The organism is Bacillus sp. AFS059628, assembly GCF_002571225.1.
In the GTDB taxonomy this organism is placed as follows: Bacteria; Bacillota; Bacilli; order Bacillales; family Bacillaceae_G; genus Bacillus_A.
This window is the reverse complement of record NZ_NVEC01000065.1, coordinates 1-57,671: the sequence shown is the minus strand read 5'-3', so window position 1 is coordinate 57,671 and position 57,671 is coordinate 1. Positions and strand designations below refer to the sequence as shown.

General features: G+C 36.2%; 58 protein-coding genes, 1 tRNA gene, 1 pseudogene and 2 other annotated features (1 of these 62 running past the window's edge). Of the genes and pseudogenes, 16 read left to right on the top strand and 44 right to left on the bottom strand.

From position 1 onward, the window contains the following. Together COL05_RS22110 and COL05_RS22105 are read left to right on the top strand one after the other, a co-directional pair. On the top strand, window positions 1-1,096 hold the 3' portion of the coding sequence (locus COL05_RS22110; protein WP_098670156.1) for a (Fe-S)-binding protein. The gene continues 233 nt to the left of window position 1, outside the view; the window shows 1,096 of its 1,329 coding nt (coding positions 234-1,329); its start codon lies off the left edge, out of view; its stop codon occupies window positions 1,094-1,096. 465 nt (window positions 1,097-1,561) lie between these two features. Continuing rightward, window positions 1,562-2,389, top strand: coding sequence for a CAP domain-containing protein (locus tag COL05_RS22105; protein ID WP_098670155.1), 828 nt, complete (start codon window positions 1,562-1,564; stop codon window positions 2,387-2,389). 40 nt (window positions 2,390-2,429) lie between these two features. Here COL05_RS22105 and COL05_RS22100 read toward each other — a convergent pair whose 3' ends face one another. The 11 genes from COL05_RS22100 to inhA1 form a co-directional block, all read right to left on the bottom strand. Further along, window positions 2,430-3,035 (bottom strand): DUF1648 domain-containing protein, encoded by a 606-nt coding sequence (locus tag COL05_RS22100; RefSeq protein WP_098670154.1) that lies wholly within the window; start codon window positions 3,033-3,035, stop codon window positions 2,430-2,432. Between the two features lie 85 nt (window positions 3,036-3,120). After that, entirely contained in the window at window positions 3,121-4,044 is a 924-nt protein-coding gene (locus COL05_RS22095) for an RluA family pseudouridine synthase (RefSeq protein WP_098670153.1), read from the bottom strand. 98 nt (window positions 4,045-4,142) lie between these two features. Beyond that, window positions 4,143-4,559 carry a histidinol dehydrogenase gene (locus COL05_RS22090; protein ID WP_098670152.1) on the bottom strand — a complete coding sequence of 139 codons (417 nt, stop codon included), beginning with the start codon at window positions 4,557-4,559 and terminating at the stop codon, window positions 4,143-4,145. A 101-nt stretch (window positions 4,560-4,660) separates the two neighbouring features. Beyond that, on the bottom strand, window positions 4,661-6,853 hold the full coding sequence (locus COL05_RS22085; RefSeq protein ID WP_098670151.1) for an MMPL family transporter: 2,193 nt from the start codon (window positions 6,851-6,853) through the stop codon (window positions 4,661-4,663). 108 nt (window positions 6,854-6,961) lie between these two features. Beyond that, the gene (locus tag COL05_RS22080; RefSeq protein ID WP_142337616.1) at window positions 6,962-7,609 is read right to left on the bottom strand and encodes a phosphatase PAP2 family protein; all 648 of its coding nucleotides are present in this window, start codon (window positions 7,607-7,609) and stop codon (window positions 6,962-6,964) included. A 59-nt stretch (window positions 7,610-7,668) separates the two neighbouring features. Then, complete coding sequence (potD, locus tag COL05_RS22075; protein ID WP_074607970.1) at window positions 7,669-8,718, bottom strand: spermidine/putrescine ABC transporter substrate-binding protein PotD; 1,050 nt, start codon at window positions 8,716-8,718, stop codon at window positions 7,669-7,671. 38 nt (window positions 8,719-8,756) lie between these two features. Continuing rightward, window positions 8,757-9,557, bottom strand: a complete 801-nt coding sequence (gene potC / locus COL05_RS22070) for a spermidine/putrescine ABC transporter permease PotC (protein WP_000714198.1) — start codon at window positions 9,555-9,557, stop codon at window positions 8,757-8,759. A 6-nt stretch (window positions 9,558-9,563) separates the two neighbouring features. Continuing rightward, window positions 9,564-10,412, bottom strand: a complete 849-nt coding sequence (potB, locus tag COL05_RS22065; protein WP_000715494.1) for a spermidine/putrescine ABC transporter permease PotB — start codon at window positions 10,410-10,412, stop codon at window positions 9,564-9,566. After that, entirely contained in the window at window positions 10,409-11,392 is a 984-nt protein-coding gene (gene potA, locus COL05_RS22060) for a spermidine/putrescine ABC transporter ATP-binding protein PotA (protein ID WP_074607973.1), read from the bottom strand. The genes potB and potA overlap by 4 nt, the downstream gene beginning before the upstream one ends. A gap of 238 nt (window positions 11,393-11,630) precedes the next feature. After that, on the bottom strand, window positions 11,631-12,998 hold the full coding sequence (locus COL05_RS22055) for an aldehyde dehydrogenase (RefSeq protein ID WP_098670150.1): 1,368 nt from the start codon (window positions 12,996-12,998) through the stop codon (window positions 11,631-11,633). A 171-nt stretch (window positions 12,999-13,169) separates the two neighbouring features. Further along, the gene (gene inhA1, locus COL05_RS22050) at window positions 13,170-15,560 is read right to left on the bottom strand and encodes a M6 family metalloprotease immune inhibitor InhA1 (RefSeq protein ID WP_098670149.1); all 2,391 of its coding nucleotides are present in this window, start codon (window positions 15,558-15,560) and stop codon (window positions 13,170-13,172) included. 343 nt (window positions 15,561-15,903) lie between these two features. Here inhA1 and COL05_RS22045 point away from each other — a divergent pair, with 343 nt between their 5' ends. Next, window positions 15,904-16,038, top strand: coding sequence for an anti-repressor SinI family protein (locus tag COL05_RS22045; RefSeq protein WP_000276215.1), 135 nt, complete (start codon window positions 15,904-15,906; stop codon window positions 16,036-16,038). A gap of 79 nt (window positions 16,039-16,117) precedes the next feature. Continuing rightward, window positions 16,118-16,441: a helix-turn-helix domain-containing protein gene (locus tag COL05_RS22040; RefSeq protein WP_000578880.1), complete on the top strand. Its 324-nt coding sequence runs from the start codon at window positions 16,118-16,120 to the stop codon at window positions 16,439-16,441. Window positions 16,442-16,515: 74 nt separating this feature from the next. Here COL05_RS22040 and calY read toward each other — a convergent pair whose 3' ends face one another. The 6 genes from calY to COL05_RS22010 form a co-directional block, all read right to left on the bottom strand. Beyond that, on the bottom strand, window positions 16,516-17,109 hold the full coding sequence (gene calY / locus COL05_RS22035; protein ID WP_061185640.1) for a biofilm matrix protein CalY: 594 nt from the start codon (window positions 17,107-17,109) through the stop codon (window positions 16,516-16,518). A gap of 422 nt (window positions 17,110-17,531) precedes the next feature. Then, window positions 17,532-18,212 carry a DUF4047 domain-containing protein gene (locus tag COL05_RS22030; protein WP_098670148.1) on the bottom strand — a complete coding sequence of 227 codons (681 nt, stop codon included), beginning with the start codon at window positions 18,210-18,212 and terminating at the stop codon, window positions 17,532-17,534. A gap of 161 nt (window positions 18,213-18,373) precedes the next feature. Then, the gene (locus tag COL05_RS22025; protein WP_098670147.1) at window positions 18,374-18,961 is read right to left on the bottom strand and encodes a CalY family protein; all 588 of its coding nucleotides are present in this window, start codon (window positions 18,959-18,961) and stop codon (window positions 18,374-18,376) included. A gap of 62 nt (window positions 18,962-19,023) precedes the next feature. Continuing rightward, window positions 19,024-19,593 (bottom strand): signal peptidase I SipW, encoded by a 570-nt coding sequence (gene sipW, locus COL05_RS22020; protein ID WP_074542086.1) that lies wholly within the window; start codon window positions 19,591-19,593, stop codon window positions 19,024-19,026. Between the two features lie 185 nt (window positions 19,594-19,778). After that, a complete protein-coding gene (locus COL05_RS22015) occupies window positions 19,779-21,065 on the bottom strand; it encodes a D-alanyl-D-alanine carboxypeptidase family protein (protein ID WP_098670146.1) in 1,287 nt (428 codons plus the stop codon). Between the two features lie 155 nt (window positions 21,066-21,220). Then, window positions 21,221-21,448, bottom strand: coding sequence for a hypothetical protein (locus COL05_RS22010; RefSeq protein ID WP_000251864.1), 228 nt, complete (start codon window positions 21,446-21,448; stop codon window positions 21,221-21,223). Window positions 21,449-21,733: 285 nt separating this feature from the next. Here COL05_RS22010 and COL05_RS22005 point away from each other — a divergent pair, with 285 nt between their 5' ends. Both COL05_RS22005 and COL05_RS22000 read left to right on the top strand, forming a co-directional pair. Beyond that, window positions 21,734-21,958: a hypothetical protein gene (locus COL05_RS22005; protein WP_098670145.1), complete on the top strand. Its 225-nt coding sequence runs from the start codon at window positions 21,734-21,736 to the stop codon at window positions 21,956-21,958. A 186-nt stretch (window positions 21,959-22,144) separates the two neighbouring features. After that, a tRNA-Val gene (locus tag COL05_RS22000) sits at window positions 22,145-22,217 on the top strand. Window positions 22,218-22,641: 424 nt separating this feature from the next. Here the strand turns inward: COL05_RS22000 and COL05_RS21995 are convergent. The 11 genes from COL05_RS21995 to COL05_RS21945 form a co-directional block, all read right to left on the bottom strand. Continuing rightward, window positions 22,642-22,830 (bottom strand): hypothetical protein, encoded by a 189-nt coding sequence (locus tag COL05_RS21995; RefSeq protein WP_000516419.1) that lies wholly within the window; start codon window positions 22,828-22,830, stop codon window positions 22,642-22,644. Window positions 22,831-22,870: 40 nt separating this feature from the next. After that, a complete protein-coding gene (locus COL05_RS21990) occupies window positions 22,871-23,119 on the bottom strand; it encodes a DUF4176 domain-containing protein (protein ID WP_098670144.1) in 249 nt (82 codons plus the stop codon). A gap of 2 nt (window positions 23,120-23,121) precedes the next feature. Further along, window positions 23,122-23,325, bottom strand: coding sequence for a hypothetical protein (locus tag COL05_RS21985; protein WP_000476182.1), 204 nt, complete (start codon window positions 23,323-23,325; stop codon window positions 23,122-23,124). Window positions 23,326-23,331: 6 nt separating this feature from the next. Next, window positions 23,332-24,207, bottom strand: a complete 876-nt coding sequence (locus tag COL05_RS21980) for a WXG100 family type VII secretion target (protein WP_098670143.1) — start codon at window positions 24,205-24,207, stop codon at window positions 23,332-23,334. A gap of 457 nt (window positions 24,208-24,664) precedes the next feature. Then, window positions 24,665-25,261, bottom strand: a complete 597-nt coding sequence (locus COL05_RS21975; protein WP_142337615.1) for a DUF4878 domain-containing protein — start codon at window positions 25,259-25,261, stop codon at window positions 24,665-24,667. A 157-nt stretch (window positions 25,262-25,418) separates the two neighbouring features. Further along, entirely contained in the window at window positions 25,419-25,964 is a 546-nt protein-coding gene (locus COL05_RS21970; protein ID WP_142337614.1) for a hypothetical protein, read from the bottom strand. 81 nt (window positions 25,965-26,045) lie between these two features. Beyond that, on the bottom strand, window positions 26,046-26,315 hold the full coding sequence (locus tag COL05_RS21965; protein ID WP_142337613.1) for a hypothetical protein: 270 nt from the start codon (window positions 26,313-26,315) through the stop codon (window positions 26,046-26,048). A 17-nt stretch (window positions 26,316-26,332) separates the two neighbouring features. Continuing rightward, the gene (locus tag COL05_RS21960) at window positions 26,333-26,692 is read right to left on the bottom strand and encodes a hypothetical protein (protein ID WP_098670140.1); all 360 of its coding nucleotides are present in this window, start codon (window positions 26,690-26,692) and stop codon (window positions 26,333-26,335) included. 125 nt (window positions 26,693-26,817) lie between these two features. Continuing rightward, entirely contained in the window at window positions 26,818-27,000 is a 183-nt protein-coding gene (locus COL05_RS21955) for a DUF3976 domain-containing protein (RefSeq protein ID WP_098670139.1), read from the bottom strand. Between the two features lie 28 nt (window positions 27,001-27,028). Next, on the bottom strand, window positions 27,029-27,406 hold the full coding sequence (locus COL05_RS21950; RefSeq protein ID WP_098670138.1) for a permease: 378 nt from the start codon (window positions 27,404-27,406) through the stop codon (window positions 27,029-27,031). A 2-nt stretch (window positions 27,407-27,408) separates the two neighbouring features. Continuing rightward, entirely contained in the window at window positions 27,409-27,618 is a 210-nt protein-coding gene (locus COL05_RS21945) for a helix-turn-helix transcriptional regulator (RefSeq protein ID WP_002202726.1), read from the bottom strand. 823 nt (window positions 27,619-28,441) lie between these two features. On the opposite strand from COL05_RS21945, the gene odhA reads away from it, so the two are divergent. The 6 genes from odhA (at window position 28,442) to COL05_RS21915 (ending at window position 38,933) form a co-directional block, all read left to right on the top strand. Further along, window positions 28,442-31,309 carry a 2-oxoglutarate dehydrogenase E1 component gene (gene odhA, locus COL05_RS21940; RefSeq protein ID WP_098670137.1) on the top strand — a complete coding sequence of 956 codons (2,868 nt, stop codon included), beginning with the start codon at window positions 28,442-28,444 and terminating at the stop codon, window positions 31,307-31,309. A 132-nt stretch (window positions 31,310-31,441) separates the two neighbouring features. After that, the gene (odhB, locus tag COL05_RS21935) at window positions 31,442-32,701 is read left to right on the top strand and encodes a 2-oxoglutarate dehydrogenase complex dihydrolipoyllysine-residue succinyltransferase (protein ID WP_048526754.1); all 1,260 of its coding nucleotides are present in this window, start codon (window positions 31,442-31,444) and stop codon (window positions 32,699-32,701) included. 125 nt (window positions 32,702-32,826) lie between these two features. Beyond that, window positions 32,827-34,746, top strand: a complete 1,920-nt coding sequence (locus COL05_RS21930) for a putative thiazole-containing bacteriocin maturation protein (protein WP_098670136.1) — start codon at window positions 32,827-32,829, stop codon at window positions 34,744-34,746. After that, window positions 34,743-36,692, top strand: a complete 1,950-nt coding sequence (locus tag COL05_RS21925) for a TOMM precursor leader peptide-binding protein (RefSeq protein WP_098670135.1) — start codon at window positions 34,743-34,745, stop codon at window positions 36,690-36,692. The genes COL05_RS21930 and COL05_RS21925 overlap by 4 nt, the downstream gene beginning before the upstream one ends. A gap of 16 nt (window positions 36,693-36,708) precedes the next feature. Continuing rightward, entirely contained in the window at window positions 36,709-38,250 is a 1,542-nt protein-coding gene (locus COL05_RS21920; protein ID WP_098670134.1) for a SagB family peptide dehydrogenase, read from the top strand. 92 nt (window positions 38,251-38,342) lie between these two features. Beyond that, complete coding sequence (locus COL05_RS21915; RefSeq protein WP_098670133.1) at window positions 38,343-38,933, top strand: class I SAM-dependent methyltransferase; 591 nt, start codon at window positions 38,343-38,345, stop codon at window positions 38,931-38,933. Between the two features lie 30 nt (window positions 38,934-38,963). Here the strand turns inward: COL05_RS21915 and COL05_RS21910 are convergent, their stop codons facing one another. The 3 genes from COL05_RS21910 to COL05_RS21900 form a co-directional block, all read right to left on the bottom strand. Further along, window positions 38,964-39,374 (bottom strand): DUF3908 family protein, encoded by a 411-nt coding sequence (locus COL05_RS21910; protein ID WP_001978354.1) that lies wholly within the window; start codon window positions 39,372-39,374, stop codon window positions 38,964-38,966. A 146-nt stretch (window positions 39,375-39,520) separates the two neighbouring features. Then, on the bottom strand, window positions 39,521-40,009 hold the full coding sequence (locus tag COL05_RS21905) for a GNAT family N-acetyltransferase (protein WP_098670132.1): 489 nt from the start codon (window positions 40,007-40,009) through the stop codon (window positions 39,521-39,523). A 101-nt stretch (window positions 40,010-40,110) separates the two neighbouring features. Next, entirely contained in the window at window positions 40,111-41,445 is a 1,335-nt protein-coding gene (locus tag COL05_RS21900) for an FAD-dependent oxidoreductase (protein WP_098670131.1), read from the bottom strand. A 199-nt stretch (window positions 41,446-41,644) separates the two neighbouring features. On the opposite strand from COL05_RS21900, the gene COL05_RS21890 reads away from it, so the two are divergent. Then, the gene (locus tag COL05_RS21890; RefSeq protein WP_048526746.1) at window positions 41,645-42,076 is read left to right on the top strand and encodes a hypothetical protein; all 432 of its coding nucleotides are present in this window, start codon (window positions 41,645-41,647) and stop codon (window positions 42,074-42,076) included. A gap of 43 nt (window positions 42,077-42,119) precedes the next feature. On the opposite strand, the gene COL05_RS21885 is transcribed toward COL05_RS21890, so the two are convergent. After that, entirely contained in the window at window positions 42,120-43,355 is a 1,236-nt protein-coding gene (locus COL05_RS21885; RefSeq protein WP_098670130.1) for a TcaA 3rd/4th domain-containing protein, read from the bottom strand. Window positions 43,356-43,374: 19 nt separating this feature from the next. Continuing rightward, window positions 43,375-44,136 carry a zinc ribbon domain-containing protein gene (locus COL05_RS21880; RefSeq protein ID WP_098670129.1) on the bottom strand — a complete coding sequence of 254 codons (762 nt, stop codon included), beginning with the start codon at window positions 44,134-44,136 and terminating at the stop codon, window positions 43,375-43,377. Window positions 44,137-44,333: 197 nt separating this feature from the next. Here COL05_RS21880 and COL05_RS21875 point away from each other — a divergent pair, with 197 nt between their 5' ends. Continuing rightward, complete coding sequence (locus COL05_RS21875; RefSeq protein ID WP_098670128.1) at window positions 44,334-45,167, top strand: hypothetical protein; 834 nt, start codon at window positions 44,334-44,336, stop codon at window positions 45,165-45,167. Between the two features lie 14 nt (window positions 45,168-45,181). On the opposite strand, the gene COL05_RS21870 is transcribed toward COL05_RS21875, so the two are convergent. The 10 genes from COL05_RS21870 to trpE all read right to left on the bottom strand — a co-directional run bounded on the left by COL05_RS21870 (window position 45,182) and on the right by trpE (window position 54,375). Next, the gene (locus COL05_RS21870) at window positions 45,182-45,865 is read right to left on the bottom strand and encodes a DUF2278 family protein (protein ID WP_098670127.1); all 684 of its coding nucleotides are present in this window, start codon (window positions 45,863-45,865) and stop codon (window positions 45,182-45,184) included. Between the two features lie 91 nt (window positions 45,866-45,956). Beyond that, complete coding sequence (locus COL05_RS21865; RefSeq protein WP_098670126.1) at window positions 45,957-47,456, bottom strand: L-lactate permease; 1,500 nt, start codon at window positions 47,454-47,456, stop codon at window positions 45,957-45,959. Between the two features lie 116 nt (window positions 47,457-47,572). Then, a complete protein-coding gene (locus tag COL05_RS21860) occupies window positions 47,573-47,932 on the bottom strand; it encodes a DUF4029 domain-containing protein (protein ID WP_098670125.1) in 360 nt (119 codons plus the stop codon). A 74-nt stretch (window positions 47,933-48,006) separates the two neighbouring features. Next, window positions 48,007-48,783 (bottom strand): tryptophan synthase subunit alpha, encoded by a 777-nt coding sequence (gene trpA, locus COL05_RS21855; protein WP_098670124.1) that lies wholly within the window; start codon window positions 48,781-48,783, stop codon window positions 48,007-48,009. A 3-nt stretch (window positions 48,784-48,786) separates the two neighbouring features. After that, window positions 48,787-49,980: a tryptophan synthase subunit beta gene (gene trpB / locus COL05_RS21850; RefSeq protein ID WP_098670123.1), complete on the bottom strand. Its 1,194-nt coding sequence runs from the start codon at window positions 49,978-49,980 to the stop codon at window positions 48,787-48,789. Beyond that, complete coding sequence (locus COL05_RS21845) at window positions 49,977-50,591, bottom strand: phosphoribosylanthranilate isomerase (RefSeq protein WP_098670122.1); 615 nt, start codon at window positions 50,589-50,591, stop codon at window positions 49,977-49,979. Before COL05_RS21845 ends, trpB begins: the two co-directional genes overlap by 4 nt. Next, window positions 50,588-51,349 (bottom strand): indole-3-glycerol phosphate synthase TrpC, encoded by a 762-nt coding sequence (gene trpC, locus COL05_RS21840; protein WP_098670121.1) that lies wholly within the window; start codon window positions 51,347-51,349, stop codon window positions 50,588-50,590. Before trpC ends, COL05_RS21845 begins: the two co-directional genes overlap by 4 nt. A gap of 1 nt (window position 51,350) precedes the next feature. After that, the gene (gene trpD, locus COL05_RS21835; RefSeq protein ID WP_098670120.1) at window positions 51,351-52,376 is read right to left on the bottom strand and encodes an anthranilate phosphoribosyltransferase; all 1,026 of its coding nucleotides are present in this window, start codon (window positions 52,374-52,376) and stop codon (window positions 51,351-51,353) included. Next, complete coding sequence (locus COL05_RS21830; protein WP_098670119.1) at window positions 52,373-52,960, bottom strand: anthranilate synthase component II; 588 nt, start codon at window positions 52,958-52,960, stop codon at window positions 52,373-52,375. Before COL05_RS21830 ends, trpD begins: the two co-directional genes overlap by 4 nt. Next, complete coding sequence (trpE, locus tag COL05_RS21825; RefSeq protein WP_142337612.1) at window positions 52,957-54,375, bottom strand: anthranilate synthase component I; 1,419 nt, start codon at window positions 54,373-54,375, stop codon at window positions 52,957-52,959. The genes COL05_RS21830 and trpE overlap by 4 nt, the downstream gene beginning before the upstream one ends. A 52-nt stretch (window positions 54,376-54,427) precedes the next feature. Further along, window positions 54,428-54,672, bottom strand: a binding site (T-box leader). 42 nt (window positions 54,673-54,714) lie between these two features. Beyond that, window positions 54,715-54,952 (bottom strand) — a binding site (T-box leader). A gap of 306 nt (window positions 54,953-55,258) precedes the next feature. Here trpE and putP point away from each other — a divergent pair. Continuing rightward, window positions 55,259-56,737: a sodium/proline symporter PutP gene (putP, locus tag COL05_RS21815; RefSeq protein ID WP_098670117.1), complete on the top strand. Its 1,479-nt coding sequence runs from the start codon at window positions 55,259-55,261 to the stop codon at window positions 56,735-56,737. Window positions 56,738-56,949: 212 nt separating this feature from the next. Continuing rightward, window positions 56,950-57,348: an Ig-like domain-containing protein gene (locus COL05_RS21810; protein WP_098670116.1), complete on the top strand. Its 399-nt coding sequence runs from the start codon at window positions 56,950-56,952 to the stop codon at window positions 57,346-57,348. Between the two features lie 24 nt (window positions 57,349-57,372). Here COL05_RS21810 and COL05_RS21805 read toward each other — a convergent pair. Beyond that, window positions 57,373-57,552, bottom strand: a pseudogene (locus COL05_RS21805) (PH domain-containing protein); the annotation flags it as partial. Window positions 57,553-57,671: the final 119 nt, after the last annotated feature.

The window sequence follows — 57,671 nt, the reverse complement described above, 5'->3', positions numbered from 1 at the left end:
CGGTTGCCGTGCTTGTGAACCTGTTTGTCCATCTGGTGTGAATTATGGACATTTATTAGAAGAAGCTCGTGATATTATAAATCAAAACAAAAAGTTTTCGGTGCCAGTGAGAGCAGTTCGTAAAGTCGTTTTTGAAGGACTCTTCCCGCATCAAAATCGAATGAGAACATTAACCGGTCTAATTGGATTTTATCAGCGTTCTGGTTTACAAACGATAACACATAAAACAGGAATTATGAAACTATTCCCTGAAACACTTGCAACGATGGATCTCGTTCTACCAAAAGTCCCTAAAATGAAAGCAATGAAAGATCGCCCTGAATTTTTACATGCTGAAAGTACAAAAAAGAAACAAGTTGCATTCTTCACAGGTTGTTTAATGGATACGATGTTTTTAGAAACAAATAATGCAACAATAAAACTTCTTCAGTTAGCTGGTTGTGATATCGTTATTCCGAAAACACAAAGTTGCTGCGGGGCATTACATGGGCATGCTGGTGAGAAAAGCGGAGCAAAAGAATTAGCGAAACGCAATATAAAAGCATTCGAAGATTTAAACATCGATTATATTATTACGAATGCTGGTGGTTGCGGAGCTTACCTCGTAGACTACGATTATCTTTTAAAAGATGATCCACAGTGGGCTGAACGTGCGAAGCAGTTTGTCTCTAAAATTAAAGATATTACCGCTATTCTAGTAGAACTAGACTTCCACAAGCGAACTGACTTACGACTCACGCCGCAAATTATTACGTATCAAGACTCTTGTCATTTACGCAATGTTATGCGAACATCTTCAGAACCTCGTATGTTACTAGAAGCAATTCAAGGCGCAACATACCGTGAAATGAAAGACGCGGATCGCTGCTGTGGTTCTGCTGGTATTTACAATATTGTTCATTCAGAGTTATCAATGGAATTTCTAGATTACAAAATGGATCGTGTGCATGAAACAGACGCAGCAACCATTGTTACCGCAAATCCAGGTTGTTTATTACAAATGAAATTAGGTATTGAGCGAGAAGGTCTTTCTCATAAAATGAGAGGAATTCATATTGTAGATTTATTATTAGAAGCAATTGAAACCAACTCGTAATAACTCGTAACATACGTAATAATAAGAAAACGGCTATCTCCTTCGTCTACGTAAAGAGATAGCCGCTTTTTTGTCCTCTACAACATTAAAAATATGTTACTTTATTATAAAAAAGAACAACAGAAACATTACAGTTTTGTAAAAAACAATCCATTATATTCCTCAAAAAACCTCTCAAACCATTGATACAATAGGATTCTTCATTTTCTTTTTAGGTAAATTTATCCAAAAACACCCTCCTATAACATAGTATAAAAATGCTGAAAATTCCTTTTATACTCTATGTTTCTCTTATTTTTCCTCTTTTCCCCTCTTAGGATAAATTAGGTAATTTTAAAGTCTATGAATTTTTTTCCATCTTTTTTCTCGCAAATTGTATGCTACGATGAATTTGTCAGTCAGACAGGCTGTCAAAAACAAATCGTGTGAAAACAAATTAAAACTTTACATAGGGGGACACACATTATGAAAAAGCGTGTTTTATTATCTGTAGCTGCTGCAACAGCTCTTACTTTAGGAGTATCTTCTCTAGATGCACAAGCTGCAACAGTACAACCATCTAATATAAAGGTTCAAAATATTCAGCATTCGAAAGTGATGATGAAGCAAATGAGCCAACAAGAATTACAAGCATTCTTACAATCTATGGGCGTGGAATCATTAGCACAATGGCAACAAGGAAACTTCCAACCAAATTGCTATATTCCTAATCAACAACCTACTGAAAATGTTGTAACTGAGCAACCAACAGCTAAGCCAGAAACTCAAAAACCTGCTGAGCAAAAACCAGTTGAGCAAAAGCCTGCTGAAGAAGTTCAAAAACCAGAAGCTCAAAAGCCTGCTGAAAACAACAATACTCAAAAACCAGCTGAACAAAAACCTGCTGAGCAAAAGCCTGCTGAAGAAGCAAAATCTTTAAGTGAGTTCGAACAACGTGTTGTTGAATTAACAAACGCTGAGCGTGCAAAACAAGGTTTATCAGCTTTAAAAATCGATACTGAATTAAGCAAAGTAGCACGTATTAAATCTGAAGATATGCAAAAAAACAACTACTTTGATCATAACAGCCCTACTTACGGATCTCCGTTTGACATGATGAAGAAATTTGGTATTTCTTATACATCTGCAGGTGAAAACATTGCTCAAGGCCAACGTACACCTGAAGAAGTAGTACAAGCTTGGATGAATAGCGCTGGACACCGTGCAAACATCTTAAATAACGGTTTCACTCACATCGGTGTTGGCTACGTAGAAAGCGGCAACTACTGGACACAACAATTTATTACGAAGTAAATAGTTTAAAAGAGTCTTCTCATAATGAGAAGACTCTTTTTTATGTTTCATAACTTTCTATTATGTATGAGTATAAAATGTAAAACATGAACAAAATAGAACCACTACTTATTACACTAAGTAATACATAAAACCCCCACTTCAAATTCAAAAATAATGAAAATAATATACTACATGCCATCACTTGAAAAATCCGCCTACTCACTAAACGGATCTTTTGTAATTTGATTAGGTCTTTTTCCGTACTCTGAACTTGTTTAAACAACTTACTAAGCATAAACAGAAACATACTAATCCCAATTGTTAGTCCTGTTTGAAAGGATATCATACTTCCAAAATTAATAAAGAGAATGAGCATATGGATAAACAACATAAATAAAGTAATCGTCTTTAGAAATCCACTTATAATGACATGCTCGCCTTCATTAAACTTATATATATTATGTGAAATAATATACATCAATCCATGTAAAAAAATAAGAAAAAAAGGAATAAATGCTATAACAACTCGTTTACTCATAAAATCGTTCGGCCCACCATTTTCATCCCAATGTACGGCCATCTCATTTGGTAAATATGGATAGAGGCATAGAGTAACTAAAAGACAAGCGAATAATATTCCTAATATATATTTATATTTGACCAAGCAATTCTCACCTCTCTTTTCTCTTAACGGCTTCGCTTCTTTTAGAGAAATTCCTGCAAGAATCTACTTTTCTCAACCTTACACTTTATGCATTCATTCTTTGAAATTCTTTTATTGTATCATTTAATTTTATAGGAAATGGTACATCCACTTCGATTTCTTCTTTCGTAATGGGATGTAAGAAGTTTATCTTCATGGCATGTAACGCTTGCCTAGACATATATTTCGTTTGTCCACCATATAATACATCCCCAATTAATGGATTGCCATTATAGCTCATATGAACACGAATTTGATGAGTTCTACCTGTTTCTAATTGTAACGTTACGAGCGTAACATTTTGATTTATAAAGTACTTCTCTACTTTATAAAATGTGATAGCTTGGTCTCCCTTTGGAGAAACACGTCGTCTCGTCGCGTGATGACGATCTCTTCCAATAGCCGCGTCAATTGTTCCTTGCTTCTTTTTTACTTTTCCTTCCACAAGGGCCGCATACGTTCTTTTAATTTTTCGTTCCATTAATAAACGATCCATAATTGCACCAGCAATTCTATGCTTCGCAAACACGACACCACCTGTCGTATCTTTATCTAACCGATGAATATGACGAACCTTCGTCTCTAAACCTTGCATTTGAAAATGAAAGGCAACAAGGTTTGCAAGTGTTCCCATCCCGCCTTTTTCAGCAGGATGCGTATCCATCTTCTCAGGCTTATTTACAATGAGTACGTGATCGTCTTCATACACTACATGTAATTCACCATACTCAGGCTCTACATCGTATTCTTCCTCCATAAACATATGGACTTGTAACTTATCACCCTCTTTTAAAAGCTCATTCCATCTTCTCGGTTCTCCATTAACAGTAACACCTTTTTCCATACGAAGCTGATGTAACAACTTTTTCGGTATTTCCCATTCTATTTTTAATAATGACTCAATGCTTATACCATTCCATTTCGCTGGAACAGTCATTTCGCACCATTCACCCTTCTTCTTCGTTTCCATACTGTATCACCTTATTTCTATTGATTCTCTCATTGTAACGGAAAATAGACTTTGATGCACCGTCAAAAATAGAGGACAGTCTTATAATAGACTGTCCCTCATGCTCTACGCTTTTTCATTTCCTGCAATACTTCTTCCGCTTTTTGTTCATACGATAAATCTTTAAAGAAATCCGCCAATCTTTTATAATCATTATACGTATCTAATAAGTCATCCATCTTTTCTGCTTTCATCACTTGTTGTTTTTGCTTCATTTTTACTGGATAACGATAGCCCGATACTTCTTGTATTTTGTAATACTCATCCTCTACTTGAATAACTTTTACAAGTTCCTCTTCCTCCGCATCCATCGTATACCCATCAAAATCTCTAAGCAATTCATAAATGATATGAGTCCATTCATCTTTTGGATAAAACCCTTTTTCTAACCGATAACCGACAATGCGGTACATATGCCCATCGTTTTCTGCAAACTGTACTGTATCATTTAGCTTAAACTTAAAATAACGAAACATTGCCTTCACCTACTTATATGTAATGTTCTTATCACATACTATTTGCAAAATGTAGGTCTTGCTATTCATAAAAAAATACTCATCTTATAGATGAGTATTTTTTACGATGATTTTTCTCTTTTCTTCCGAAATGGTAACCACCAATTCCAGTCTCCAAACAATTTCATTAAACTTGGTACAAGCATAAGACGAATAATTGTTGCATCAAGGAATATTGCTAATGCAACACCAAGCCCCATTTGTCTTACTGGTAAAATATCAGTAAAGGCGAATGCGCCCGTTACAACAATCATAATTAATGCAGCTGATGTAATAATTCTACTTGTTGAAACAAGTCCTTCTAACGTCGCCTGATCGTTATCTCCTGTTTCTTCATATAATTCATGGATACGTGAAATAAGAAAGACTTCATAATCCATGCTAAGCCCAAATACGAGACCGAAAATGAAGATTGGTAAGACAAATAGAACAGGACTTGCTTCTAAACCGAAATGCCCACCTTCAAATAACCAAACAACAATTCCAATTGTTGCGCTTAAACTAAGTATATTCATAATAATTGCCTTAATTGGAATGAGTATAGATCGGAATGCGAATAATAATATAACAAAGGTCGATCCAAATATAACAGACATCCCAATTGCAACTTTATCTTTAATTTCATCTTCTAACTCTTGTTGGAACGTCGTCATTCCGCCTAAATAATACGTAACATCTGTTTCTTTATAATTTTGTTTAAAATCACGAACCCACTGTTTAGCAGTTTCATCACGTGGTTTTGTTTTTAGAAAGACTTCTATCGTCGTCTTATTCCCTTTCGTGTATGCTTCAAATATAGGAGCTAGCTTTGCTACTTCTGGCGACGCTAATATTCCAGCAACTTGATCTGCTTTCATTCCAGTTAACCCGTCGTATAAACTTCTTACTTCATGCACTTTTTTATCATCTTTTAACTTTTGAATGACTTCTTCTACCTTTTGTAAACTTTCTTTTTCTTTCATATCTTTTTTCGTCTCTACCACTAACGTAACATCAGCATGTGTTTTTGCAGTTTTATTAAATGCCTCTTCGTACTTCTCATATGCAATTCTTGTATCACTTTGTTTAGGTAAAGCTTCTACGTCGGGGAACTGTAAATTAGCTGTACGTAATGGTAATAAACAAATCACAATAAATGTTGTAACAACAATAATCATCGCAATTGGGTGTTTCATTACAAATTGTGCAAATTTACGCCACGCCTTTGCCGGCGTATGTGCTACTTGATTCTTTTTTAATATTCGTTTACCAATTAAGGATAATAGCGCTGGAAGGAGTGTGAGTGAAAATAAGATACTCATAATCACAACAATCATTCCGCTAATTGCAACTGACTGAATATAATCAATTTTAAAGAAGAACAAACCGGATAATCCAACAAATACACATAATCCTGAAAATACGATTGCACGCCCTGCTGTCTGATATGTAATTGCTATCGCTTCTTTTACCGTTCGCTTTGCAACTTCCTCTCGAAAGCGATTTACAAATAATAGTGCAAAATCAATAGATAACGCAAGTCCAACCATCGGTGCAACATTTAACACAAAGATAGATAGTTCCTTATCGACACCTATAAAGTATAATATGCCCATCGTACTAATAACACTAAGTGCCCCATTTACAATTGGTAAAATAGATGCCAAAAGGCTACCAAATGAAAATAGTAATACGAGAAATGCAATTGGTAATCCAATCATCTCTGCTACTTTTAAATCATTTTGCGTTCTTTCATTAATCTCTTGATTAATTTTCGGAAATCCTGTAGGCGTTACTTTTAACGATGCATTACTTTCCTTTTCGACTTTATCAGCAAATTGTAACGTCTTTTCCATTCGTTCCTTATTTGTTTTCCCGGAAAATAAAATTGTCGCATAGCCGATATCATTTTGTAACATTTCTTTATTTTTCACTGGATGATGGAAAGATTCATATGTCTCTTTCTCTTGTACATTTTTTACAATTCCCTCTACTTGCTTTTGAAATTCCTCATGTGAAACACCTTTATTTTTTTCAAAAACGAGTAACAGCGTATCTTGAGACCTCTTAAAATCTTTATCTAAAATTTCTTTCGTTTTTTGATAGTCTCCTTCTGTTTGGAAACCGTCACCACCTAATACTCCCGGTAACTTTGGAGCGAAAATACCGAGTGCTATCGCAAGCAATAGTAATGCTACAATTACTGTATAACGAAACTGATATAAAAAAGCGCCTAACTTCCCCCACTTATCTACTTTATGTACATTTGTTTTCACACATTTTCACCTACTTTACATAATTCAATTGTTACTTATAATGTATCACATCTTCATACAAACAAAAAACGTCTGGAAACACTATAATAATAGTTTTCCAGACGTTTTTTATCTCTCTTTATTAAGACCAAGTCTCTCAGTAAGTAAACGATGGCAATAAATCGCCATAATTAACAAAATACCACCTACGCAATAACCAGCTAAAATATCAGTTGGATAATGTACATTTAATATAACTCTACTTAATCCAATCGATACAATGACTATTCCCATCAAAATCGTTATCACATATTTCCCTGTTACACTCTTCAAATTTGCCGCAATGATATAAGCAAGAAACCCAAATGTCATAATAGATAACATTGCATGTCCACTAGGAAAGCTATATCCAAGTGCATCCAACGCTTCGTTTAACGAAGGACGATCTCTTTTCACAATTTCTTTTATTCCTTTATTCACAAGATGTGTTACTAAAATGCCCATAGGATATACAATCATCGCAGCAAAATAACGTTTTCTCCAAAAAACAAGTAAACTTATAATGAGCGTAGTTACGATTCCAATGGCAGACCCTAATTTTGTATAATGTGAGAAAAATGCAAACGACTCTTCTGTTTGTACTCCTTTTACTAATCCTCGGACATATGTATCCATCACTGTAACGCCACCCGCATGTACGCGCCAAGCAACAATGCCAAATACAGCAAGTAATAAAGCGATACATATTAGCTCATATTGATGTAACTTCTTCTTCAAACGATTTCCTCCTACTATGAAAAAATGCGATTTCTACTGTAGAAACCGCATTTTCTTACTTATTTACCTTTTGTTTTTAGCTCTGTCCAGTAACGATCATAGTCTTTTAACTTATCGTCCACATCAACAAGCCATTCTGTACGATCTAATTCTTCCTTCGTTAAGAAGATCATGTGGTTATCACGATATTCTTTACTATGAAGAGGATGAGCTTTTTCATTTGGATTACTGTATCCAATTGACTCGTAGTTTTTCACACTTACTTTTTCATCTAATAAGTAGTTCATAAACTTCTCTGCAAGCTCTTTGTTTTTCGCGCCTTTTGGAATTGCTAACGTGTCAGCCCAAATTGTGCCGCCTTCTTTTGGTACAACGTACTCTACATCTTTATTATCTTTAGCGATAAATGCTGCATCTCCAGACCAAACTGTTCCGATCCACGCATCTTCTGTAATAAATTTCTGTTTAATATTATCTGTATCAAATGCTAATAAGTTTGGAAGCAGCTTCTTTAAATCATCTGCTGCTGTCTTTAACTGCGCATCGTCTTTCGTGCTGTTTGAGAAACCATGCTTTTTAAGACCCATTCCTAACACTTCACGAGAATCATTTAATAAAGTTACATGCCCTTTATATTTCTCATTCCATAAGTCAGCCCAGCTTGTAGGTGCTTCTTTCACATACTTTTTATTGTATGCGATTCCTGTTACACCCCAAGTATATACTAAAGAATATTTATTCTCTGGATCAAACGCAGGTGTTTTGAAATTAGAAACCATATTTTCGATATTCGGGATATTCTTCTTATCTAACGGTGCTAATAAGTCCATTTTCGCCATTGTTTTAACCATGTAGTCAGATGGCTGAATTAAATCATACTTCGCACCACCAGCTTGCAATTTCGCAAGCATTTCTTCATTACTTGCATACTTATCATAGTTTATTTTCACGTTATATTTCTTTTCAAAATCTTTTAGCACTTGCTCATCAAAATTGTCAGCCCAGCTATAAATGTTTAACTCTTCTTTTTTTTCACCACAACCAGCAAGTACACCAGCAACAAGGCTAAAGCTAATTGCTGCGCCGGCTAATCTTTTCATTAATTTCATCGGTTTATTACCCCCTCGTACTTTCTATATCGTTCGTATTATAAAGGAAGGTGTCCTCCAGAGTTTTCTTCACCATCTGCACCTTTGTTACGGAAGATTTCAGATAGAACCATTAATCCTACGATAGCTACAATTAAAATTGTAGAAAGTGCATTAATTTCTGGTGATACTCCGCGCTTAACCATACTGTAAATGTATAATGGCAATGTTGTTGATCCTGGTCCTGATACGAAGAAACTAATTACAAAATCATCAATTGATAATGTGAATGTTAATAATGCAGCCGAAATAACTCCAGGTGCAATCGCTGGGAACGTTACAAAACGAAATGTTTGCCACGGCGTTGCTCCTAAATCATTCGCAGCCTCTTCTAAATCACGTCCCATACCAGAAAGACGTGCTGCTAAAATAACGACAACAAATGAAATGCTAAAAGTAATGTGTGCAATAATAATTGTTGTTTTACCAAGCTCCATACCTAATTGACTAAATAAAATAAGTAAAGATAATCCCATTAAAATATCAGGAATTAAAATTGGTAAATACACAAGACCGTTAATGGCCCCTTCATAACGATATTTATAACGATGTAATGCAATTGCGAAAATCACACCAAGAACAGTCGTTACAATCGTCGTTACGATTGCAATCGTCATACTATTTACAAATGCATCAATAACATCTTGTTTTTGAAATAAATCTGTATACCAATGGAATGTGAATCCTTCCCATTCCGCATTAATGCGAGAATCATTGAAGGAATATACCATTAAAACCATCATTGGAAAATACAAGAACAATAAAATTAACCAAGAATAAGAAACTAAAAACTTCTTCATTTTTGCCTATTCCCCTCCGTTCCCATCATATTTATATACTTTCGTTGCACGATAATATAAGTAAATTAACAGAACAGAGAATAGAACAACAATCATAGATAACGCAGATCCAAACGGCCAATCACGCGCTCCTAAGAATTGATTTTGAATTACGTTTCCGATTAATGCTACTTTCGATCCACCCATAACGTCTGATACAACAAACATTCCGATAGAAGAAACAAACACTAAAATAGAACCAGTAGCAATCCCTGACATCGTCATTGGTACTGTTACATTCCAAAATGCCTTTACTGGTGTCGCCCCTAAATCATAGGCTGCTTCTAGCTTACGCTTATCAAGCTGCTCAATCGCTGCATACACCGGTAAAATCATAAATGGTAATAAAGAATATACCATCCCAAGTATTACAGAAGGTGTATTGTATAGTAAATTTAACGGTTCACTAATAATGCCTAGCTTCAATAACAATGTGTTTACAAGACCTTGTGAACGTAAAATAACAATCCATGCGTATGAACGAACAAGGAAGTTAATCCAAAACGGGATCGTTGCCAATAATAAAAGAATGGAACGATATTTACGATCAACAATTGTAATTGTATACGCAAATGGATAACCAATTAGTAAACATATTACTGTCGTAATAACCGCAATTTTCACTGTTTCCCATAACGTCCCCATATATAATGGATCAAATACACGTGCTATGTTCTCTAATGTAAATTGCATTTCCACTGTCCCATATGCTCCGCGCTGCATGAAGGCAAATGCCAATACAAACAGAAGGGGAATTAGGAAGAATATTAATAGCCACGCGACTGTAGGTAGTGCGAGTAATTTCCCTTTTTTCAATTTAAGGTCACCTCGTCCTCTTGCTCCCAGCCTACGTATACATTATCTCCAATGCTCCACTGCGCTGCTTCTTCAGCAGTTTGATATGCCATTAGTAATTCTGATGTTTTCTCATCACGTACATAAAGCTTTTCCATATTTCCAACAAACTCAATGTCTTCAATATGTCCAAGATGGTATTCTTTTAAAACCGGCTCTTCAACCGAACGCACTTTTACGTTTTCAGGGCGAATTGCTACATAGCCTTCCCCGTTTTTCACAATATTATTTTCACCGATAAATGTCGCAACGAACAATGTTTTCGGCTTATTATAAATTTCTTTCGGCGTTCCAATTTGTTCAATATGTCCTTTATTCATAACAACGATACGATCACTCATGCTCATCGCTTCTTCTTGATCGTGCGTTACGTATATGAACGTAATTCCTAAATTACGTTGTAAGTTTTTCAATTCACGTTGCAAGTCTTTTCTTAACTTAAAGTCTAACGCCCCAAGTGGCTCATCTAGTAATAATACACGCGGATTATTTACAATCGCTCTCGCAATTGCTACACGCTGCTGCTGTCCACCAGAAAGCTTTGCAGGTTTACGATTACGGAACTCAAGTAACTGCGTTAAACGCATTGCCTCTTCAGCACGCTCTTTCTGCTCTGCTGCCGGTACTTTCTGCATTTTCATACCGAAACAAATATTTTTCTCCACATTCATATGTGGGAATAACGCATAATGTTGGAACACTAGGTTCATATGACGTTTATATGGTGGCAAATCGTTAATCTTTTCATCATCTAACAAAAGATTCCCTTTAGTTGGGGTTTCAAATCCCGCGATCATACGAAGTAACGTCGTTTTTCCGCAACCACTCGGCCCTAAAATCGTTAAAAATTCCCCTTCTTTAATATCTAAAGAAAGCGGTGGGATAATCACTTGATTTCCAAAATGTTTTTCTACTGCTTCAACTTTAATAATCTTTTTCATTTTCCCGTCCAATCTACCTTAAATTTTAATTTTTATATTCATGAATACATATTTATGTTCTATAGACTATTTTTTGTTTCGATCCAAACAAAAATGGTTATTTAGCAAGCGTTCACTTCTATTCTTTATGTAGTATGTTTGATTCATTTTCGCATGATACATAATCTCGAACAGAAAAACCCCTTCCATTACGAAGGGGCTATTATCATACGGCTACGCCTACTGATAAACACCATCATCATTTTAACAACTTTCGTATGAATTTTAAAGCACTTTTTGTAGAAGAGTAACGAATTTTCATATCGAACGCCGTAGATTGGGCTAAAATGCTTTTATAATGTGAAAAAGTCCGAAAACTTTCTTCCCCATGATAACTCCCTAATCCACTACTTCCGACGCCACCAAAAGGTAAATATGGCGTTGCAAGATGATAGACAACATCATTAATACAGCCTCCGCCATACGAAATATTACTCGTTACCTGCCTTTGTACTTCTTTATCTTCAGAAAATACATATAACGCTAACGGCTTCGGATGTTGCTGAATCTTGTCAATTACCTCTTCTATGTTGTTGTATTCTATAATTGGTAAAATCGGACCAAAAATTTCGTCTTCCATAACAGCACTGTTCCATGTAACATTAGTTAACACCGTTGGTTCTATATGTAAAGTTTCTTTATTATAGTTCCCGCCAATTACAGTTTTACCATCTTTCAAAAACGTACATAAACGTTCAAAATGACGTTCACTCACAATTCGTACATAATTATCATTGTGCAGTGGCTCTTTTCCATACTGCTCCTCAATTTCATGTCGCAACGCTTCAATTAACTGTTCTTTCACGGAAGCATGCACATACATATAATCAGGTGCTACACACGTTTGCCCTGCATTTAAAAACTTCCCCCAAACAATTCTTCTTGCTGTTACGTCTATTTTTGCATCTTTATGTACAATACATGGGCTTTTTCCGCCAAGTTCTAACGTAAGCGGCGTCAACTGTTTCGCAGCTGCCTCCATGACAACCTTCCCAACGCCCACACTACCTGTAAAGAAAATATAATCAAATGGTTCCTTCAGCAAAGCTGTACTCTCTTCAACGCCGCCTTCTACTACCGCTACAAGCTCTTCTTGGAATAATTCACCTAACATTCTCGTTAGTACTTTAGAAACGTTTGGCGTTAACTCTGACGGCTTTAAAACGATTGTATTTCCAGCTGCCAGCGCTCCTACAAGTGGTGCAATTGCTAATTGAAACGGATAATTCCACGGCGCGATAATAAGTGTCACACCATATGGCTCTGGCACTACTTTTCCTTTTGATCCAAAGTGAGTAAGTGCTGTTCGAACTCGCTTCGGTTTACTCCACGATGAAATATGCTTCAATTGAAAGGAAATTTCCTTTAATACATATCCAACTTCCGTTGTAAATGACTCGTGAGCTGACTTATTTAAATCTAATTTCAATGCCTGAAATATTTCTTCTTCAAAACGCTGAATGCCTTCATAAAGCTTGTTCAAATTATTCTTTCTCACTTCTATACTTCTCGTATGACCATTATAAAAATATGCTTTTTGTTTATTTACAATAGAAGAAACACTCATTCATTCACCTTCTCCCACTATTTTTATCCAATTCTTTCATTATTTATATAGACTTTATCTATAATAAATTTCTATTCATAAAGTTACATTATATATAATTTCTTCTTTTATATAAAATTCATTGCTCACAAAAAAACTACCGAAAGAAAATCTCTCGGTAGTTTTACTGTATTAACGATATAAACGAACAGCACCTGCAGAATTATCATCAGCTTGTCCTACTACTTCAAACTTCAGGCCAAGATTCGGTAAAATACGTCCTGCATCTGGAATCTGTTGATTAATATACGTTTTTGAATCATCAAACTTCGGTACACCCGCTAAGCCATCATACGTAAATGTTCCACGCGTTGGAGATACAACTTTCCAAGCTGGTGTTTTGTCGAATGAGAACGCCGCATCAGCAATTTGGAATCGTGTACTACTCTTAACTGTCGGTTTACCATTTAAAGTTCCTACAATTGCTTCTGGGTGAGAATCAACTACCCCAAGGAAACCGTGTCCTGGATGTACGCCAACCCAGTTATCTGTGTAAGCTGAATCCGCATACCATACAACCATACCAGTGTTAAATACTGGACCGCGTGCAAATTTCAATGCGTTATCTGCACCAGCATAGTTTCTCCACTCTACATAATAGTTATGTTTTTTCTTCTCAGTTCCGTTAGATACAACGAAGCCGTCTAATTTTAATTGTGGTGTCCCTTCTGCATCATCAGAGAATACTACTTTACCATCTACTGTTAATGAAGCATTATCAAGAGCAAATCCATTTAATGCTAAACCACCATCAGTAATGTAATCAAATGTTAATTTTACTTTCTTACCTTTGAATTGGCTTAAGTCATATGATTTGTCAATCCATTTTCCATTTGTCGAATCTGCATTTCCATTATTAGCTTTCTCACCAAGTCTTTCAATTAACGTTTGTTTACCATCTTCTGTTACAGCATGTACTTCAAGGAAGTCATACTCTGCTTCAATTTCATATAATGATTTGAAATCAAATTTTGCAGTCGTTGCATTCGTTAAATCGAACAGTGGTGTTTCCATCTTCGTATGAAGATCGTCACCTTTTGTGCTGTAGTAATACTGTTTACCAAATGCTGGGGCAATTGTTTTTACATCTTTATCAGGTAAGTTTACACGAATCATACCTGGACGGTTAGATTTCGTAACACTTTGGTCTAAATATGTTGCTAGACCAATACCTTTATTTAATTTCTCGTAATCTACTTCTACGATATTTGCCCAGTTACCACCGATTGTTTTTTGGAAAAACTCTTTATTTTGCGGTGAGAAACTTGTTGGCGTTGTTCCTGCAATTTTACCAGCCCAGCTACCGCCACTCATAATAGACCAAGATTCAATCGGCTCACCTTGACCGCTATATTGTGTATCATACTCATCTGGAAGACCTAAATCATGACCATATTCATGTGCGAATACACCAACTGCGCCATCTTCTGGCTCAATTGTGTAGTCAAATGCTGCCATCTTTCCTCCCCAATACGGAACTTTCGCTTGTGTGCCTTCGATTGGGAATGGTTTCGGTCCAACAGTCCAGCGATGTGACCAAATTGCATCGTCACCTAATTTACCACCGCCTGCTTCTTGTCCAACACCTGCATGAATAATCATTAAGTGATCGATTAAACCGTCCGGTTGATTTTGATTTCCATCGCCATTTACATCGTATTGATCGAATTGGTCGAACTCTGATAAATCAATACCGCTATCTACAGCTGCTTTTAATGCATCTTTTACTAAATCACGTGGTCCTTTTGGTCCTTTATTATCATGACCGCCGCTTGCAGCATCCGCACCGTAATCAGCAGCTTTACCAGGAACTGTTAACCATTTTGTAACTGTTCCGTCTACTGTATAACTACCGCCAGATTGCTCTTCATAATATTGTTTAAATGTTTCAATTTTACTTCCATCATCTAATGTGAATGGCTCATTACCAAATAACATTTTTTCATAATGTTCTTTGTTAAAGTCTTCCGAATACATATAACCAGGTTCTTTATCGATATTGTTATGTTTAAAGTCAGCGTACTCTACAAGTAGAACGAGTACTTTATCTTTACGAACATCACCGTTGTACGCTTTTTGCTTTGCTGGAGATGTTGGTACTTTACCATTTAAACCACCTTTAACTGGCCCTGTCGCTGCAGGTGTTCCTGTCGCAGGTTTATCTAACTTTTCTTTCGTATCTGCTTTTGCATCTTTCACTTTCTTTAAAAAGTCAGATGCTTCTTTCGTAAGTGGGTCCCCATTTGATACTTCTTTCCCAGGATTTTCACCCTTTTTGTTCTCTACGTATTTTTCGACGGCTTTCTTTGTTTCTGTCTCTGAAGCCTTCGAATCAATTACCCCACGTTTTTTTAGCGCATCTGCTAAACGTTCTTCCGGAATTAAATGATCATCAACTGGGCTCGTAGCTGTCTTATTAACAGGCGTTTCAGCATATGCAGACTGGCCACCTGCTCCGAATGAAAGACCTAATACAGCTGTCAAAGCGATTGATGATAAAACTTTGAACGGTTTCTTGTTCATCCCTTATTTCCTCCCCTAATAAATAATATGTATTACAAATTGAATTTTATTAAAAATTCAATATTTTTTCAATATTTAGTCATATTATGTAATGTTTTTAATATATTTGTAAAAATTCCATAGTTAGCATACGAATATATCACAATTCAACAATGTTTTCTGAAAATATTGAAAATATTTGTCAGAAACTTTATAATCGCCATAGAGGGAATTTAATGGGGATTTTATCTTTGTTTTATCTACAAAATATTTGATAATTCACTACATAAAAATACAAAATCTGATTGTATTATCACGTATTCTGTAGCAGCAGTTATGACCGATAATTAGGGAGGAATTACATTTGTACAAAGATAAGACTGACGCATTGGATCAAGAATGGATTGATTTAATACTTGAAGCTCTAGACGCTGGTATCGCACTACAAGATATCGAACATTTTTTCCAACGTATGAAGCCGGCCACTCAGGCTCAATAGGTTTGTTCTTTTTAGCGAAGTTTATGTTATAATAATGACATCATAAGACGACGACATATTGATAGAAAGGTGCGCAAATATGATTGGAGAACGTATAAAACGCCTGCGTTTACAAAAAGGTATTTCATTAACTGAACTTGCCGAAAAAGCTGGCGTTGCTAAATCTTACATTAGTTCTATAGAACGAAATTTACAAAAAAACCCTTCCATTCAGTTTCTTGAAAAAATTGCAGCAGTTCTACAAATTCCAGTTGATACTTTACTTCATGATGAAACAACAAAGGAAAATCACTTAGACTCCGAATGGACACAGCTCGTTAAAGATGCAATGAACTCCGGCGTCTCCAAAGAACAATTTCGTGAATTTCTTGAATTTACAAAATGGAAACAAGATCAAAAATAATAAATAGAAAGAAGTGCTTACAATCAGCACTTCTTTTTTCTTTATAAAAAAAGCGGGGGATACCCGCTTTTTTATTATTTTTCTTCGCCAGCTTCTTGGTTAGCATTGAATGTCCATTCTAAATTCAATGAATCACCTTGGAAGATATTTTGGTCTTTTCCATCATCTACAAATTCAAATTGTACCCATAAATAATCCTCTGTACCAGCTTCTAATCCACCCTTTTCTCCCCACTCAGGAGCAAAGATGTCTTTAGCTAAAAGATCTGGATCGGTTTTTTGTAAGTCTGCTAAAGTTGTTTCATATACAGGTTCACTTTGTTTATCCCAGTTCCAAAGGAATTTCACTTTAATGTGCTTACCAAAGTCTTCACCAGCATTATCGCCTTTTGCATCTTTCACAGTATACTTTGTCGCTAATTTAACGTCTTTAATTGTTAATGAACCGCTATTCTTTAATAAGAACTCTTTCTTAACAGAATCCCCTGGTTTTAAATCTTTAATATCTACAAGCGTTGTAGGGTCTAATGTAAGATCTAACGTCCCAGCCGCAAATGTATTATTCGATACTTCTTTATCGCTAAAGTATGCGAATGTTCCTCCACCAATTAAAGATAACCCCAATGCTGCTGATGCAACTCCCATACCTAATTTCTTTTTCAGACTCACAATCAATTCCCCCTAGCTGTTTTTTTATATTTTTATTGCTATCTCTTATTTAAAATAAGAGATGTAACTAAAACTATATTAGCATTAGCTAATATTTGTTCTTTTTTAAAAACCTTATGTTCATTATAACGAACAAACCTATATAAATACAACAAATATTTATTAATATTTTCAGTTATTTTTATTTCTCAATATTATTCCGAAATTTCTAAAAAATATCGAGAAATAAAAAATGTTAATTAATATTTAAACTAATTATTCTCCTTCACTATCATACTGCCAACTAGTTTTCTCCTATCTTCTAGATTGTTACATGTATCGTTAAAATAAAGAGGATACGCCGAATAGGTGAGTCGCAATGCTCTCTCACCTATTCGGCTGTATAACCGCTATTCGCTCTATATGTTGCTGTATTTTACTTACTATTCTTGTTTTTTACTCTCTTCTTGCTTTTTTGCTTCCTCTTGTTTCTTCTTCTCTTCTAATTTTTTCGCTTCCTCTTGTTTCTTCTCTTCTAACTTTTTCGCTTCTTCTTGTTTCTTACTTTCTTCTAGTTTTGCTGTTTCATCTACTAGTAACTTCTCAAAATCTTGAATTTGTTTATCAATCACTTGTAAATTAACTTCTTTATCAACATACTCACAGTTTTCTTTCACTATATGAAAACCAGCATTCACATACGAGAATACTTGCTTATTCGATTCAGTTGTATTTCCTTTTAACTCTTCTTGTACTTGATTATAAGGTTCTTCTATTGATTTATACACTTTTTGTAAAGATTCTCTCTCAGCAACTATTTTCTCCCGCCCTTGCTTCCACGTAACAAGCGCCTGTTCTAACTCTTGAACGGAGGTAACAGTTACTTTTGATTGCATCTCTCCATACTCATGTAAAATAACTTCCTTATGTTTCTTAGCTTGTTCTGCTAATTGATCAACTGTTTTTGGAAAAATACTTGCTGTAGAAATCGTAGCCGTTACTTTCGTTTCATGAACGAAAGTTGCTTCTGTATAAGTCATCATTTGAGAGCCTAAATAAAAAGTAATAGAACACAAACATGGCAATATAAGAATCTGTTTAAAATTGCGAGGTGGCTTCAGCATTTTAATCTCTCCTATCGAACAACTCGTTCTTTATCAAGAACTATATCTTTATTATAATAAAGTGAATTACAAAATGATATAAAAATTATCTTTCTTTTTACATTTCCCTTTTAACAGAAAAAGAGACTATCATTTTTGATAGTCTCTTTTTCTTGTCCTTATTATTTTCCTTCAGCTTCACCTTGTTGTGCATCAAACGTCCAAGTTAATTGTAGCTTATCCCCCTGGAATTCATTTTGATCTTTTTTATTATTAACGAACTCAAATTTCACTTTGAATTTATCAGACTTACCTGCAGAAATACCTTTTTCATCCCAGAACCAAGCAGCTAAATCGTTATTTACCGCAGTAAGTGTGTCACCCTTCAATTTATCTAGCGTTGTTTCCTTTACGATTGTTTCATGCTTGTCTACATTTTTTAAGAATGTTACTTTAATATGTTTACCAAAATCATCTTTATTATCTTTCTTCACATCTTCTACATTATAATCTGTTTTTAGTAGTACTTTTTTAATATCTAATGTTCCTTTATTTTCTAATTTAAATTCTTTTTCAACTGTATCACCAGGTTTTAAATTCGATACATTAACAACTGTTGATGGATTTAATGCTAAATCAAGCGTACCAGCCGCAAATGTATTGTTTGACACTTCTTTATCACTGAAAAATGCAAACGTTCCTCCGCCAACTAACGCTGCTCCTAATACTGCTGATGCGATACCCATTCCTAATTTTTTCTTTAAAGTCATGTCCATATCCCCTTGATTTATATATTTGTCAACTTCCTAAACGGAAAGTATAACCAAATGAACTAGACAGATTGTTCTACTTTTTTCTCTTTCTTTTCTCCGTCTATGCTACGAATAGCACCAAAAATAGTAATAGCGGAATATCCTAATAAAAAGACTCCTGGAATAATAAGAAGTAAAGCAGCTCCAGCTTTTGAATTTGCATAATTTAATGCATACCCTGCATAAGGAACTGTAATATCCGCGTATTTTCCAATGACATTCTCCGCAAGTACTGGTTCTAAATCAGCGCCGTTGTTGTTATCCCCTTTTGTTTCATACATTACTTTTCCATTTATATCTTTCACACCGATAATACGGTGAGTGATAATTTTTTGATCTTTCTCTTTAAAAGTAATAACATCACCTTTTTGATATTTAGAACCATCTTTCGTCGGCTCTATCGCAATGATTGATCCTGTTAAAAATGTTGGCTCCATCGATCCTGAAAGAACACTCTTAAATTGATATCCCATTACCGTTGGATCACCACCACTCGCTTTTGAAGAAATAACTACAAAAGCTAAGCAAACCATCAACGCAAATAAAACAAATGAGATAACGTTGCTAATCACCTTCCAAATTAATTTCATCGTTTCTCTTCCTCTCCGTTGTTTTATATTATTTGAAGTATGCAATATTCATTTTTGTTCTTTAACAAGAACACAACTAAATAATATAACGAACAAACTAGAAATGCAATAAGAAGATTTACAATTATTAGTTATTTTAAAAATAAAAAAGGCAGTTCACGCTGAACTGCCTTTTAATTAGTAATTTATTTTTCTTCTGATTTCATTCCTGTTGTATTTCGGCGTAGCACTACAAATAAAATAGCTCCAAATAGTACAGCAGCACCTATCCCAATGCTTATTATTTTCACATTTGATTCTTTTACTTCAGGCGTAGCCGTATCTTTTTTAGACATCGCAAAAGTAACATCTTCTTTTGAAAGAACATTTACCGTCGCAATTGTTTGATTATTTTTCGTAATATCAACTGCCCCAACTACCTCACCGCGATGGATTCCTTTATGATATAAAGAATCTTCATCTAATGAAGCCGCACGGAAAATCGTCCTTACGTTTTTCCCTTCATCTTTCTTAAGCATAAGTTCTGCACTTTGCTCAAGTTCGATATCAATATCTTTATTTAAATATGTTGTCTTTTGATGCCAACTATGTTTATCTAGTACCGTTTGCTTCACAAATTGACCGAAAGAATAGTCCGCCATCTGCTTCAAATCTTCATAAATTTCAGGTCTTTGAGAAGCCATTACTACATTTATAATACGATTTCCATCCTTCTCATTTAATAAAACGAGTGTATTACGCGCTTCATTTGTAAAACCAGTCTTTCCACCAATACTATATGGATTTTCAAAATAAGTAGACTTGTTAAAAATAGACACCGTCTGTCTAGATGTCGTAACTGTCGTCCTTTTCGTATTCATTGCTTGCAGAATTTCAGGATACTTTTGTACACCTCTCGTAATCATCGCCATATCATATGGCGTAGTATAATGATTCGGATCATGCAATCCATTTGGCGTGACAAAGTGACTATCTGTAGCCCCTAATTGTTTCGCTCTCTCATTCATCATATGAGCGAAATTCTCAACACTTCCACCAATATGCTCCGCAATCGCATACGACACATCATTCGCACTCAGCACCATTAAAATCATAAGCGCAGTATTTCTATTAATCGTCTCACCAGGTTGAAACTCAATTTGATAATTACTCTTCTCTTGATCTAATGCTAATTGTGAAAACGTAAATTGATCCTCAGGCTTCGTATGCTCCATAAGTAAAATCGCCGTTAATACCTTCGTCATACTAGCTGGAAATGCACGATGATGTGCGTTTTTATCATACAAAATATCTCCAGTTTTCGCATCAATCGTAGTTGCAAACTGACTAAAAACATTCGGCCCTTCCTTAGGTGGTGGGGCTACTTGTTCTGGATTCACTCCAATATTTGTCTCAGCACGTAACGTCATAGGTGTCAAAAAAAATAAACAAATAACGGTAATAAAAGCCAAAATTTTCTTAAATTTTACCATATGACTCTCCCTTTTCCCTATACTCTCACAGTTTAAAAATTGAATCTACCAATCTATATGTAATTTGTATTAAATTGGAAGAATATTCACTGTTTTTTACCATATCATACTTTTACGATGAATGACATAAATATACAATAAAAAATAAGAAAGAATTATTCTTTCTTATCCTTCTCATCAATCAATGAATCTATTAATTTTTGACTAGCTTCCTCAGGTGTAATCTCATCTGTCATCCCCATAAACGACCAACCTTTAGAATCAACCCACTCAACAAACTCTTGTAAAAACTCATCATGTGTAACATCCACATCAAGAATTGATCCATTAATCGAAATCGTTCTATTTCTAGATACACGCATCTTGAACGTTTTCCTAACCATTACAATAATTCTCCCTCTACTTCTGAATATTTATAAAATAATCTTGTATCTCTGTTATACATGATTTTAAGTAAATTGTAAAAAGGATATATTGGCCAGTTTGCATATCGAAGCTGAAAATCTATCACCATGCAAAAATATGAAACGATATGTAAATGAACATAAATAACTAAATAAATTTAAATAAAAATAAAAATAATTACATTTTATCACACCAAATACAAATGACTTCAGTACAATAAAATGGAATATACTAGAAGAAATATTAACATGAGGAGGAACTTTATGGCCCGTTGTACGTATTGTAAAACGAAGTGGACAATAAAAGATGTATGGTCAATACTCGTGACATTTGAAAAAGATTGCCCGTATTGTTTTAGGAGGCAATATCTATCAAAGAAAACAGTGAACGCTATGCCAGAACTTATAAGCTTACCTTTACACTTCTTATTCCCTTTTCTTGTTGATTTAAGTAATGAGGGTCCTTTAGATTGGTATAGAAAAAAATAATATAACCACTTTATTCAAATCCACTTTTCATTACATTCTCTACTTATATATTCCTTAATACACGACTAGCGTGATTCAAAATAATTTCCCTTCAAATTCAATATAAAATATTGTAAAATTTCAGTTATTTTTATATAATTACTTTAGCATAAATATTGAAGGTGCTGTTACATACGCATTTTTGAAGATCCCGTAGCTCAGCAGGGAGAGCGCCACCTTGACAGGGTGGAGGTCGTGAGTTCGAGCCTCTCCGGGGTCATAAAACCTAATAGTATCAAGGCTTGAGGGGGTATTCTCAAAAGCTAAACTTATGGAGATCTCCATCAGACACCACAAGTTAACAGAGGACTACTTCTAGTCAGCAAACCAGCTGGCTCAGGGGACGTCCTCTTTTTTGTTTCCATAAAACTGAGAAAGGACTAAAAAGAAAATGCTACTTAAGTTTGTATAGTAATTAAAATTATAGTTTTTACACTCATTGAAATCAGTTAGATAACTCTTAAGACTACCGTTTATCTAACTCAGATCCCTATCCCCCCCTTCAGATATCCTGATTTAACGATACTCTACTTAGCAATTCTATACAAAAAATAAAGCAAGGATTTCTCCCTGCTTCTGTTAGCTTCTTTTATTGAGATGATTAACCACCAATATTCTTATCTGCCATTCTATACAATTTATATCTATTTTGCTCTCTTCTTTTTTCGATTTCTAAATATAACCTCTAACACTACTACTGTGGTGAATCCTACAGTTAGTTGTAAACCTGTAAACAGCAGTTTATCATTTAGAGGAATATCAGGTGCACTCCACAGTAGTACCGGAGGGATAAGTATACCTATGATTACAAGAGTTCTCATTATCTTTCCCATTTTGTTTCCCCTATCATATCTTTAAGATTTACGTTTCTTTTTACAATTCTACTAATTTCTCACGTAGAACCAATTCACTCTCAGTCATATACCCTCTATGCATTTCCTCTACAATTTTATCATGATTAAAACATAATACTTTTTCATCACCTAAATAACCCACCGGATAAAGAACCCCTACATAATCAAAATCACGTTTATCCGCTGAAATGACCATTCTTCCAATAATCATAACAGGTTGGTTTAGATCTTTTAGCTTTACAACTGAACCAATCGGGAAAAGTTCCATCGTCATTCTCCGTTCTTTTTAGATATATTCTTCGACTTGTTACTCAAAATTTCTAATAGATAGGAAATTCCAATACCTATTCCACCAATAATCAATGCTGCAATAGCTGTTAAAAACCTTTTTTCCATTGGCTGCGGAAAAAAGAATGAAGAAAAAAATAAAACCGCGGTAAAAATATACATCAAAATACGTCCTTGTTTAAACATGTGTGATTACTCCTTTTTTTCAGGTTTCAAGAAAAAACCTCCTCCAAAACCTTCGTATGATGCATAAAAACCTTTCTCTTGACCCATGTGAAGCTTATACCCATAAGTCCCTACTCCCAATTCTAAGCGGATTGTTATATCGTGATCACTGAAATACGGAATAATATCCGGAACATCAATTTTCTCTAAAAGCAATTCATACTTGCGCGAACTATATTCCGCACCTACCTTCGCTGTATACTCATCATAACCTACAATACTACTAAAATCGTGCATTTTTTGAGTTACAGTTATATCTTCCATATAAGGAATATCCGTTCTTACATAAGATGTTTCTTGAGCGCGTGCCTCCACTTTTCCACCAATCAAGTTACCACTAGAAGCATCTTCGCGGAGTGTTTCTTTACTATACGGAATATTTAGCTCTGCAGAACCAGTACCGAACTTTGTATTTATTTTACTATTCTTACTTAATTCAAACTCACCATTTACTACTGTACCTTCTAATTTCCCTCCAAGTCGATCTCCTTCAGCACCTTCTGCCTTACCCGTAAGATATTCGACTTTATCATTATTTTTATTAAGAATACCAGAAGCCATCGCAATAGCAACATCCATATTATCTACCTGTTCGAATTTATTAGCAGAATCAAGAAGAAACTTCTCAAGTGGCTCTAATATGATTATAAATTGTCCCATCTTAAAGGATGAATCACGGAAATCCGTATTAAATTTCATATAGGTTGAGCCCAACCAATTACTAGAAATCATATCAATATCTCGTTTTAGTCGCTCCTGTGTTGCAGTTGCATTCATGATAGTTGATCTAATAGTCCCTGCCACTTTTCGCAACTGTTCAGGAGTAACTTTTATATCCCCCATAGCCATTCCCCTTTTAAATATTTATATAGAATATTTTACCACAATAGAATTGTTGCAACTACGAATATTTTATATAATCTTACAACTCCAAACTCTTTCTATCCTAAAAGTTATCCTTTCGGCATTTGAAATTATACCTTATGCATTGGCGCTAACTCAGTAATATCATCTAGTCCCATTCTACGAAATTATTTCTACTATAAGTATCTACTATTAAATACGTAGACCTATTCCCATTCTATTTTTCTAGATAAAACTAAAGAGGTATGCCTATCAACTGTTTCCTGTATAGTATCTCTATGGAACGGAGCTACAACAACTTTCATCCCCTATCATCTGCTATAACCATGAAAGATTGTTGATGGAGATTCTGAGTTCGAGCCTCTCCGGGGTCATAAAAAAGAGAAACCATATCAACCTTCTACTTGATATGGCTTCTCTTTTTTATCTAAATCAATCACTTCCCACCAAACATCTTCTCCAAAGACTTCGCATTGGCAAACAATACTTCTTTCAAGTTATCATCTGCAACGATTTTATAGTCGCCATCTTTGTTTTTCTTTAAGTTCAATGTAACTTCGCGAGTTGCCATGATTGCATCTTTATCTGATAAGTGTTTGACGATTGCTGATGTCATTGTTTTTTCGATTGCTTTTTCAGATTGCTCTTTGTCTTCGCTAAAAGCGCTAGCGAAGGCCATTGACATAACTTCTCCTACTGCTTTTGTTACAGCCACAGATAGATCGGCAGATGTAATTTTCACTTTCACTTCTGCTTTGTCATCTTTTTTCGATACTTCTTCTAGCTTTTCAAATTTAAAGTTTTTCGTAATTACACTCAGCATTGCTTTTGCCTCAGCATCATCTGTTTTTTCATTTAGTTTATTAAATTCTTTGTCACTCTCAACAAATGTACGAGCCTTTTCTACATCACCTTTTTGTATCGCTGTTAAAAATTCTTCTGTCGTATCTTTCGGATTTGCACATCCTGCTAAAACACCTACTGTTAATCCTACTACCATCATTAACAACAATAATTTCTTTATCTTTTGCACGTTCATTCTCCTCTTATCTTTTCTAGTAAGTCATCACTATAAAATAGTATAAAAATGACATTACAAACATTTTTTAGTATAGCATTTATATGATTCATTTTCTATTCATTCCCAAAAGATAAAGAGCCTTGCAGCATTTCTACAAGGCCCTCTTCTATCAATCCGTATCCGTAACACAAACTAACCACATTTTATGCTCCTTACTATCTAACACCATCCAAGTAACATCCCACGCAACATCGTAAAACCAATCTGTCCAAGGGCGATAGCTTTCAAACACTTTAATATCTTCGTATCGATCTTGGAACATATATTGACATACATTGACTGCTAATTGCTTGGCGATAACTGGTCGTTCCTTAAACCCTTCATATGCTCCGCCCCACAAAATTTGCGCGGCAATGCTACCATCAAGCATGACTGCTAGCTGCTCTTTAAAATGAAACTTATATTTTTCTGACGTATGTATTTTTAACTCTTCTAAGCTATTAATTATATCTAAAGAGTTAAAGATTCTTCGAAAGAAGTGCTCGTATCCATCTTTCGAATGTGGTATTTCTTTGAAAAAATTTCCGTTATGTACTTTAAAACAGCTTATAATCGCTCCGCCATTTACGTTTTGCTCCTTGAATGTATGTACGAGTTGCTCAACAGATGAGTCATTCGTTTCTATTTTTTCAAACGTTCCCTCTTTCCATCTCATAACGCCCACTACTCTCTATTAAAAATTTGTTTCTTCATTATAAATAGCAAAATAAAAACCAGCAACTTTAAGGTTGCTGGCTTATTTCTTATTCATATTCGAAACAACAATAACAATTGCTCCAAGCACATAATGCCCCGCTACCATCCACATACTCCGATTAAAGATCATAAGCGATAACCAAAGCGATATATTAATAGCAACAAATAATACATATAAAATGAAGTCTCTCTTTTGTAGCGCCTCTTGATTCATCAAACTATAAATTGCACCGATTGGCGGAAGGATGAAGCAAAGGAAAAATACAAACATTTTTCTTAACGACCATGGATATGAAGTTACTGTCTGCATATGGATCTCTTTTTATTTTATAGTACTTTTAACATCGGTCTTACTACTCTATATTCGTCACTATGAGGCTCCTTTATGATTAAAGGTGAGTGAAGATGTTTTTCTTCCTCTATCATTGTGAATACTTCTGTTTTTTCTTGTAATGTGTTAGATTCACTATTTTTAGTAGGTTTTTTACTTGTTTCAATTTTCTTTGTTACTTCTCCGAGCCTTTGCCCAACTTCTTCTGCTTTCGCAGGTCCATGCGTTACATAGTATTCCTGCCCCTCCCATACTAACATAGGTGGCACTTGTTCTCGTTTGTTACATATTATATAAGTAGCAGTAGCTATAAGTAGTATACATGTTAATAAAAAGAAGATAGCTTTTTTATTCATATACTATTCTCCTTATCTATCATTTTATTAAATTATATAATATCGATTATATGCAGTAAATTGATTTAGCGGGAATTTTCGGATTTTATACAAAAAAGAAAAACCTTACTCCAGTAAGGTTCATTCTATAGTGATCGATTTATTAAAACGATCATTACGATAATCGCTATAAACATAACAACTAAACAGCCGATCATTTTATAAAAGCCTCGTTTCGTTAACGTCCCGCCTTGAACGTCTTTCCGAATAAATAAGAATACGGCTAAAAATAATACAAGCCCAATGCCAAAAGCATACGTCATTTGCATATGTTAATCTTCCTTTCTCTCTTCCATCTTAATATCTTTTCGACAAAACAACAAATGAGATAAAAACTGTACTCATCGTAAGTGCCATAAGTATATTCAATAGTTCAGTAGCAGATAGTGTAAGTATTTTTAAGTTTAAGCCGAAAGAGAAAAGAAGATAATACGCTATTAATGCAAAAAAGCTGAAGAACATTCCTTTATAACGAATGAGTTTCATTCGCTCGTCTTTTTCTTTAAATTGTGGGTGTAAATAACTTAAGCAAAAACACATAATCATCATACCAAGTAATGGATAAGTTGCTGGTGGTGGTGCAGAATACGTCATTATACCTGTTAATATCATAAATCCACTCATAAATAGAAAAATAATCCCCATAATTACGAAGTACTTTTGTGAATAGTTCATCTTTACTCCTCCTCTTCTTTTCCTTCATAAATAAATACATGTTCTATCGTTGTCTGAAATGTTTTCGCGATTTCAAATGCTAACGGAAGTGATGGATCGTATTTTCCTTTTTCAATTGAAATGATGGTTTGTCTAGAAACTCCAAGTTTCTCAGCCAATTTTTCTTGAGATAGTCCAAATTTTTTTCGGTATTCGACCATTTTATTTTCCAAGGAAATTTCTCCCTCCTTCCTTACACTGAGTATATATGTAAAGCATCCTTTACGTCAAGTTTCCTTTACATGTATTTTAGTTTGTTTCACTCTATTTATATAGAAGAAACTTTTTTAATTTCGGCACGTCTATTTTGTAATGAAACATGGAACACTGTAATGAACTGTTACTATATTTCCTCCTCTCTTTTTTTAAAATTTAATATCTCCATATTTGTTTTATCCTTTTAAAATATTTCATTTCTCTCTTTATTCCACGAAATGCGTTATTGGTTTTACAGTGTTTTTCGTCATATTTATAGAAACTAACTGTTTATGAAGCATTTTTTATGTTTAGCAACTTTTTTTGTAGAAATCCTTCACTTTCCTTTCAATATTTAACACTATCTAAATAAAGTTTACTCTAAATTCATAATTTTTTATTTTTTATACTATATTCCGTTATATTGTTGTATAATATCAATGAAAGCGCTTATTATTTCAATATACATAATTCGAACTCATTTTTATCGAAACATTCTAACTATTATACTTATATTTACATGCAACAATTTTAGTTATTTGTATAGGTATACCAAATATATCCACCCCATTTTTCTGTAAAATTACTTTATAACATAAAAGATTAACTTGGGTGATAAGTTATTGTGAATGTTTTTTTACAAAACAGATAAGTAATAGTGTTTGGTATTATGTAAATTATTGTAATAACATAAGAGTAAAGAAAACATTTACATTGATTATTGGTTCATCAATTATTGAAAAGAGCAAAATGCACCTTTTGTATGGAAAAAGGATTATATGCATTGGGAGGTTTAAACAAATGACGAGGAAGAATACAACGACAAACCCTTGGGCCAAGTTCCACGGTCCGAACCTTGGTTATGTTATTGAGCAGTATGATCTTTACGTAACTGGAGCAGGTTCTGTTGATCCGGAATTACAAGAGCTTTTTGAAATTTTTGGAGCTCCTTCGTTTCAAGATGATGTCGTAACAGGGGACAACACAGCAACACATTTTTCTCCTCAAAACACAGGGAACATTGAAAAAATTCTTAAAGTCGTTCAGCTTGTTGAACAGATTCGTTCTTTCGGGCATACGTTAGCTCACATCAATCCGATGGAAGATGCTGCAAATGGACAATCTCTTCTTGAGAAAGCAATGAACGAACTGAGCGATGCTGATTTGAAAGCGATTCCAGCAAAAACAGTATGGCAAGATGCACCAGAGGGTATTCACACTGCACTTGATGTAATTCATAGATTAAAAGAAGTGTATACACAAACTTTAGCTTATGAATTTTCTCATATACAAGATAGTGAAGAACGCGCGTGGTTGCATCAAATGGTGGAATCAAATTCATTGCGTCAACCACTATCAAATAAAAAACGAACTGCTCTTTTAAAACGTTTAACAGCTGTTGAAGGTTTCGAGCAATTCTTGCATAAAACATTCGTTGGGCAAAAGCGTTTCTCTATCGAGGGCGTTGATATGCTTGTACCTGTTCTAGATGAGATTGTGCTAGAAGGTGCTAAAAATGGCGTAGAAGATGTCATGATTGGTATGGCTCACCGCGGTCGCCTAAGCGTACTTGCACACGTATTAGAAAAACCATATAGTCACATGTTTGCTGAATTCAAACATGCAAAAATAGAAGGCGCAGTAGCTAATTCAGGCTGGACTGGCGACGTGAAATACCATTTAGGTAGAGAACAAGTCGTTAGTAACGAAGAAGTTAGCACTCGCGTTACATTAGCAAATAACCCAAGTCACCTTGAGTTCGTTAATCCTGTTGTAGAAGGTTTCGCACGTGCGGCTCAAGAAAATCGTAAAAAGTCTGGTCTTCCAGAACAAGATACTTCAAAATCATTCGTAATTTTAGTTCATGGTGATGCTGCATTCCCTGGTCAAGGTATTGTATCTGAAACGTTGAACTTAAGCAGATTGAACGCGTACCAAACGGGTGGAACAATTCATGTTATCGCAAACAATGCAGTTGGTTTTACGACTGATAGCTATGATTCTCGTTCTACGAAATATTCAAGCGACCTTGCAAAAGGTTTCGATATTCCGATTGTTCACGTGAACGCTGATGATCCGGAAGCTTGTCTCGCAGCTGCTAACCTTGCGATTCAATATCGCATGTTGTTCAAAAAAGATTTCTTAATCGATTTAATTGGTTACCGCCGCTACGGTCATAACGAAATGGACGACCCAGCAGTGACACAACCACAAGTGTACAAAAAGATTAAAAATCACCCAACTGTAAGAGCAATTTATGCAGATCAATTACAAGCTGCCGGTGTTCTAAATGCAGATGAGATTGAAACAATTACTCAGTTTACACAAGAACAATTAAAATCTGACTATGCACAAGTACCACCAGCTGATACGAGCGATGCAACAATTCACGTTAAAGTGCCAGATGTTGTTGCAAAGGGCATTCAGTCAATTGATACTGGTGTTGAGCTTGACTCACTTCGTGCAATTAATGAGGGTCTACTATCTTGGCCAGAAGGCTTTAACGTATATCCGAAAGTGAAGAAAATTCTTGAACGCCGTAAAGATGCTCTTGAAGAGAACGGTAAAATTGAATGGGCACTTGCTGAGTCATTAGCATTCGCTTCTATTTTACAAGAAGGTACACCAATTCGTTTAACTGGTCAAGATTCACAACGTGGTACATTCGCACACCGTCACATCGTATTACACGATACTGATACAAATGAAACATATTCACCATTACATCGCTTACCAAACATTAACGCTTCATTCTCTGTTCATAACAGTCCGTTATCAGAGGCTGCTGTTGTTGGTTACGAGTATGGTTATAACGTATTCGCTCCAGAAACGCTTGTTATGTGGGAAGCGCAATATGGTGACTTCTCAAATACTGCGCAAGCATTATTTGATCAATATGTTTCAGCAGGAAGAGCAAAATGGGGTCAAAAATCTGGTTTAGTTCTTCTATTACCACACGGTTATGAAGGTCAAGGACCAGAGCACTCTAGTGCACGTCCTGAACGTTTCCTACAGTTAGCTGCTGAGAATAACTGGACAGTTGCCAACTTAACGAGTGCGGCACAATACTTCCATATTTTACGTCGTCAAGCATCTATCCTAGGAACAGAAGCTGTTCGACCATTAGTACTGATGACGCCGAAGAGTTTATTACGTCACCCACTTACGCTTTCAACTGCTAGTCAGTTAAGCGAAGGACGTTTCCAACCTGCTCTAGAACAAGAAAACCTTGGCACGAAACCAAACAAAGTAAAACGCCTTGTTTTAAGCACAGGTAAAATGGCGATTGACTTAGCAGCAGAAATCGAGTCTGGTAAACATGACTACAACTTAGATGAAATTCATGTCGTTCGTATTGAACAGCTATACCCATTCCCTGCTGAGAAAATTCAATCTATTATTAAACGCTTTAAAAACTTAGAAGAAATTATTTGGGTTCAAGAAGAACCTCGTAATATGGGCGCATGGCATTACATGGCTCCAATTCTGTTCGAGCTAGCTGGAGATAAAGTGAAAACAGGTTATATTGGACGCCCAGATCGCTCTAGCCCATCTGGTGGCGATCCATTCGCTCACAAAGCTGAGCAAGAACTAATTGTTTCACACGCTTTAGATGTGAAGTATAACTTTCGTCAAGATAAACAAGAAATTGAAGTTTTCAGCAACTGAAAGTAACAATGAAGGTTTCTAGCTTGTTCCCTGGGCAGAATATCTGCCCAGGGGTAGGCTAACAAATGGAGATTACCGAAAACAAAAGAAGAAAAAACACACCGTTAGGCAAATAAGGGGAGGACATTTAAAATGATCGAAATTAAAGTACCTGAGCTTGCAGAATCTATTACTGAAGGAACTATCTCACAATGGCTTATCAACGTAGGTGACAAAGTTGAGAAAGGTGGAAGCGTTGTTGAGCTTGAAACTGATAAAGTCAATGTAGAAATCATTGCAGAAGATTCAGGTATTGTATCGAAGTTACTAGGCGAACCTGGGGATACAGTTGAAGTTGGCGCAACTATCGCAATTTTAGATGCAAACGGAGCACCAGTTGCAGTAAGTACACCTGCACCAGTGGCTGAGCAACCAAAACAAGAAACGGCTGAAGCACCGAAAGCTGCGGCACCAAATGCTGAGCAAACTGCAACTCTACAAGGGTTACCAAATACGAACCGTCCTATCGCATCACCAGCTGCTAGAAAAATGGCTCGTGAATTAGGAATCGACTTAAATGACGTACGTAGCACAGATCCACTTGGACGTGTGAGACCACACGATGTACAAGCTCATGCTGCAGCACCAAAAGAAGCACCAGCTGCTCCAAAAAGTCCAGCTCCTGCTCCAGTTGCAAAAACTGAATTTGAAAAACCAGTTGAGCGCGTGAAAATGTCCCGCCGCCGTCAAACAATTGCAAAACGCCTTGTAGAAGTTCAACAAACATCTGCAATGTTAACAACATTTAACGAAGTTGATATGACTGCAATCATGGAATTACGTAAAGAGCGTAAAGACGCTTTCGAGAAAAAACATGATGTACGTCTTGGTTTCATGTCATTCTTCACAAAAGCAGTTGTTGCAGCATTAAAACAATTCCCATTATTAAATGCTGAAATTCAAGGCGACGAGCTTATCATTAAAAAATTCTATGATATCGGTATTGCAGTAGCAGCTCCAGATGGATTAGTTGTTCCAGTTGTACGCGATGCGAACCAATTAAACTTCGCTGAAATCGAAAGCGAAATTCGTGAATTAGGTAAAAAAGCACGTGACAACAAACTTTCATTAAAAGAACTACAAGGTGGTACATTCACAATTACAAACGGTGGTGTGTTCGGTTCTCTAATGTCAACACCGATCCTAAACAGCCCACAAGTTGGTATTTTAGGAATGCACAAAATCCAAGTACGTCCTGTTGCTATTGATGCAGAACGTATGGAAAACCGTCCAATGATGTACATCGCTTTATCTTACGATCACCGTATCGTTGATGGTAAAGAAGCAGTTAGCTTCCTTGTTGCTGTTAAAGATATGCTTGAAGATCCAAAATCATTATTATTAGAAGGTTGATAGATTAATAATCTATTACAGGCTGTAGAATAATCATTCTACAGTCTTTTTTTTATTGCGTTCATACGGGACAAATCGCATGACATAAGCTAATAATGTATGCCTATAACGTAAGGAGGATTCAAATGAGTAACCTTCCAATTCATGCAAAATTGAAAGCAAATAAGGATACCTTCTTCCTCCCCGACTCAAACGGGGGTGTCTATTTTCGAAATAACGCCAGTTCATTTCGTATGGACGGTGACGGAATTTATAACTGGATTGAAAAATTAATGCCGATGTTTGACGGTAATTATTCTTTAGCAGAAATAACGGATGGTCTCCCTCTTCCCTATCAAAATCGTGTACTTGAAATTGGAGAGATTTTATATACAAATGGATTTGTCCGTGATGTAAGTCAAGATGCACCTCATGAATTAAACAGCGCATTACTTGATAGATATGCTTCGCAAATTGAATTTTTAGAAGCAGATTCTCATTCAGGTGCTCTAAAATTCGAAACGTACCGCACAGCAAATGTCCTTATAATTGGTTGTGGTAATATGCTTACTTCCTTAGTTTCTTCTTTATTAGAATCCGGATTACCTACCTTTCATTACCTTGTGACAGATTATGCGGAAACAAATTACGACCGCATTCATGAGCTAGTAGAACTTGCCCATGAAGTAGATGATACTGTACTTGTTCAAGAAATAGATACGACAATTGATCGACCTCTGCATGAAGTGTTCGAGCCTTTCGACTGGATTTTGTACGTTTCTCAAAATGGGGATATTGAAGGCCTAAGAGCAATTCATACAATTTGTAGAGAAATAGGAAAGAATTTTATACCAGCCGTCTGTTTATCAACACTTGGTATAGCTGGTCCTGTCGTAACAGCTAATCGTGAAGAATGCTGGGAGTCCGCATGGCATCGGCTACATGAAACGACTTTACAAAATGAACACTCATCAGCATCCTTTTCACCAGTTACATCTGCAATGTTAGCAAATATAATCGTTTTTGAATTATTTAAACATATTGCTGGTGATTCACATCGAGAAAAGAATCCACAATTCTTTTTATTAAACTATGAAACACTCGAAGGAACATGGCATCCTTTTATAAAACATCCTCTCGCAACTGATGAAAGTTTTACAATTGATACGATAGAAAATCTTTCTGCACAACTTGAGCATCGGTCCAACCAACATACCTCAACTGATTTATTCCGTTTTTTCGATTCATTAACTTCTAAAGAAGCTGGTATATTCCACGTATGGGATGAAGAAGATTTATATCAATTACCGTTATCACAATGCCATATTCAAGTAGCTACTCCACTATCAGATGGTCCTGCTTCCCTCCTGCCTCTTATGACTTGTGGTGGTTTGACTCATAATGAAGCGCGCAGAGAAGCTGGTTTAGCAGGAATTGAAACCTATGTAGCAGAAATTATGCACCGCCTTATCCCTGAGCATAACGATATCGGTATTGGCGCCGGGGAAACGATGACAGAAGGTGTATACCGGGCACTACAACAACATTTAAATAATAAATTGTATGAGCGGCAGTCACATATACTAGAAGAAATTACGACAGTCGACTTAACCGAAATTCATGATAAACATTGTAGATTTTATTACGATTCTCTCGCTACAATTCATGAAACACCTAAAATAGCAGTAAGTGAAGAAATTCTCAGCTTTCCAGTCGTTTGGGTCGGTATACATGATCGATGGTACGGCGCATCTAATATTAATACAACGTTAGCGTTACGAAACGCACTACAACTATCCCTTCTTCACATTCAAAATGAAGAGACTCCATACAGAGCTACTATCTTGCCGGAATCCTCTATTATTTTATATGACACGGATTCTTTTAGGTTAGAAATACAAGCGGAAGAAGAAATTCCAAGCACGCAATCTGTACAGCTTGCCTTGCAACATTTAGAAGAACATAATTTTTATCCATTCGTGTTTGATTTAGCTATTGAACCATTTTTGAAAGAAAACTTGGATGGTGTGTACGGAGTATTAATTGCAAAGGAGGATAGTCTATGACTCAAAATATATTGCTTATAGGAGATGGCCTTCTGGCAAACTATGTACATGATCAACTATGCCATCAATATTCTATCATTCGCCAACATAACCTTACAGATGAACTCCCTGAAAACATTACACTCGCTCTCGTCTTACATGATGGCTCTCCTTCTGCTATTCATCATGATGCTGAGCTTATTTTTCGGTCAAATCATATTCCGTGGCTACGCGGGTTTACTTCATTTGGTGAAGGTATTATCGGTCCTTACATTCATCCCTCTGCAACTGGCTGTTCTCATTGTTCTGATGGACGCCGGTTTATCGCTGGCTTTGATCAAAAAGAAATGTGGGAGCTACAACGAAAATACGCGGTAAAAGAAGATAACGTAACGAGGCGTGATGTACGTGCCACTCAAAATGGGATGTTACAAATGTGCCATCTTATTTGCGCAGAAACAGAGAAGATATTAGCTCATGAGCATTCTTCTTTAGAAAATGAACTCATTTTACTAAACTTACAAACACTGCAATGTACACGGCATTCTTTTCTTCCAGATCCGCTCTGCCCCGTATGTAGCAATTTACCTGATGACACGGCAGATGCAGCAGTGATCTCGTTACAACCGAGCTTAAAAACAAGTGATGCAACTTATCGCTGTCGCTCCATTCATGAACTAAACACATTTTTAACGAGAGATTATTTAGATTACCGAGTCGGTATGTTGAACGGAAAAATGCAACATTCTTTATTACCGTTTGCTGACGTTATTATAAACATGCCATTACTGTTTGGAAATGAAGGTGTTGCAGGCCGAACTCATTCATTTGCAATGAGTGAAGCGACTGCTATTTTAGAAGGTTTAGAAAGATATTGTGGTATGTCACCTCGAGGAAAAAAGACGAATGTGCATGGTAGCTTTCATGATTTAGAGGATTATGCACTAAATCCCCTCTCGCTCGGTGTACATACAAATGAACATTATAATCGTGATAGTTTTCCGTTTAAACCGTTTGATCCTGACTATGAACAAAACTGGGTATGGGGATACTCTTTACTACAAAACCAGCCAATTTTAGTTCCTGAATCAATCGCTTATTATAGCCTCGGTCATCGAGATGCTTACGTATACGAAACATCAAATGGATGTGCCATTGGTGGTAGTTTAGAAGAAGCGATTTTTCACGGTATTTTAGAAATTGTAGAGCGTGACGCCTTCTTGCTCACTTGGTATGCCGAATTACCTCTTCCCCGCCTTGATCTTAGTTCAGCAAATGATACGGAATTACAATTAATGATTCAGCGGCTGTACACGATTACCGGTTATGAATTGTATGCTTTTAACGCAACGATGGAACACGGCATCCCAAGCTTATGGGTAATCGCGAAAAATACGCGTGAAAATGGAATGAACGTTGTTTGTGCTGGAGGCTCTCATTTGGACCCAATCCGCGCTTTAAAGAGTGCCATTCACGAAATAGCAGGTATGTTACTTATAACAGACGATGAACTCGAACAAAAAAGAGAGCACTACGAAAATTGCTTACAAGACCCTTATCTCGTAAATAAAATGGAAGACCATAGTATGCTGTACGGATTGAAAGAAGCGGAAGAACGCCTTCACTTCCTTTTACGTGACGATGCACCGGTGCAATCGTTCCAAGAAATGAATACATTACAATCAGTTAATCTAGATTTAACATCCGATCTGCATCAACTTTTAAACCGCCTGCAGCAATCTGGACTTGACGTAATCGTTGTAAATCAAACAGTACCTCTTATAGAAAAAAACGGATTACATTGTGTAAAAGTCATTATCCCAGGCATGCTACCGATGACGTTCGGCCACCATCTCACTCGGGTTACAGGACTGGATAGAGTGTATACCGTGCCGATGACACTTGGGTATACAAATGAACCTTTAACGAATGAACAATTAAATCCACATCCGCATCCGTTTCCATAGTAAAGGAGGGGATTTTATGCAGCTGGATACTTTTTTACATCATCTCCATTTTTCTATCGATGAAATTATGCCGAATCAGGAAGTGGACTGGGAAGATGCACCGCTTCCTTATAAACTATATCGAAATGTACCTATCATTCCACTCTCTTTAGAAATCCCATTATCTTTACCTAACTCTTCTACTACACCTACTTTGAAGGAGATTGATCATTACCTTTGGACCTCATTTGGTTTAACACAGTTATGTCAGCTAAATAGCGAGAAAATTTTATTCCGAAGATCTATCCCTTCAGGCGGCGCTTTATATCCAAATGAATTGTATATATATTTAAAGATTGACGATTACCCAGACGGTATTTACCATTACGACGCTGCGCACCACCGACTTATTTTACTTCGCGAAGGAAATTTCGATTCTTATATTACAGAAGCACTTGGCAATCGTTGTAACATACAGTCTTGTTTTGGCGCTGCATTCGTATCCACTATGTTTTGGAAAAACTACTTTAAATACAATAACTTTTCCTATCGACTTCAAGGATTAGATAGTGGTGTTCTCATCGGACAATTACTTGAATGTGCCAAACAATTCGGTTACACAAATGGCGTATACTTTCAGTTTCTAGACCGGGCAATCAATCATTTACTCGGACTGTCAGAAGGCGAAGAAAGCGTGTATGCTGTCGTTCCTTTAAGTACAGAACCACAAACGAATTGGTTTCACAATGATTACCGTGAAAATAAAAACGTTACTTCTCATGAGTTGTTACAGCAAATTCCGCCGTTAGCACATAAACATTTCGTTCGCTCAAAACATGTAAATGAATATCCGATGGTAACAAAAATAAATGAAGCTTCTATGATCGAATCGACAGCGCACTTCCAAACACTACATCATGAAGAGCACTATCAACATCATGCACACGCTGTACAACTACCGAAAGTAGAGCGATTATCATACGATTTTTTACAACTTTGTAAACAACGGTATTCACCCGATGCTGACTTTGCTTTAACGAAATGGGAGGCAGCCGAGCTCGCTACTTTACTACAAGAAGCGAGCCTCTCCTTCCCTTATTACAACGACCTTGATGGTAAGTATGTAAATGAAAATGCACGCGTCTCCTTATATGGGTGTTTTTATAACGTAAAAGATATAGAAAACGGTGCTTACACTTATAACAGTAAAACGCATTCCATACAGCCACTTCGATACGGAGACCTTCGTTATCCCCTTCAATCTAGTATGACGATGGATAATGTAAACCTTTTTCAAGTACCGCTTTGCCTACATGTAGTTGGAAAGAAAGATTACTATACACATACATTAGGCTATAGAGGATATCGTATTCACCAAATGGAAGCTGGCATACTCGTTCATAAACTCGTTTTCGCAGCGACCGCAATGGGAATGGCTGGGCATCCTTTACTTAGTTTTGATACAAATTCATGTGATCAGTTGTACGGGATAGATACTGGGAATGAAACGTCTCTTATTCAAATTCCTGTTGGAGCTTATCGGGCGCGGAATTGGTTAAAAGGGGATTTGCGTAATTAGAAGCACGCCGGTGTACGGCGTGCTTTTTTTAAAGGACTTAATTTATAAAAAGCGAAATGAGTATATATTCTTACATAAAAGGAGAGTTTAACTTGAGCATTTTACAACGATTAATCCAGCAAGCAAAAAATCCTCGTGGGACAATTGGTTCTTCCATGCTTTGTATTATGAACAGTGCACATACGAGACTAACCAATTGGGCACTACAGAAAGTACATATAAAGAAAGATGCCATCATATTAGATATCGGTTGTGGCGGCGGTAAAACGATACACACTCTTTCAAAACGAACTCCACTTGGGAAAATATACGGGATTGATTACTCCAATCAAGCTGTAAAAAATTCTATACAGACGAATATAAAGGATGTTCAAAAACAAAAAGTCATTGTTCAACAAGCAAGCATTTCTTCTATTCCCTATCCTACAAACTTCTTCGATCTCGTTACCGCTTTTCAAACACACTACTTCTGGCCTGATGTGGAACAAGATATAAAAGAAGTATTTCGCGTCCTACAACCGAACGGATCCTTTTTATTAGTCGCTGAAACTTTCAAAATTCAATATCATATGGAGAAATATAAAACGACTGAAGAATTAATAAACCTATTTTATAAAACAGGTTTTACAAGCGTGAAATGCTACGAAGAAAGAGGATGCCTTTGTGTAATAGGAAACAAGTAAAAAGCAGACCTTTTAAGGTCTGCTTTTTACTTAGATTAGCTTAAAAATACTCTTAATTTGTCTCGCAAATAACCAGTTTTTCGTACCGTAGTTATCATTTAAACTATCTAAATTGATAGATTGTCCGTTAGCAAACTTTAATTCTAGCGTTGTATTTTTATCATTTGTTTTTAAGTTACTATGTGTAATCGCATCGTACTTTAATTTTTCAATCTCAATATACTCTTCTTTTTCTTGTCCAATCACGACATGGTCTTGGAAGAAGAACAATACTTCTACTTTCTTACCGAAACAAAATACATTTTTCGTATAAATTAATGTCGCATTATCAAGTCCGACGCATACTTCTTTCATCTCTTCAATAACGTGTCCAAAGTCTTCTTCATGTCTTGTGTTTGATTCAGCAATCCATTCTTCGATTGTTTTCATATTAATTGCCATACTGCGCCCCCTGGTTCGTTCATTGCTTTATTTTAAAATAAATACTATATGACAATATAAGCGATACATACTATGTTTTCAAGGGTGAAAGATATATTCAAAATAAAGTTAAATTTCAAAGTAATATACTAAAAGAATCCATTTCATTATATTTTAAACGTTTGAACGAGACATTCTTCATCATCGATTAACTGTTTTTTCTCATCAAATTCGATGTTTAGTTCCCTATATACTTTCTTCCAAAAAGAAACAGCTGGTACATTTTTCACAAGTTCGATAACGAAATACTGTCCTCGTTTCTCTTTTAATACATTCTCAATAACTTGTTTACCGATTCCTTTTCCTTTGTACTGATTCAATATGAAAATGTCATTTATACCAAAGTCATTTTCTTTTTTCAAGAATGGACGTTCCAGTAATAATAAAAATCCTACAATATCATTATCATTTTTAATAAAATACGGGGTAATTCCTTCATTTTCCCAAAACATATGCAAATCTTCGTATTCAAAAAACCCATTTGCTCCAATCTTTATATTAGGAGTGAATGTAGAGAGGTCATGAAGATATAGTGCATACAAATTACGTAATATTTCTTTTTCTGATTCTTGAACTGTTTGAAGTGTTACACCCATTTTTAATGATCCCCTTCCCTATATGTAACTATTTCCCAATCCTCTTCATTCGCCAAAAATAATGATTCCCCTTTAACGAAAAAAATAGCACTTAAAAAGTGCTATTCTGCTCGCCTTGCCGCTTGCTGAATTGGATCCCAAACGCTGTTATATGGTGGTGCGTAACTTAAGTCGACATCTTCTAAATCGTGAATGCTCATTTTATTGAAAAGTGCCATTGCAATCACATCAATCCGTTTATCTACACCTTCTTCTCCAATTACTTGTCCGCCTAATAATTGTTTCGTGTCAGAACGATATAGTAATTTCAAATAAAGTGGTTTCGCATTTGGATAATAACCAGCCATATTTGTAGAATCTACTTTAACTGTTTTATACGGAATATGTAGTCCTTTTGCTTCTTTTTCATTTAAACCTGTTCTTGCAAGCGTCAAATCCATAAATTTAATAATACCTGTACCTAACGTACCTTTAAAGGCTCTTCGTTTATTAAGCATATTCAGTCCAGCAAGTCGGCCTTGTTTATTTGCAGTCGTTCCGAGCGGGATATGATCATGAATTTCCTTTATAACGTGGTAATGTGTTGCACAATCACCAGCTGCATATACGTCCTGCACATTCGTTTGCATATATGCATTTACTTCAATTGCCCCTTTATGATTTGTACGTATATTTGTTCCTTCAAGAAAATCAGTATTCGGCTTCACTCCAACCGATACTAAAACAAGATCTGCTTTATATGTTCCTTTATCTGTTTCAATTTGTTCTACTCTTTCGTTTCCTTTAAACGCTTTTACATTTTCATTCGTTAAAATTTCAATATGATGTTTATCTGCTTCTTTATGTATATATTCAGCCATATCCGCATCATAAATTGTACCGATATGATCATTTCGCTCAATCATTCTTACTTTCTTACCAAGTTCGACGAATGTTTCTGCCATCTCCAGTCCAATTGCACCGCCGCCAATAATCGTTACATCTTCAACTTTATTTGTTTCTAACGTTTTTAATATGCGCTCAGCATCAGGAATTGTTTTTAAAAGATGAACACCTTGCAAATCTCGTCCTTCCCATTCTGGCATAACAGGACGCACTCCAGTCGCAATTAATAATCGATCGTACGGAAATTCAAAAAGATCTTTCGTCTTCGTATGCTCTGCGTACACCATTTTCTTTTTCGTATCTACTTTCGTTACTTCATGTCGTACTTTCGCATCAATTCCATATTTATCACGAAACGTCTTTACATTACGCGCAATTAATTTTTCCGTAGAAGCGATAGCACCACTAATGACATATGGTAACCCACACTGCGCGTACGAATAAATTTCACCTTTTTCTAACGTTACAACAGTTGCATTTTCATCGTTTCTTACAATTTGCATCGCTGCACTCATACCAGCTGCATCTCCGCCAATAATGACATAGTTCACTTTACCACTCCTTCTTTTCTACATACTCTTTACGTTTTCCATATTTTACAGAAATAACACCTACTTCTATTGTAAAGAAAGAGGATTTCATCTTCAAATTTGGTGCACAAACCTATGCCTGAATAGGTAGCCGTCGTGTCTTATAAACAACATGTTTAATATGCTATAACAGTTACTATTGAAAGTAGGTGAAACATACATGTGCGCCGGCCTTCTCGCCCAGCTTCCAGATGAACCGCAAGAACCAAAAGAACCGAAACCCGCCCTCTCACTTGACCAAGAATTTTCCATTAATGCAACAATATACAGCGCTCGTGCTTGGTTATCTAACGATGATACGTTTGCGCAAGATATTTGGAAAGCTACCCAATTCGCTTCAGCATCACATGCTGGCAAGTCCATCTTTCCAGTCGGTTCTGTTAAAATTTTGAACTTTTCTGATGATACAATAACTGTTACTGCTTCACCAGATTCAGATCATGCACTCAAAATAGTCGTACCACCCCATTCCGAGGCAGCTCTAACGTCTGGTCCTTTATCCCATATACAAGCTAGTACATCAGGAGGATCAAGTAAAGTCACATTTCTCTTTCACATCTTTTTCTCAAGGGATCCTGGTTCAGATAAATAACCATAGAAAAGGTACAGTTATGCACTGTACCTTTTTCACGTGTTTATTCTCTTGATTTGATGAGTTCAACATTATAAGTTTCAATATCTGTCAGTTTCCCTGTAAAATATGGATTTTCCCTATACCAAGACTGTTTTAAAAAATAAGCTTGCATATCTTTCGTTTGAAACATATGTCCATGTCTTGCGTATATTTCGTTTCTCGCTATTTTCAATTGTTCTTTCGATAAATATGCTAAGTCCGTACTCGTTAGTTTTCGAATATCACTATCTGGAAAAATGAAACCATTATATACATACGGAGTGGTAGACGGCGGAGTAACATTGTAAACAACTGTTTTTTCTGTACTTTTCTTTTGGAATGGAAGATTATAAGACGATAGTAGCGTTACCGTTTCTACCTTCGTCGTTTCCCTTCCATTTTCTCCATTTCGTTCTAAATAAATCGTCGTACTTCCATCAGTTGCTACCGGTCCCCACATAATTTCTTCTCCAGCCAGCGCTGTAACTGGCTTTTGATTCACATACAATGTTGCACCAGGCGCGTTCGTTTGAACCGTAATATATTGTCCTTTCAACGTTAAATCTATCGTTACGTTATTTTGATCTTGTTTCATAAGTACAACCTTTTCTTCACGTGATAGTTTCACATAATCATTTTTATATTCTGCTTGAAACACTTGAGCCCCTGGAAGAAACGGTCCATATTGCTTCTCAAACTTTTTGTCATCTGTTTTATCTATTTCTTTTCCGTTCATTTTTAAAGACGTACCTTTTTCATTTGAAAGCAATGTCGTATAATACGTCTTTGCTTTTAATTTATACCGATCAAATAAAAAGAAATACTTTCCGTCTTTCGTTAACGTAAAGTCTGCTCTTTCGATTCCGTTCCCTTGTTTTTCACCTATCCTTAACTGTTCTTTCAATTGATTCACATAAGATGGATTTTCTTTTATATACGAAAATAGTGGCATTAGACTCTCTTTCGTTACAATAACTGATGGATCATCTGCCGTGACGATTTCAGCTAACTTCTCCCCGTCCCGCTCTTGTACAATAGTAATGATCCGATCTACTTGTGCCGACTGCTTATAGTACGATAATCCGTACAAATACAGTCCAACAATTACTACTGCAAGTAATGTTAAAAGTGTAATGCCAACTTTTGTACCGCCGCTCATTTTCTTCTTTACGACAAGACGTTCCCTCTTCTGACCGCAGCTTTGACAAAATTGCACACCGTCTTCAAGCTGAGTCCCACACTTTGTACATACATTCATCCATTCAACCACCTTTTCTTTAGAGGCCAGTTAATCCCTGTGTAAAGGTTTGAATTATCGTGTTTATGTAAGACCAAAACACGATAAACGTTGCAATTCCAATGAAAATATTTGCGATAAAAAGAGTGTAAACAAGATCTAATCCACCGTTATCTAGTTTTACTGTAGCTACAATTATACTAATTCCCATATATGTTGTAGCCAGCCCTAATAAGATTGGTAAGAAAAAGATTAATAAAAAACTAAACAGAAAAGAAAGCACTAATATAGCAATTACCGGAGTTGCTATCGTTCCCCATATTCCAAATACTTCAAGAAATGAAAAAGATGATTTCATCATCTTCCCACTGACAAAAATAATAAATCCGACAAATAAAGTTAAAATGAGTAAAAACAAAAAGACCGTTACAGAGTCCAAAAAGAATGTAGGAGTAGGTATATCTGGTGCAAATGTTCTCGTAACAGTTGCTGCAGCACTCATCATTCTATAAAAAATACATGCTCCTAAAAAACAAATAAGAACAAGACTTACAATTCCATTTCGTACTTCAACCTTGCCACTTTTCATAATAGCTGTCGGTGCTTGTAATGCGTGTTTAAAAAACTGAAAATAGCCACTTGCAAACCGCTTCGCTTGCTCTACCGTTTCATTTGGTCGAGTTTCCTTTGCTAAAGCTACGCGCTCCTGTTGCTCACCTTCTTCCTCCGTCAACGAATGTCCACAATTCCCGCAAAATTTTGCCTCTGCTGTATTTTCCGTATGACACGCCGGACATTTCATTCTCGCATTCCCCCCTTAAGCAGATACCATATAGGGTGTTACAAATTCAATATATGACTTTGTACATAAAACATGACTACAAGAAAAAGATTATGAAATCCTTCTTTCAAATGAAAATATATGTGCTAGCAATCTTGAAAAATAATGCTATTATGAAACAGAACAAATAACATTTTTAACAGATTGGATGACAGGCAATGGAATTGGTAAACTCAATTTTTCACATACTCCTTACAAGCGTAATCCAATTATTTTCCTTAATTGGCGTTATCATTGTAATTGGATTTCTATTAGGTTATTTAGAATCTCTCACACGCATGTATTGGTCGAGAGCTTTCGGAAGAAAAGGATTCCTTTTAACGGCTTGGATCGGTGTCCCGATTCACGAACTTGGACATGCCATTATGTGTGTACTATTTCGTCATAAAATTGTAGCAACGCAGTTTTTCCCAACAGATACAAGTCAGGGCGCTTTAGGCTACGTACAACATCAATACAATCAAAAAAGTGTATATCAACGAATTGGGAACTTCTTCATTGGAATTGGGCCTATTATTTCTGGTATTACTGCATTAATCCTTTTAATGCGCTATTTTGTACCAGATTCATATTTTTTATTTAATACAACTCTCGAAAAAACAATTGCTTCTACTTCTATTAATGTAGAAATGGTTCAAAACATGCTCTTGTCAACGTTTGTATTATTGAAAAGCTTATTTACAATAAGCAATGTATTGAACCCTTCCTTTTGGCTATTTTTATTTATCGCCATTTGTATTTCTGCACATATCGCTTTAAGTAAACCGGATATTAAAGGATCAATAGACGGTGTTATCGTCATGTTTATCGTATTATTTTTATTCAACATAATCGCAGGACTATTTCAGTACGATAGTAACCAGCTCATTGGAAAAGTGATGAAGTATAATATGTACCTCATCGCATTTTCTAGTGTGGCACTACTATTTTCTTGTATTTCTACACTTGTTAGTTTTTGGTTTTATAAAATAAGAGGAGGGCGTTCGTTTTGAACGCCCTCCTCTCCTCAATTATTACTCTTATAATCACAATGCTCAACGGGAACGCGAGCATGTCCCTCGTCATCCGTACACCATGACTGCGACTGGAAGGCTAGAAAGATACCAATCCATTCTTCTTCCTTTTCAAAGTGAATGAGTATGCCTCCGTCTTGCCATATACCATTATCCCCTTTCCATTTCTCTACATTTCCTTGATTCATGTGAATATCATGTATACCGTTTCCTGGTTCGAAATGAAAGTAAGAATCAGGTGTATTTTCTTCTGGTCCCCATCTTTCACCGAATGCGTATATAATTGCTTTTTCTTCTATCGCTCGTTTTATATAATGTTCTATTTTTTCATTTAAATCATTGTCTACTCCTGCTTTTTCAGCAGGTAAAGGAATCATTTGCTTGGAATCAAATAAATTACCTCTCACATAATCTAAAGCTACTTTCGGTTCATTGTTTTTTACTTCTGTAAAACCAAATGGCAATGTCGGTAAAATATGAATCGCCTCTGACCGAATATCATTACTCGCAAAATATAAAACTTCTGACGGATAACTTTGCGACTTTACGTTAATTGCAATACGGTAATCTACTTCTGCTTCGCCTTGTAAATGAACTTGATAATGAGGTGTTTTCCCTTTTCCAATCTTTGATTGTATAACTGTACCTTTTAACACACCGTAGTTTTTTAGGGGCATACATTTCATCTCCTATTCATTTAGTAGAAGCTTTACATACTTAAGGCATTATCCATATAAAAAGAAAATCCTCCTTTCTCAGGAGGATTTCTTATTTTCTCAACATATACCAAACAATAACCTCCACCACTACGAGCAACACCGCACCAAAGATCATTAACGTCGTCTTCTTTAATAGTTCATTTTCACGATACGGGATGTTACATAAATACGCACCTAATGTAATACGTGACGGGCAAGCAATTGTCGCTACTGATGACGCGGTGTTTTGAAGCGTTGTGACGTATTGCCACGGAAGTGCTACGTTTTGCGCAGTTTGCATTTGTAGTTTTATAAACATCGCATTTGATCCTGCGTTACTACCTGTTAAGAATCCACCTATTGCTCCGATGAACGGAGCAACGAAAACGAAAAACGTTCCAAATGTTTCACCTGCTGTTTTTGCCAGTAACGAATGCATGCCAGATGCACCCATTAGTTCTGAAATGGCAATAAACATTGTTGTCGTAATTGCAAACGGAATCCATTGTTTTATCGTTTGCGAGAGTGATTGTTTAATAATATGAGATGGAATGCGGAAGAAAATAATCGTAAATAAGCAAGTCATACCGAGCCAAAATCCTGGTGAATATAGCATTTCTAGCTTGTAAGAGTATGATTTTAAATCAAGGACTGCATATGATCTGAACAAATCATGTAATGCTGGCACGAGGCGAGAAAGCAATATACAAACAGTTAAGAATATATAAGGGCTAATAATTTTTATAATAGATACTTCTCTTTCCGTTGTAGCAGCATGTTCTGTTATTAGGTTTTGTTCGTTTTTTCCTTTTAATTTAACGATAAGAAAGCCAAATGTAATTGTAACGATAGAACTTAATATACCTGCGAGTTCAACACTTACGTATGCGTTAGAAAGATAGATTCCGAGAGAGAATAATAAAAAGAAACCGAATCCTTCTTTCCACTTTTCAATCACAGCCTGCCAGCCACCTACAACGTGTAAGGAAAGAATGACAAAATAAGCAAACATCGGAATGCTTAGTAGTGCCGTATTTGTCCCAAGTGTTGTAAGCGGCATATTTATAAGCTGCGAACCGATAATCGTACCAGTTGCCATTGCCCCCCATGAACTAGCTAGTAAACCAATAAATGAAAGTAGTACAGCTTGAAACGGTTTATAGCCTAATGATAGAAAAATAGGTGCTGCAACCATAAAGCCAATTCCAAATCCACTTACTGATTCAATTAGTGGACAAATACCAAAACACATAAGAAGCATTTGTAATAAACGATCGTGTGTCACTTCTTCTAGAAAACGTGCTACTTGATCGATGTACCCCATTTTGTTCATGAGGTGAAATAAAAAAATACCGAAAAATAAAACGTATCCGACAATAAAACAAATTAACCAACCTTTAATCGTTGCGTGCACAGTTTGACTTATCCCTAGTTGAAACGTTGGCGAGAGTAAAACGATTCCAACAGACACAACGTAAGCAATTAAAGAGGATCTTAATGACGTTTGTTTAAATAAAAATAAACAAATGAAAATCATCATAATTGGGATAAGTGCCAACAATATGGACATGTTATCATCTCTTTTCATTAAAAATACAATTTTTAACTATTATATAACAGATGCCGTAAATTTCAATTGTTTTTGCAACAGATACAAAAAAAGGAACCGAATGGCTCCTTTTTTAATCACTCCCATTTTCTATTATCCTGAAAAACTGTCTGCTGTCCGACCATTTTGTTTAACAGAACAAACACAATATAAGCACATATGACTTGCAATACAACATTTCCAAATTTCATGAATTCAAATGAATGGATCCAGCGGAATAATTCATTTAATAATACAATCGAAACGATACTAAATAGTTCTATACTAATCGAAAATATACATATTTCTAAAATAGATTGCTCTTGAATGCGATTTAAGTTGGAAAAGATGAATACATATCCTAAAAATAGAGCCATCAACTCTATTTTCGTCATGCTAATGAGCCAAGCGTATAGTGGTACAGTTAAAAGAAGATATAGTAGTTTCCGTCTTAGCATGCTTTCTCACCCTCTAAATTATATGTATTTTCTGTATATTTTAACATTTATTTCGTAAAACAAAAAGAAGAGACTTATGCCTCTTCTTTTTGTTTTGTTGCCTGTATTAATTCACATATTTCTTCTCGTTTTTCATTTTCTAACAGCTCAATAACTTTACTTCCAACGACAACGCCGTCACATATTGTAATCATTTCTTCTACATGTTCCTTTGTTGAAATACCGAACCCTGCCACTACCGGTAAATGCGTATGTGATTTTACTTTTTCTAAGTAACTATGAATCTCATCTTTAAAGTTTTGACGTACGCCTGTTACGCCCGCTACTGTAACGGCGTAGACGAATCCTTCTGATTCACTCGTAATTTTTTCGATTCGCTCAATTGGGCTCGTTACGGTAACGAGTGGAATTAGCGCCATGTTTGCCTCTTGCAGTAACGAGGCAATAATATTTTGTTCTTCATACGGTAAATCTGGAACGATGATGCCGTCTACACCTGCTTCTATACAGTTTTCGATGAATCTTTCTTTTCCGAATGCGAGTACTGGATTTAAATATGTCATGAGTACAAACGGAATTTGCACTTCTTTCCTTACCTCTATCAATGCTTGAAAAATACCATTTACTGTTACACCGCTATCTAGCGCTCGTTTCCCTGCTCTTTGAATTGTTGGACCATCTGCAACTGGATCTGAAAACGGGATACCAATTTCAACGATGCTTGCTCCTGCTTCGTCTAGAAAACGAATTCTTTCTTTTAATTTTTCAAGGCCACCATCTCCGCCCATTACGTACGGAATAAATGCTTTCTTACCATTTTCAAACGCTGCTTTAATTTTTTCTACTCCCATTTTTTACACCTCTTCCATATAACGTTTTATACTCTCTACATCTTTATCTCCGCGGCCAGATAAGCAAATGACAAGTCCTTCTTCTTTCTTCATTTTCGGCGCTAATTTTAATGCATATGCGACAGCATGCGAGCTTTCTAAAGCCGGAATAATCCCTTCTTTTTTCGTTAATAATTGAAATGCTTCTAACGCTTCTTCATCTGTAATGGAATGATAAGAAACGCGTCCAATATCTTTTAGTAAACTATGTTCTGGCCCAACACCTGGGTAATCAAGTCCTGCTGAAATAGAGTGAGCTTCTTGAATTTGCCCTTCTTCATTTTGCAGAAGATACATCATCGATCCGTGTAAAACACCAACGCTTCCTTTCGTTAAAGTCGCTGCGTGCTTTTCTGTATGAACGCCTTTTCCAGCTGCTTCTACGCCGTAAAGAGCAACTTCTTCATCATGCACGAACGGATAAAACATGCCCATCGCATTACTACCGCCGCCAATACAAGCAACGACAGCTTCTGGTAACTTCCCTTCTAACGCTTCATATTGTTTTTTTGTTTCTTTCCCAATTACACTTTGGAAATCACGAACAATTTGTGGGAATGGATGCGGTCCGAGAACAGATCCCATAATGTAGTGTGTATCATGCACGTGTGAAACCCAGTAGCGAAGCGCCTCGTTCACCGCATCTTTTAATGTGCCGCTACCTGCTGCTACGCTTTCTACTTTCGCTCCGAGTAATTCCATTCGGAACACATTTAATTTTTGACGTCTCACATCTTCTTCTCCCATAAAGATGACGCATTCTAATCCGAGTAGAGCACATACAGTAGCGGTTGCAACACCGTGTTGTCCTGCCCCTGTTTCAGCGACAACTTTTTTCTTGCCCATTCGTACTGCAAGTAGTGCCTGACCGATTGTATTGTTAATTTTATGAGCTCCTGTATGGTTCAAATCTTCACGTTTTAAATAAATTTTTGCACCGCCGCAATACTTCGTCATATTATCAGCATAATATAGCGGTGTTTCTCTTCCGACGTACGTTTTTAAATAATGATTTAATTCCTTTTGAAACGCCTCATCTTGCATCGCTTCTTTATATGCTTCTTCTAGTTCTAGTACAGATTGCATTAACGTTTCTGGAACGTATCGTCCTCCGTATATACCGTAATGTCCTTTTTCATCTGGATATGCGTAGTTCATTTGGAACACTCCTTCGCTTTTATAATAAATTGTTTTATTTTCTCTACATCTTTCTTTCTTTCTGTCTCTACTCCGCTGCTCACATCGACCATATATGGCCGAACAGTTCGAATTGCTTCTTCTATATTAAGAGCGTTTAATCCACCAGCTAATATCGTTTTCTCTCGCAACTCTTTTGGCATATGTGCGAGTAGTTCCCATGAAAAATTCTTTCCATTTCCACCGTGAAACTTTTCTTTTGGGCTATCAAACAATATATAATCCGTTTCATATGCTTGAGCGTTTTTCATATCGGCCTCTGAAGTTACTCCGAGAGCTTTTATAGACGGAATATTCAATCTCTTAATTTGATGATTATCTTCATCCCCATGTAGTTGCACATGCGTTAACCCGCATTCATCTGCAATTTTCTGGATTACCTCTACTGATTCATTTACGAAAACACCAACCTTTAACACGTGTGCCGGAAGTTCCGTAATAATTTCTTTCGCCTGCTCCAGAGTAATTTTCCGTTTACTTTCTGCAAAAACAAATCCGAGTGCATCTGCTCCGTATTCGCAAGCACGTTTTGCTGTTTCCATATCAGTGATGCCGCAAATTTTCACTTTCATATGTTCACCTTACAATCTTCAAAAAAGTTACGAATAGAAGATGATGTCATAAGCGCTTCCCCAACTAATACACCTTTTGCTCCTGCTTTTTTAACACGAATAATATCCTCTTTTGAATGAATCCCGCTTTCGCTAATCCAAAGTAATTTCTCCTCATTTAATCGTTTCCCGAGCTTTTCCGTTTGGTTTAAATCCACTTCAAACGTTTTTAAATTACGGTTGTTAATACCGATAACGTGCGGATTTAATTGGATCGCAATTTCTAATTCCTGCTCATCATGAACTTCAACAATTGCTTCTAATCCTTTTTCTAGTACGTAACTATACAGCTCTTTTAACTTCTCTTCCGTTAACGCCGCTACGATTAGTAAAATAATATCTGCGCCAGCTTCATACGCTCTATCAATTTGAATTTTATCTATTATAAAATCTTTGCATAAAAGCGGAATGTTACTTTCTTCTCTCGCCGTTTGTAAATCATGAAACGATCCTTTAAAAAACTGACCGTCTGTTAAAACAGAAACTGCTCCTGCGCCGCATTCTTCATATGTTTTTACTTGTTTTCGTACATCAACGTGTAAATTGATATCTCCCTTTGATGGTGATGCTCGCTTTACTTCTGCAATGACAGTAAACTGCTGTAATGCTTCTACAAGTGAATGTGTGTTTCTACTTTCTTTTACTGGTATATACGTTTCATATAATGCCGCCACTTCCTTTTTCTTTTGGTCTACAATTTTGTCTAAAATCGTCCCCACGTTAATTCACCCTTTCTAATTTCTCATTACTTGCTGTAATTAATAAGTTTAGTTTGGCTAATGCTTTTCCAGAGTCAATGCTATGTGCCGCTAGTGTAATTCCTTCTTCAATCGTTTCCGTTTTTCCATTTGCAAAAAGAGCTAGACCTGCATTGAATAAAACAGTATCGCGGTAAACACTCTTTTCTCCGCTTAATACTCCGAGCGTAATCTTTGCATTCTCTTTCGAATTCCCGCCTCTAATCTCTTCATTTCTCACTATTTTGAAACCGTATTTCTCAGGTTCAATACTCGTTTTTACTATTTCATTATCTTTTAAAATGACAACGTGATTTTCTCCTTGTAATGATGCTTCATCTAAAAAACCACTCCCGTTTACGACAAGCGCTTGTTTTCTTCCTAGTTTCTGTAATACTTGCGCAACTGGTAGTAACATATCTCGTTTATAAATGCCGACAAATTGTGTTTCTAAATTCACCGGATTTGTTAAAGGACCAATTAAGTTAAAGATCGTCGGCACGTTTAATTCTTTTCTTATTTTCATAATGCGTCTTAATGCTGGATGCATCGCTGGTGCGAATAAAAATGCGATTCCGACATGCTCTAGTAAATAATCAATTTCGTTTGGCGTACTGCTAATATTTACACCGAGTTCTTCTAATAAATCTGCACTTCCTGTTTTACTAGAAACAGCACGATTACCATGTTTGGCAACCTTTACACCAGCTCCCGCCAGTACAAATGCCGATGTTGTACTAATATTAAACGTTTGGGCACCGTCACCACCTGTCCCGCAATTGTCCATCGCTCCTTGTATATGGTTCGAAAATGGTAATGCCTTGTCACGAAGCGCTCGAACGAGGCCGTATATTTCTTCTGCTGTTTCACCTTTCGCTTTCAGTAATACTAGGAAAGCTGCAATTTCACTTTCCAATATGTTTTCATTTAATAAAAGAAGCCCTGCTCTATACATTTCCTCTTCTGTCAAATGTTGCCCCTCCACTAATTTACGAAGATAGTTATTCATACTCTTTCCTCCTTTTTCACTTCGCCTAAAAAGGCACGTATTAACTTTCCGCCTTCTTCTGTTGCGATTGATTCCGGATGAAACTGTAATCCGAATAGCGGATAATAATTGTGACGAACTGCCATTATTTCTCCGTCGTCCATCGCTGTCGCTAGTATGTCAAAACACTCTGGCAAACTTGTCTGCGCTGCAACAAGGGAATGATAACGCATCGCTGTTAATGGCTGTGTTACATATGAAAAGATTGAAGTTCCATTATGTTTCACACGAGATGTTTTTCCGTGTTTAATACGTTCTGCTCTTACAATCTCTCCTCCAAATGCTGCTATAATCGCTTGATGACCAAGACAAATACCTAATATGGGAACGTTCTTATAAAAATGACGAATCACTTCGATACAAATGCCAGCATCCTCTGGTTTTCCTGGTCCTGGTGAAAGTACAATTCCTTTCGGCTTCATTTCTTCTAATTGTTCTATCGTTATTTGGTCATTTCTTACGACTACAATATTTTCTTCATATTGACCTAACAGTTGATACAAGTTATATGTGAATGAATCGTAATTATCAATTAGTACAATCATTTCATTACCTCCAAAAGCGCTCTTGCTTTATTTAACGTTTCTTCATATTCAGCTATTGGGTCTGAATCGTAAACAATTCCTGCTCCTGCCTGAACGTATGCTTTTTTATCTTTTACGACCATCGTTCGAATGGCGAGCGCCATATCAAGATTCCCTGAAAAACTAACGTATCCAACTGCCCCCGCATATATATTTCTTTTTTCATTCTCTAACTCATTTATAATTTCCATCGCTCTAATTTTCGGAGCGCCTGACACTGTTCCTGCTGGTAGACAATACGCTAATGCATCAAATCCACTCATTTGTTTTCGCAATGTTCCGTAAACTTCAGATACAATGTGCATAACGTGAGAATATTTTTCTACTTTCATATATTTATCTATCGTCACGGAACCAATTTCACTTACTCTGCCAATATCATTCCGCCCAAGGTCCACAAGCATCATATGCTCCGCTCGTTCTTTCTCATTTTCTAACAGCTCTTTTTCAATTTCCGTATCTTCCTGCTTTGTCTTCCCTCTCGGCCTCGTACCAGCAATTGGATTCGTCATCACTTTATCTTCTCTTACTGATAACAAACTTTCCGGCGAGGAACCGAGTACAACATAATTTTGAAAATCGATATAGAACATATATGGTGATGGATTGGCTATTCGTAGTTTTCGGTATAACGCGAATGGATCACCAATACATTCACTTTGCAAACGCTGGGATAATACGACTTGGAATATGTCCCCGGCCCGAATGTATTCTTTCGCCGTTTCTACCATCACGCAAAATTCTTTTTCTGTTATAGAAGAAGTGAATGATAATGTCGATTTTGTTTCAATTACTTCCGCTTCTTCTCCCTGTAACACTTGCTCTTTGTATACTTGCAATCTTTCATATACTTCTTCATAATCTGCTGAATCATCTTCCCTGCATACATATACAAATGATAATTTTTGGCGTAAGTGGTCATACACGATAAACTCACGGTACAATAAAAGGTGTACTTCTGGAATATTCAATGGATCATGTAAATCTGCTCCAATGTTTTCATATTGCCGAATGACGTCATAGCCAATATAACCAACTGCTCCTCCGCAAAATGGAAATGGACTGTCTACTTGAGCTGACCGGGTTTCTCCTTCTAACACTTGTAGTACGTTACCTTGCAACTTTTCTGCCCGGCCGTAAATCGTTCGTTCTACTTCTGTACCAACACTTTTCACTTCACCATATGGGTTACATCCTAAGTAAGAATAGCGTCCTTTATCTTGATGAAGCTGCGAACTTTCTAATAAAAACTTTTTCTTTCCTTTCATACGTCTATATAAAGAAATTGGCGTAATGCTATCTCCTTCTTCTTCAGAGATTACTAGAAATGCTCTTCCCTGTTCTTTTTGCTTCATAAATTCCTCTTTTGTCATCATGCCTTTCACCTCAGTCTGAAAAATAAAAAAGTCCCCTACATATCGAAAATATGTAGAGGACGATAAATTTACCGTGGTACCACCTCATGTTGGACGCAAAAGCATCCCGCTTTATTCAGGTACAAAATATATACCTTATCCTTGTAACGGCGGAACCCGGGTTGCCTACTGAAAAGAATTGTTCAGCATACCTCTCGTAAGCCCATTCCGTATATGGCACCGCACCGGGCTCCCACCTATCCCCGGCTCTCTGTAACGTCTCCAATATACGTACTCTTCTTACTTCAACGATTTCATTTATTTAATTTTTTGTACACAAAAAGGGAGTACTCATCCTATAGAAAGGACGGGTACTCCCGTGGTGCCACCTTAATTCGTTACGAATGTAACGCACTTTACCGTATCAAAAACAATACGTGTCTCTTGTATCGATGAGATCATGTCGCCAAAGCCTACTTCTTTCGTTTCGGTTTGGAAGCTCCGAAGCCCATTCCACATCAATTCCATACTGATTCGCACCAACCATCAGCTCTCTGACATGTTCATCATGTGTACTCTTCTTCATCAACGCTTGCATTTTTTTAAGTTGCACTCATTATAGACTTAACTTTTTTCATAAGTCAATACTTTTTAAAAAATTTTATTTTTCTCTCCTTTCAATATTATATTGACAAAACAACCTCTTTTTATGTAAATATAATAAATACTCTATTAAAAATAAGGTTTTTTGTATGAATATTATATATTAAAAAAGTAAAATGATATCAAAAAACGCTTACATTTCTGAAAATTCATATTTCTGTATGGATTTTTCAGAATAATCATGATAGATTATAAATATGCATAACGCATCAAAAGACATGACAAAAGGAAGGGGAACTACATGAGTACGCAGATGTTAACTTTAACTTCAATCTCTATTTACATGCTCGGGATGTTAGTCATTGGCTATTTCGCCTATAAACGAACGTCCAACTTAACAGATTATATGCTTGGCGGGCGTACACTAGGCCCCGCAGTAACAGCATTAAGCGCTGGAGCATCCGATATGAGTGGTTGGCTTTTAATGGGACTACCCGGTGCAATGTTTAGCGTTGGATTAAGTAGCAGTTGGATTGCAATCGGCCTAACACTAGGCGCATACGCAAACTGGCTATATGTTGCTCCTCGCTTACGTACCTACTCTGAAATTGCAAACAACTCTATTACTATCCCAGAATTTTTGGAACACCGTTTCCACGACAAATCTCATATGCTACGCTTAGTATCCGGACTTGTTATTATGATTTTCTTTACTTTTTATGTAGCTTCAGGATTAGTTTCAGGCGCTGTATTATTTGAAAATTCATTTGGTATGAACTACCACGTTGGATTATTCATTGTTGCAGGCGTTGTTGTAGCTTACACATTATTTGGTGGTTTCTTAGCAGTAAGTTGGACAGACTTCGTGCAAGGAATCATTATGGTAGTCGCTCTTATTCTTGTTCCTATCGTAACAATTATGAATTCGAACGGACTTGGACCTGCATTTGATACAATTCGTTCTGTAGATCCAACACGTCTAGATATTTTTAAAGGTGCCTCTACTTTAGGAATGATTTCTTTATTCGCATGGGGCCTTGGTTATGTTGGACAACCTCATATCATCGTACGCTTTATGGCGATTTCATCTGTAAAAGAACTGAAAAGCGCACGAAGAATTGGTATGAGCTGGATGATTTTCTCTGTTGTCGGAGCTATGTTTACTGGTCTTATTGGTATTGCTTACTATTCACAACAAGGGTTAACATTATCTAACCCAGAAACAATTTTCCTTGAACTAGGAAAAATTTTATTCCATCCACTTATTACTGGATTTTTATTAGCAGCTATTTTAGCAGCAATTATGAGTACAATCTCATCTCAGTTACTCGTTACTTCTAGTGCCGTAACGGAAGACTTATATCGTACATTCTTTAAACGCTCTGCCTCTGATAAAGAGCTTGTATTTGTCGGTCGTATGGCTGTGCTTGTTATTGCATTAGTTGGGTGCGCATTAGCATTTAAACAAAATGATACGATTTTAGCTCTTGTTGGATACGCTTGGGCTGGTTTTGGTTCTTCATTCGGACCTGCTATTTTATTAAGCTTATATTGGAAACGTATGACGAAATGGGGCGCGCTTGCTGGTATGATTTCTGGTGCCGCTACTGTTATTATATGGACTCAATTCAAATTCTTAAAAGATTTCTTATATGAAATGATTCCAGGTTTCGCTATTAGTTTACTAGCTATCGTAATTGTTAGTTTACTAACACAACCTTCAAAAGAAGTTGAAGAGCAATTTGAGAATTTCGAAAAACAACATAGTCATAATCTATAGAGGGAAAGCTCTGCTGTTATCGTATCAGCAGAGCTTTCTTTTTATCCCGCATTAACGTGCAGTAAGACCCCCACTGATTAAAGTTTCACTTTATCAAAGTTCGACAATCTTCTGCTCGAATTTAACAATTTCTTTATGTTTCGTTAAATTAAACATAACACTACTCCTTTATAGTAATACTATCAGCACTTATACAGAAAGGGGACTCCAACATGTTAGCGGCTTTCCAGCAACAACAAACACGAAAATTTTCACCTATCACAAATACTTCTGCGTCTTGTTTGAACATACAACCTAATCCACCTAAAATTTCAATTGCTCCTTCTGTTATGTCAGTCATTGGTGTTCATATGGGAAAAAATAAGTTGAAAATAAGAACGGGACAAAGCACTGAGTTATCAGCTTCCGTGTTGCCGATGCAAGCGACGAATAAAGAACTTATTTGGACAAATATGAATGGTGATGTCATCACAATGTATCCAAAAGGCGATACGGTAACGATTACTGGAAAAAGTGCCGGAAGAGCAGTCGTCATTGTCACAACTGCTGAAGGAAAGTTCCGGGATCTATGTATGATTCATGTACAACCTTATATGACAAATCCAAAGTAAAAGAGTGGCTTCCGAGCCACTCTTTTACTTCATTTCAATGTGTGGATTTTTACTTTTAACAAGATTGATGAATTGCGCTTTATCTTTAGGAGAAATAATTTCTGTTTGATGCGCGCCGTAAACAATTTCAAATCGATCAAATGATAAAGCATGAGCCGCAATTGGATTTTTCGTATTTGAAATTTGTTTTATATCTCGTATAAAGTGAAACTTTAATCAGTGGGGGTTTTGTTCATCCCCCACTGATTATTAGCACTCACCAATCGGACTTTTATGGGCAGCCCGACCCCCACCTAAATTCTTTGCTTTCGCTGAATTTTGAG

Bases quoted from the DNA above. Each gene is read 5' to 3' on its own strand.
- COL05_RS22105 (WP_098670155.1), top strand. From the start codon at position 1,562: ATGAAAAAGCGTGTTTTATTATCTGTAGCTGCTGCAACAGCTCTTACT.
- COL05_RS22095 (WP_098670153.1), bottom strand. From the start codon at position 4,044: ATGGAAACGAAGAAGAAGGGTGAATGGTGCGAAATGACTGTTCCAGCG.
- COL05_RS22090 (WP_098670152.1), bottom strand. From the start codon at position 4,559: ATGTTTCGTTATTTTAAGTTTAAGCTAAATGATACAGTACAGTTTGCA.
- potD (WP_074607970.1), bottom strand. From the start codon at position 8,718: ATGAAATTAATGAAAAGATTAGCCGGCGCAGCAATTAGCTTTAGCCTT.
- potC (WP_000714198.1), bottom strand. From the start codon at position 9,557: ATGAAGAAGTTTTTAGTTTCTTATTCTTGGTTAATTTTATTGTTCTTG.
- potA (WP_074607973.1), bottom strand. From the start codon at position 11,392: ATGAAAAAGATTATTAAAGTTGAAGCAGTAGAAAAACATTTTGGAAAT.
- COL05_RS22055 (WP_098670150.1), bottom strand. From the start codon at position 12,998: ATGAGTGTTTCTTCTATTGTAAATAAACAAAAAGCATATTTTTATAAT.
- inhA1 (WP_098670149.1), bottom strand. From the start codon at position 15,560: ATGAACAAGAAACCGTTCAAAGTTTTATCATCAATCGCTTTGACAGCT.
- COL05_RS22040 (WP_000578880.1), top strand. From the start codon at position 16,118: ATGATTGGAGAACGTATAAAACGCCTGCGTTTACAAAAAGGTATTTCA.
- COL05_RS22030 (WP_098670148.1), bottom strand. From the start codon at position 18,212: ATGCTGAAGCCACCTCGCAATTTTAAACAGATTCTTATATTGCCATGT.
- COL05_RS22025 (WP_098670147.1), bottom strand. From the start codon at position 18,961: ATGACTTTAAAGAAAAAATTAGGAATGGGTATCGCATCAGCAGTATTA.
- sipW (WP_074542086.1), bottom strand. From the start codon at position 19,593: ATGAAATTAATTTGGAAGGTGATTAGCAACGTTATCTCATTTGTTTTA.
- COL05_RS22015 (WP_098670146.1), bottom strand. From the start codon at position 21,065: ATGGTAAAATTTAAGAAAATTTTGGCTTTTATTACCGTTATTTGTTTA.
- COL05_RS22010 (WP_000251864.1), bottom strand. From the start codon at position 21,448: ATGGTTAGGAAAACGTTCAAGATGCGTGTATCTAGAAATAGAACGATT.
- COL05_RS22005 (WP_098670145.1), top strand. From the start codon at position 21,734: ATGGCCCGTTGTACGTATTGTAAAACGAAGTGGACAATAAAAGATGTA.
- COL05_RS21995 (WP_000516419.1), bottom strand. From the start codon at position 22,830: ATGGGAAAGATAATGAGAACTCTTGTAATCATAGGTATACTTATCCCT.
- COL05_RS21990 (WP_098670144.1), bottom strand. From the start codon at position 23,119: ATGGAACTTTTCCCGATTGGTTCAGTTGTAAAGCTAAAAGATCTAAAC.
- COL05_RS21985 (WP_000476182.1), bottom strand. From the start codon at position 23,325: ATGTTTAAACAAGGACGTATTTTGATGTATATTTTTACCGCGGTTTTA.
- COL05_RS21980 (WP_098670143.1), bottom strand. From the start codon at position 24,207: ATGGGGGATATAAAAGTTACTCCTGAACAGTTGCGAAAAGTGGCAGGG.
- COL05_RS21970 (WP_142337614.1), bottom strand. From the start codon at position 25,964: ATGAGATGGAAAGAGGGAACGTTTGAAAAAATAGAAACGAATGACTCA.
- COL05_RS21965 (WP_142337613.1), bottom strand. From the start codon at position 26,315: ATGCAGACAGTAACTTCATATCCATGGTCGTTAAGAAAAATGTTTGTA.
- COL05_RS21960 (WP_098670140.1), bottom strand. From the start codon at position 26,692: ATGAATAAAAAAGCTATCTTCTTTTTATTAACATGTATACTACTTATA.
- COL05_RS21955 (WP_098670139.1), bottom strand. From the start codon at position 27,000: ATGCAAATGACGTATGCTTTTGGCATTGGGCTTGTATTATTTTTAGCC.
- COL05_RS21950 (WP_098670138.1), bottom strand. From the start codon at position 27,406: ATGAACTATTCACAAAAGTACTTCGTAATTATGGGGATTATTTTTCTA.
- odhA (WP_098670137.1), top strand. From the start codon at position 28,442: ATGACGAGGAAGAATACAACGACAAACCCTTGGGCCAAGTTCCACGGT.
- odhB (WP_048526754.1), top strand. From the start codon at position 31,442: ATGATCGAAATTAAAGTACCTGAGCTTGCAGAATCTATTACTGAAGGA.
- COL05_RS21930 (WP_098670136.1), top strand. From the start codon at position 32,827: ATGAGTAACCTTCCAATTCATGCAAAATTGAAAGCAAATAAGGATACC.
- COL05_RS21925 (WP_098670135.1), top strand. From the start codon at position 34,743: ATGACTCAAAATATATTGCTTATAGGAGATGGCCTTCTGGCAAACTAT.
- COL05_RS21920 (WP_098670134.1), top strand. From the start codon at position 36,709: ATGCAGCTGGATACTTTTTTACATCATCTCCATTTTTCTATCGATGAA.
- COL05_RS21910 (WP_001978354.1), bottom strand. From the start codon at position 39,374: ATGGCAATTAATATGAAAACAATCGAAGAATGGATTGCTGAATCAAAC.
- COL05_RS21905 (WP_098670132.1), bottom strand. From the start codon at position 40,009: ATGGGTGTAACACTTCAAACAGTTCAAGAATCAGAAAAAGAAATATTA.
- COL05_RS21890 (WP_048526746.1), top strand. From the start codon at position 41,645: ATGTGCGCCGGCCTTCTCGCCCAGCTTCCAGATGAACCGCAAGAACCA.
- COL05_RS21885 (WP_098670130.1), bottom strand. From the start codon at position 43,355: ATGAATGTATGTACAAAGTGTGGGACTCAGCTTGAAGACGGTGTGCAA.
- COL05_RS21880 (WP_098670129.1), bottom strand. From the start codon at position 44,136: ATGAAATGTCCGGCGTGTCATACGGAAAATACAGCAGAGGCAAAATTT.
- COL05_RS21875 (WP_098670128.1), top strand. From the start codon at position 44,334: ATGGAATTGGTAAACTCAATTTTTCACATACTCCTTACAAGCGTAATC.
- COL05_RS21870 (WP_098670127.1), bottom strand. From the start codon at position 45,865: ATGCCCCTAAAAAACTACGGTGTGTTAAAAGGTACAGTTATACAATCA.
- COL05_RS21865 (WP_098670126.1), bottom strand. From the start codon at position 47,456: ATGTCCATATTGTTGGCACTTATCCCAATTATGATGATTTTCATTTGT.
- COL05_RS21860 (WP_098670125.1), bottom strand. From the start codon at position 47,932: ATGCTAAGACGGAAACTACTATATCTTCTTTTAACTGTACCACTATAC.
- trpA (WP_098670124.1), bottom strand. From the start codon at position 48,783: ATGGGAGTAGAAAAAATTAAAGCAGCGTTTGAAAATGGTAAGAAAGCA.
- trpB (WP_098670123.1), bottom strand. From the start codon at position 49,980: ATGAACTACGCATATCCAGATGAAAAAGGACATTACGGTATATACGGA.
- COL05_RS21845 (WP_098670122.1), bottom strand. From the start codon at position 50,591: ATGAAAGTGAAAATTTGCGGCATCACTGATATGGAAACAGCAAAACGT.
- trpD (WP_098670120.1), bottom strand. From the start codon at position 52,376: ATGAATAACTATCTTCGTAAATTAGTGGAGGGGCAACATTTGACAGAA.
- COL05_RS21830 (WP_098670119.1), bottom strand. From the start codon at position 52,960: ATGATTGTACTAATTGATAATTACGATTCATTCACATATAACTTGTAT.
- trpE (WP_142337612.1), bottom strand. From the start codon at position 54,375: ATGATGACAAAAGAGGAATTTATGAAGCAAAAAGAACAGGGAAGAGCA.
- putP (WP_098670117.1), top strand. From the start codon at position 55,259: ATGAGTACGCAGATGTTAACTTTAACTTCAATCTCTATTTACATGCTC.
- COL05_RS21810 (WP_098670116.1), top strand. From the start codon at position 56,950: ATGTTAGCGGCTTTCCAGCAACAACAAACACGAAAATTTTCACCTATC.